The sequence below is a fragment of the Streptococcus mitis subsp. hohhotensis genome (genome assembly GCF_000722775.1).
GTDB lineage: Bacteria > Bacillota > Bacilli > Lactobacillales > Streptococcaceae > Streptococcus > Streptococcus carlssonii.
Genome location: NZ_JPFZ01000011.1, coordinates 57672 through 115342 on the forward strand (window position 1 = coordinate 57672; position 57671 = coordinate 115342).

The window sequence follows — 57671 nt, forward strand, 5'->3', positions numbered from 1 at the left end:
CCAGCTCTCGCACTTCTCGTCCCACAACAGCTTCAAGACCTGCTGCCACAGTTGCAATTAAATTAAATTCTTTTTTCATGTTACAGTCTTGCAAGACCTTTCTATATGTCCACTTTAAAAAATGAGGTTGAGAAAATTTCTCAGCCCCAACCTATATGCAATTTTCTATAAGCCATGTTTTGTTCCAGAAGTGACTAGGACCACTTCCTTCGATAATCATCTGTCTACCACTAACAGCTCTAGCTGATAGCAGTCAGAATACTACGTTCGTTTCCGCGTACTCCATGCCCCGACCAAAATTTGGGTTGCTAGCTTGAGGGGTTTACCGCGTTCCACTCTCTCCGTTTCCAGAAAGACTCCGTCACTGTGGCACTTTCAAGCCTACTCTGGCCTATCCAAGGACTTAGCCATTTCAACTGCCGTAACGATTTCTCGTCCCTAGGCTTATGGTTTCGCCTAGCACAAACACTACAGGCATCACAGCCTGTGCTAGCATGGACTTTCCTCATGAGAAGCAACTCTCCTCACGCGATTATCCAAAAATTGCACATCTCAAATAACTACTTAGAAATCTGAGTTATCTAAAATTTGTTTACCAAAAACTTCTTTTTCCAATCGATTTAGGCGTTTCAAAATATCAAAATTCGTCATAGAACTTGTAGTTGCCGCTTCAAGGGGCTCTGCTTGAACTGGTGAAGGTTTCGGTTTACGAGCCAGTTCTTCCTTCAAATCCGCAATTTCCTGACGAAGTGACTTGACCAAGGCAGCATACGTTTCATAGTCCTTAATAACATCGTCTAAAAACTCATCAACTTCTACTTTACTATAGCCACGGACTTCACGCCCAAACTCTTGTTCAAAAATATCTTTCGCTGAAAAAATAATACTTGCCATGTCTCTCTCCATTCTCGCTTGCTAGTATTATTATATAAAAAAAGCCAAACAAAAATCAAGGTCAAAGCTTCAATTTTCGGAAAAATTTTCAGCAAGTTCATTTAATTGATCAAATGTTAATCTCTTTATAAAATAGTCCTCTTGATTTTTCATCTTTTGGTAAAAATAAGCTAGTTTCGTTTCATTTTCTTCATCATAAAAAAGATAGGAACTGTTCGTGTTTTCTAGTAAAAACTGCTGGTAGTCTCTTAACTGCCCCTTGTGTTCATAGCGAGGATAGGCATATTTGACAAAGTCTACTTGCTTAAAACGACTCAGTTTCATCTGATTGCCTTCATTCCAATTTTCCCCATGGGTTTCAAAAGCAAAAATGGTGGCCAACTGGAAACCATATTCGGTCTTCATTTCCTGAGCAACCTCTAAAACCCAATATTCAAAGCCTAAAGTTCCTGTAAATACAAGCCAAGACACTCCATCTGCTGCCATAGCTTCTAAATCTTTACGTATCGCTTTTTTAATCAATTTCAGACGAGGATCCTTGTCTGAAAATAAACCCAAATCAAAAGCAGAATAGCCTAAAACCAAAGCTGTAGTCATTTTTAACCCTTTCTGTGCAAATTTATGATATAATAGAGTGATGTTATTGTACCAATAAGGAGAATTATGGTCAACTATCCTCATAAAATTTCATCACAAAAAAGACAATCATCTCTTTCTCAACCCAAAAATTTCGCAAATCGAGGAATGTCTTTTGAAAAGATGATCAATGCTACCAACGACTACTATTTGTCTCAGGGCTTGGCTGTTATACACAAGAAACCTACTCCTATTCAAATCGTACGTGTGGACTATCCACAACGAAGTCGTGCCAAGATTGTTGAAGCCTATTTTCGACAAGCTTCAACGACAGACTATTCTGGCGTTTATAAGGGATATTACATCGACTTTGAAGCCAAGGAAACAAAACAAAAACGTGCGATTCCGATGAAAAATTTCCATCCACATCAGATTCAGCATATGGAACAAGTCCTTGCCCAACAAGGAATCTGCTTTGTCCTTCTTCACTTTTCTTCTCAGCAAGAAACCTACTTATTGCCGGCATTCGATTTGATTCGCTTCTATCATCAAGATAAGGGACAAAAATCAATGCCACTTGGATATATTCGAGAATATGGATATGAAATCAAGGCTGGTGCCTTCCCTCAAATTCCCTATCTCAATGTTATCAAAGAACATTTATTAGGTGGTAAAACAAGATGAACAAACAAACTATCCTGCGAATAGCTAAGTATGTGAGTATCTGCTTCTTAACTTTATTTATCACAGCAGTTATGCTGGGAGGAGGCATATTTCTCTATTACGTCAGCAAAGCCCCAGCCCTATCTGAGAGCAAATTAGTCGCAACCACGTCTAGTAAGATTTTCGATAGTAAAAACGAACTGATTGCCGATCTGGGCTCTGAACGCCGAGTAAACGCTCAGACCAACGAAATTCCTACTGATTTAGTTAAGGCTATCGTATCGATTGAAGACCATCGTTTTTTCGATCATCGCGGTGTCGATACCATCCGAATTATAGGAGCTTTTTTACGTAACTTACAAAACAACTCCCTCCAGGGAGGATCAACCCTTACCCAGCAGTTGATTAAGTTGACCTATTTCTCAACATCAACTTCGGATCAAAACATCTCCCGAAAAGCACAAGAGGCTTGGCTAGCTATCCAATTGGAACAAAAGGCTACCAAACAGGAAATTCTTACCTACTACATCAATAAGGTCTATATGTCAAATGGTAATTATGGAATGCAGACAGCAGCCCAAAATTACTATGGAAAAGATCTAAAGGATCTATCTTTACCACAATTAGCTTTGTTAGCAGGTATGCCTCAGGCCCCCAACCAATATGATCCTTACTCTCATCCGGAAGCAGCACTAGACCGTCGTAATTTAGTTCTTTCAGAAATGAGAGGGCAAGATTACATTAGTGCTGAGCAATATGAAAAAGCCGTCAACACACCTATCACTGATGGTTTACAAAGTCTTAAATCGGCTGCTACTTATCCAGCATATATGGATAACTATCTAAAAGAGGTTATTGAACAAGTAGAGCACGAAACTGGATATAATCTTCTTACTACTGGGATGGAAGTCTACACAAATGTAGACAAGGGAATTCAACAACGACTTTGGGATATTTACAATACAGATGAGTATGTCTCTTATCCAGATAATGACCTTCAAGTAGCCTCAACTATCGTTGATACTTCCAATGGTAAAGTCATCGCTCAACTTGGAGCACGTCACCAAGCAAGTAACGTTTCATTTGGTACCAACCAAGCTGTGGAAACCAACCGTGACTGGGGATCAACCATGAAACCAATCACTGATTATGCCCCAGCCTTAGAATACGGTGTATATGATTCAACTGCAACTACTGTCCACGATATTCCTTATAACTATCCTGGTACAAGTACCCCTGTCTACAACTGGGATCGAGCATATTTTGGTAATATTACTCTGCAATATGCCCTTCAACAATCTCGTAACGTACCTGCCGTTGAAACACTAAACAAGGTTGGTTTAGACAGAGCTAAAAACTTCCTAAATGGTTTAGGAATCGACTATCCTGTAATACACTATTCAAATGCTATTTCAAGTAATACAACTGAATCTAGTAAACAATACGGAGCAAGCAGTGAAAAAATGGCTGCAGCCTACGCTGCATTCGCAAATGGCGGTATTTACCACAAACCAATGTACATCAATAAAATCGTCTTTAGTGACGGTAGTGAAAAAGAATTTTCTGACGCTGGTACAAGAGCTATGAAAGAGTCTACTGCCTACATGATGACAGAAATGATGAAAACAGTCTTGACATCTGGAACAGGTTACAACGCCTATCTGCCTGGAATTCCTCAAGCAGGGAAAACAGGGACTTCTAACTATACAGATGAAGAAATTGAAAATCATATCAAGTCGAATCAACTTGTAGCTCCGGATGAACTGTTTGTCGGTTATACTCGTAAGTATTCAATGGCCGTTTGGACAGGTTATAGCAACCGTCTCACTCCTATTCTAGGCGACGGTCTCACAGTTGCTGCTAGAGTCTATCGCGCTATGATGAGCTACCTTGCTCAAAATAACCATCCTGGAGATTGGACAATGCCTGAAGGACTATACCGAAGTGGCCAGTTCGTATTCCAAAATGGAGCCAGAAATACATTAAATACTCCTGACACACAGCAAACACAATCAGAAGTAGAGAGTCCCTCTACAACATCTGAAAGTTCAAGCACTCAAGTAACACCTACTCCTGGTCAACCAGCAAATAATCCTACACCAACGAATCCTAATCAGGGACAGCCTGGCCAACAAATCCAACAACAACCACAGGCCCCTCAATTTCAACAACCACAACAGTAAATACGAAAAATCCTGAGAGTTAGAAATTCTCAGGATTTTTTTACTACAAGATAGCTAATACTCAACGAAAATCAAAGAGCAAACTAGGAAACTAGCCGCAGGTTGCTCAAAACAGTGTTTTGAGGTTGCAGATGGAAGCTGATGTGGTTTGAAGAGATTTTCGAAGAGTATAAAAGAGTCGGCTACAAACCAACTCCCTTACCTTTATTTAACATGTTTTGCAAGTTCTTCTTGCGCTTTTTTATTGGATTCTTCTTTTTCTTTCATCCATTTTTCTTGAGCTTTTTGATACTCATCAACTCTCACTGGTTTATCTTGTACATCAAGGTATTTATACAAAGTGGCTTCGGTCGTACCCTTGTTACCAGAGTATGCAAACGGAAGTGTAAATGGTACCATCTTAGACAACATTGGACGACCAGTTTTAGAAGTTGTTGGGATGATCAAAGCACTATCTGTCAACCAAGCTTGGGCAGCTGCATATTTTTCATAACGTTTTGAAATGTCTTTCACTTCTGCACCAGCTTCAACAACCATTTTTTCGTAGTCTTCCAAACCAACTTGTTTAGCTGCTGCATTATTTGTACCAGCATCAAATCCTAGATAAGTCTTTGTACTTTCCCCTACAGATGGTTTGAGAATATCAAGGTAGGTAGATGGGTCAATGTAGTCTGGTCCCCATCCAACGTTATCTGAGACATCCCAATCTTGTCCTGCAGCCGTTTCAGCAAAGTAGGTAACATTGAGAACTTCATCTTTTTGAAGTTGTTGGATATCAATGACGACATTGTCAGTTCCTAATGTTTCTTCAAGTGATTGTTTAAAAGATTGGACACGTTGAACTTTTGTTGTATTGGTTTGGTCAACTGGCATATCCAAGTGGATTGGGAATCGAACACCTTCCGCTTGGAGAGCTGTCTTGGCTTTAGCAAACTCTGCTTTCGCTTTTTCAGGATTGTAGAGTCCATCCTGAGCATCATCCAAGTTCACGTTGCTCCATTCGTCACCATAAGTCACCAATTTGTCTTTGACCATTTCGCCAAAGTTCTTTCCATCTGCCTGTACAAATGTAGGAGGAACAAACAAGTTACGAAGCAGTTTAGTTGCCCCATTCGCACCATTCACTTGAGAAGCATAGGCTTTTCTATCAAAACCAAAGGCAAGGGCTTGACGGAAATCTTTGTTTAGAAGAGCTTTCTTGGTTGATGTTTTTTCTTCATCCGTTGTCTTAGAAGTGTACTTATAAGACTGGCGATCAATATTAGTACCTACTAAATAAGTAGTAGAATCTTGTGGTGTATAAACGATGTTGTCTTTAAACTCTTTTTCAAGTTCAGGATAACTTGCGCTTGTCGGGAAGAGACGAGCCATTGTAAAGCTTCCATCTTTGAAGTTTTCTGCAAGTTTTCCTGTATCTTGACCATCCCAGAATGAAAGTTTTACCTTATCAATGTGAACATTGTCCTTATCCCAGTAGTTAGGATTTTTCGCAAATTCAACGGAAGATTTAGCCACAAGAGATTTTAACAAATAAGGACCATTATAAAGGATACTGCTTGGATCTGTTGCTTTCCCAAAATCATCTCCCTTAGAGTTTAAAAACTCTTCATTAACTGGTGCTAAGACACCCATTGTTGTTTTAGAATTCCAAAAACTTTCAGGTTTGTTCAAAGTGTATTGGACTGTTTGATCGTCAAGAGCTTTAATCCCAACTTGAGAGAAATCTTTATTTTCCCCTTTAGCATAGGCGTCCAAACCTTTAATTGAATCCTGTACCAAGTAAAGGGCTTCTGATTTCTTATCTGTCGCATACTTAAGTCCTGTTACAAAGTCTTGAGCTTTCACAGGCGCATACTCTTCTCCTTCAGATGTGTACCACTTGGCATCTTTACGGATTGTATAAGTGTAAGTCAAGCCGTCCTTAGATACAGACCAATCCTCAGCTATAGATGGCACAAAGTTACCATAGCGGTCATTTTCAAGCAATCCATCAATCACATTACTAGTAATGTCAGTAGTTGCTGCCTTACCAGTTGTCAAGTAGTTCAGGTTATCTGGATCTGTTTCGTAAACATAAGAAAAAGTTTTCTCACCTTTTGCACTAGACCCTGAGCCAGAGCAAGCAGCTAAAACACCAGTTGCTAATAAAGTTATTCCCGCAAGGGCCAATACTTTCCTTGTTTTCATAGTATTCTCCTTTGTTTTTTATTCATTATAGACCCTTTTTAACGTCCTGTCAATAGAATTTTCTGAATTTTTTGATTTATACTATATATTCTTACAATTCAGTCTCTTTTCTTCTAAAATATAACTCTACTTTTACTCTAGGAAAGCAAAATGGAGAAAATCAATTAGATTTTCTCCATTTCATTTCTTTTATCATCACGTAAGATGATTGCTTTAATAAATTATTTTTCTTCCTTTTTTCTTGCCACTAATCCCAAAGAAGTAGTTGCTGCAATAATCGCAAGTACGATTGATGCTTTTGAATCTTTCATACCTGTTGTAGGAAGTTTTTTAGCATTCTCTACATATACAACTGATTGAGTTGCTTTTGGTGCCATATATGATACTTGAGAATTTGAAATTGCTTGTTCAGCAACTTTCTTGGCATCATCTGAAATAGCTGGTTTAGAATCTTGTTTTTCATCCTTCACTTCTTCACGTGGAAGAGCTTTCTCTCTATCAGGCTTAACTTCAGGGTTATTAACTTCAGGGTTATTAACTTCAGGCTTATTAACTTCAGGTTTGTTAACTTCAGGTTTGTTAACTTCAGGTTTTTTATCTTCTTTACGTGGAGGAAGTTGCTCTGGAAGAATCGGTGAGACTTCTTTCTTAGTACCTACTAAAACAACCTCATCAACAGCTTTAGTTAATACTTCTTCACTATCAACTACACGACTAACTTCATTTCCATTAGCTTTATCTTTAAAGATTGTAGCTTTGATCTTCTTACGACCAACTACACCTTTAGTTTTAACAACACGTTCTCCTTCTTTAAGAGATGGATCAAGCTCCTCTACAACGTTGAATTTGATTTCTTCTTCTTTAACTTCTTCAGTGAATGTTAATTCAGGTTTTTCAGGATTTTCATTAATCAAATTAGAGATACGTCGTTTTAGAAGATCTTTATATTCTTCTTCTAATGTAACAAGTTCAGTTTGTTTATCTGTTAAACATTTGTGAAGTTCTGTAACTTTAGCATCTGCAGCTGCTTTATCAGCCTTAGCTTTAGCATAATTTTCTTTAGCGTTTTCTAGAGAAGATACTAATTCTTCAGATTTAGCTTTTTCAGCCTCTTTCGTTTTAACGTTCGCTTCAGAGTCTTTAACATCCTTCTCAGCTTGAGCTAATTTACCTTTAGCAGCAGTAAGATCAGTTTTAGCTTTACCAGCTGCTTTTTTAGCTGTTTGTAGTGCATCTTTAGCTTTATTAAGTTCGTCAGTTTTATTAGTAAGACCTTGACGTAAGTTGTTTAAGTTAGTTTCAGCTTTTTGAAGAGCTTCTTCAGCGGTTGTAAGTTTGCTAGTTGCGTCAGCAAGAGCTTTTGCAGCAGCTGGTAATTGTTTTGTATACTTCTTAGCAGCATCTAAGTTGCTTTGAGCTGTTTTGACAGCTTCGCTTGCATCTTTAATAGCTTTTTCAGCAGCTTGTTTTTTAACACTATATTCTTTTGCGGCTGTTGGATCATTTTTGATTTCAGTTGCATCGAATTTAGAAGGATCAGTTACGATACTGTTTGTATCTTGTCCTGGTTCTTTATTTTCTCCAGCTGTTTGGAAGTTGTGGACAAAGATTTCAAGGTTAGTAAAGTATCTGTAGTCTCCCCATTTATTTACATATGGTTTTGGATTAAATTTAACAGATGCAGTAACGCTTGTAGCATTGTATTCAGAAGCTTTACGTCCTAATTTGTTTCCTTCTCCATCTTTACGGTATGCAATGCTTCCACCAATAGATAAAGCATTTTCCCATGCACGGTGAGAATTTGCCCCGGTATAGTCTTCGTTGTTAGTGAACATTTTACTGTTGTATGCTTCGAAAATATACTGTTTTAATTGTCCCATTGTCATAGTAGGTTTACGTGGGCTATTTTGCATTAGAGTATTTAGATTTTGTTCAGATTTAAATACTTCACTTTCTTCAGTTTTTTGGAAAGTTTTAGCATTAGCAAAAATTATATCACTTTGGTTTTGGTTGTCACCAGTTTTGTATGATAAACCATTTGCTTTTGCTGCAGCGTTAATTCCATCGTAATCAGGTTTAGCATAAGTTTCAGTCACTTTTCCGTATTTTTTGTTACGTGTATCAGCAGCTTCGTTTGCAAATTTTTCCATACCTACAGTTGTTTTAACTTTAGGGTTTCCTAGTTGTTCACGGATTTGGTTAACAATGTGAAGGCCAAATAGGTTGATTTCTCTCTTTTGATCAGCTGTTAAGTTCCAAATATCAACTTCACGTTTGTCAGTTGTATTAGTGTATGTATTTTTAGCCATGTTAGTTTCTGCTAATTGTTTTAATTTTTCAGCATTAGCATTTACTTCAGCTTGATTTCTTGTGCTAAGTTCATTGGCGCGTCCATCACCAGTGTTGTTTGGATCGTTTTCTCCCATCAATTTAGCACGCTCGTTTAATGCAGCTGCAAAGTTAGCACCTAAATTAAATTTAACATCAGAGAAATCGTATGCTTGTGGTTTTTCACCAAGATCTTTAAGTGCTTTTTCTTTATCTGCTAAAGTTTGTTTTTTAGCGTTTAAGTCGTTTTCTTTAGCAGTCACATTTGCAGTAGCAGCTGCATCAGCTTTTGCAGCATCATCTCTTGCTTTTGCAGCATCATCTTTTGCTTGTTCAGCGTCAGTTTTAGCTTTTGCAGCATCAGCTTTTGCTTTTTCAGCTGCAGTTAGAGATGGAGTACCATTTTCTAAGTCTTGTACTTTTTTAGCAGCAACATCGATAGCAGCAGTTGCTTTATCAGCATCAGCTTGTTTTGTTGCTACATCTTTCGCAAGAGCGTCTTGAGCACCTTTTTTAGTTTTTACATCAGCTTCAGCAGTTTTAACAGCTGCCGCAGCTTTAGTTGCGTCGTCTTTAGCTTTTTGGATAGCTTCCGGTGTAGCTTCCTTTGCCTTTTCAGCTGCTGCTTTTTCCTTTTCTGACGCTACTTCAGCATCTGTTTCTGCCTGCGTTAGATTAGCTTCTTTTTGTTTAATTGCTTCTTTAGTGTCTAAAACTTTTTTCTCAGCATCTGCGATTTGTTGATCCGAAACTGTCTTAGGTGTTTCTACCTCTGTAGTTTCCTTTTTGCTAGTTTTATCACTTGCCTCATCTGCCCTTACTTGGTGAACTGAAAATGCAGTAAAGGCTGCTGCAGTTGCTACCAAGGCTGTTTTTATTTTTTTATCCATCTGGTTTAAATCTCCTAAATGTTTTATACGTATTTGAAGCTGATTATATCATTTTTTTAGCTTTTTTTCAAGTTTTTAGTTCGTTTTTTATTAGATTTTATATATCAAAAAATCGAAGATATCTATCCTCGATTTCATTTACTATTTTACTTTTCTTAGATACTTCATTGGATAAAATACGAAATCTCCATAAGGTATTTTCTTAGAGAGATAAAGTATTACGATTGAACCAAACCATCCTAGAAGGAGACCCATCACTATATGGATAAAGATATTGCTAACACCTAGTTTCAATAAAGCAATTCTAGTTACAGAAACTATTGGCGCATGCAGAAGATAAATTACCAAACTATCTTTTCCTATCTTTCTGAAATAATCAGCAAAACGACTCAATTTATCACTTAAAATAGGATAGGAAGCCATAGCTAAAATTACAGAAACTGGGAAGATAAACCCATTTAGTCCCGGTCTATCATATGAAATATAAAAAGTAGGTGCAGATAATTGCCAATATATTAAAAATACTGTAATGACAACTAGTGTCACACAACTAATCGACTTCCATCTATTTGTTAAAAAAGTTCCAACACCTGAGTGTCTGATCCATGATCCTAACAAAAAGAAGAAAGTCCATAGAAAAATTTTCTGAACAATATAGATATTAGTTGGTGCAAATATAGAAAGAAGATAGGCTACTACACTAATGATAAATAACTGATGATAGGATTTGATCCAAATAGAAAGGAAGGCAACAACCAGGTAAATCCACCAAAGAACATAGAGATACCAAGATACTCCAAGAGGCGTCTGATAAATATTTAACAAATCCCAAAAAGAAGCTGCATTCCTTACTGTTGCTCCGCCTAATTTTTGAAGTCCAAACTGTATGATAGAATAAAACAAATAAGGAATTCCTAAAATAATTGTTTTTTGTTTTACAAATGTTGCAAAAGTCTTTAAATTGTCTACTGGTTTAAAGAAAAAACCTGACAAAGCATAGAATACTGGAATATGAAACAGATAAAAAATCTGAGTCACAAATAATAACCATTGATTGTTATCTTCAAATCTTTTGGATTCAAATAGTCCTAAAACAACATGACCAAAAACAACCATTAAAACTGTTAATCCTTTCCCAAAATCAATCCACTCGATTCGGGCAGGCTTTTGTTTACTAAAACTATTCATTTCTTTTGATATCTCCTGTTAAGATGAATAAAATGAGGAAAAGAAGTATTCCCCCATTTTAACATCAAATCTTTAGTTTCCTAATTCTTCCTCTACAACATTTAGAGCACGTTCAATGACCACATGCATGTCGTAGTATTTATAATCAGCCAGACGCCCGCAGAAAATGACCTTATCATTCTGTGCTGCTTCTTCTTGATATTTAGCAAACATGGCATTGTTTCTCTCATCATTGATTGGATAATAGGGTTCATCTCCACGTTTCCAATCAGCTGGGTATTCACGAGTAATGACCGTTTTATCTTGTGTACCGTACTCAAAGTGTTTATGCTCAATAATGCGAGTATAAGGAATTTCTCGTTCTGTATAGTTTACAACTGCATTTCCTTGATAGTTCTCTTCATCAAGAACTTCATGCTCAAAACGAAGGCTACGGTATTCTAATTCACCATGTTTGTAATCGAAGTATTGGTCAATCATCCCTGTAAAGACAACTTTTTCAGCAGAAGCTTCTAATTCTTGACGATTGGCAAAAAAGTCAACTCCAAGTTCTACTTCCACATCCTTCAGCATATTTTCGATAATAACATTATAGCCACCGATTGGAATGCCTTGGTAACGGTCATTGAAGTAGTTATTATCAAAAGTCAAACGAACTGGTAGACGTTTGATGATAAACGGTGGAAGGTCAGTCGCAGAACGTCCCCATTGCTTTTCAGTATATCCCTTAATCAACTTTTCATAAATATCTGGACCGATCAACTTAATAGCTTGCTCTTCCAAGTTTTTAGGTTCAACGTCCTTCATATGAGCCGTTTGCTCAGCAATCTTATTTTTCACTTCTTGAGGAGTTTTTGTCCCCCACATAGCATAGAAAGTATTCATATTGAAAGGTAGATTATAAAGGCTCCCCTTGTAATTAGCTACAGGCGAGTTGATATAGTTGTTAAATTCAGCAAATTGATTAACATAATCCCAGACTTTCTTGTTAGAAGTATGGAAGATATGAGCACCATATTTATGAACATTGACTCCTTCAACATTCTCACAGTAGATATTTCCACCAATGTGGTCACGTTTATCAATAACTTTTACTTTTTTTCCACGCTTGGTTGCTTCATAAGCAAAAATTGCTCCAGATAGACCAGCGCCAACGATTAGATAATCGTACATAATACACTCCTTTATTTTTTTAATAGTTGTTGTTTTAACTCATTTGGATTTATGACCTTCAAGATTAAAATCAAGCCGGCATAAATTATTGCTCCTAGCACAGCATATAGCCCCACATTAATCATTGGTGATACATTTAGGAATTGTTTTATAAATAGTAGGATACCATACATAACTCCAGATGAGATTATAATTTTGATCAATGAACCTATAATGGGCACCTCTCTCAAATAAGAACGAGTATAGAATAACTGTATCAGCCATACTAGTACCTCTGTTAAAACAGATACAATTGCTGCACCTATATAACCCAGCTTTGGAAGCAAGAGAAGATTTAAGCCCACACTAACAATAGCAGGAATTGTTGTTGACAGCATAAATTCTTTATTTTTATTATGAGGTATCAAAATTTGAATCCCCATAATATTAGTCCAACCAATAAAGAACATTCTAAAAATCATAATTGCTATCGCATAACGTGCCTCTTGAAAATCTTGCCCGAGGAAAAAGGTAACAAAGTCATCATTTACAATTAGCATTCCTGCCATAATAGGGAAAATTACCAAATTATAAATCAGAAATGACATCTCATGCATTTTGTTAACTGCTTTATGATCTCCTGAAGATAAAAGATTTGAAACTCGGGGCAACATGACACTTCCTAATGAAGTTACCAATGTTAGTAGAATCTTTACTAATTTCAGTGATTGGTCGTAAATACCAACATCCCTTTTGGATGCTAGCACTCCAAGCATTGTACTATCTAATGTGATATAGAGCGATATCGCAATCTGAGGTAAGAATAATAAGATTACCGGTTTCAAATGCTGTCTAGCATATTTCCAATCAAAGTGCGGTTTCCCAATAAACTCTCTTGCTGGTAACCACATACTTAATTGCCCTAACAATTCAAAAATCGTAATCAGCGATATATATAAATAGAGATTTTCAGGTATTTTTATGAAAGAAAATATAGAAATAACACCAACTAACCTAACTGTGATATTTCTGATTGTAATTTTTCGAAAATCCTCTAAACCTTGAAATAACCAAGAAATATCTAAACCTTTTGAAATTAAACTTAGACCTAAAATATAAGCTACAGGATTTTGCATAGCCGGTAAAGTAAGACAGAGAAGGATATAAAGTGCAGAAGAGAACAAAGTCGCTCCTAGTTGCAGTGTATAAATTCCCCAAAAATTCTTTCTAGTATCTTTCCTACTACCCGAAATCGCCTTAGTACCATAATTGTTTACTCCCAGAGTGGCTAGCATAAGAAAATAGGTAACAATTGAGTTAAAATAACTATAGGTTCCCAAATCATCGGAACTGAAGACCCTAGTGACATAAGGTGTCGTAATAATCGGTAAAATGATGATTAATAATTGATAAGAGAGATTATAGGCGTAATTTTTTAGAACTTTCATTATTTTTTACTTCTAAACATATTTTTATTATCCGTCTGTAAATTTACAATTCAAAACTTGATTTTTCTGGGAATTTAGACTGAAATGCTTGATGGATTTTTTGATCGTATTCAGAGAATTTTCCATCTTCATCCGTATCGTTGATACAAATAATCTTATATTTCTCATTTTGAATAGCACCTTGAATTTCTTCAACTTCCCAAATATCAAAATACTTTCCAAAATGAATAGATTGGGGCATAAACTTACCAGACTCTACATTCCAATGAGACATAACATAGTGACTAATATCTGATAACTGTCTAAATCTATGAGAGCTAACTTCTTCCAATAATTTCGATTCTTTTTCCCAGATTAAATCAAAAGTTGATTTTAAATGCGACAAACCAATATGATAATTTTTATATCCTAAAATACCTGAATAAAAAATACTAAAAATATTCCCAACTAGGTACTTCCCTAATTTCAAACTATAAAATTTATGCCATTCCGAGAAAGGTTTTCTTTTTTTCTTAAAATGTTTATTCATCAGAATAGTATTGTTTAGTTCAATATGATTAAAACTTTCTCTAGGAGTTATTGGTAAGTAAATCCCAAAATCCTTTGGAAGATTTTCTTTAAAGAAATCATCTGCTGTAGTCGGTGCAGCAAAATACATATCATCATTTAAAAGAATAAAATGCTCACTTAACTCTTCAATTCTATGTAAATTCAACTCAATTACATTAGAGTTATAAGTTGGAAGGTATTCCTGAGGTATATAATCGGTATGTTTTACAATTTTTAATTTTGGATTCTTTGTATTTAACCATTCTGGAACATGACCATACGTTATAAAGAAAATACGGTTAATCCAAACTGCATAGCGTTCTACCGCACGGAACCAATACTTAAAATTTTCTGACGGTCTGTATCGATTGGCATTGTTTGATTCTGACCATTCAACATCAGATTCATATAACCTCTTTTCTTGTAACCAATCAGGATCTGTACCATCAACCCAAGTAATTACAAGATCTATTTTATTATTCATATACTTCTCCAAAGAGTCTATTTAATTATCTTATTCACTGCGGTCTTTAGATAATAACCTTCTTTAAGATTTTTCATAATATTTTTAGCATTTGTTGCCATTTGCAGATATTCATCCTGACTAATTTCACCCAGCATTTCAGATAATTCAAACAGACTATTAACTGCCAAGCCTACTCCATTCTTCTCTACAAAGTTCGCCTCAGCTGAATCTTTCCAAACAATAACGGGTAGACCTGAAGAAAGATAAAGAGACAACTTGTGGGGATTATTATATCTTAAATAATTTCCTGTTACCCCATCGCAAGTATCTAGACTTTCTCCATCCCATACTAATCCGAATCCACTATTTAAATGGTTAGGAACATCTTCTGGAGCAAAGGCACCTAAATAGGAAACATTAGAAATCTCTGTTACCGGTTGAAAACCAATTCCCATCAATTGAAATTGAATGTCAGGAACTTTATCTAACTGATACAAATAAGGACTTTTATCAGGAGAAAGATTCCCTGCTATTGTCACTGATTTTGAATATTCAATAGATGAAGACACGTCCTTATCATTCAAATAATCAAATATTTCTAAAACAACTAGTCTCTTTTCATCTACGCCATATTCCACAAACCAATCTTTCATTTTTTCATTATGAACAATAATTGAATCAGCAAAAGATAGCATTTCATCAAATTCTTTCTGGTAGAATGGATCATCATAAATTCCTCTAATCAACTCCACATCATGAACCAATGAAATTATTTTTACTTGTTTTTTCTTCAGTTTCAGAAGACTTGATGTTCTACCAAAATGATTTCTGCGATAGGGATGTTGTAACAACAAAACATCTCCTTCAGACAATTTATGTAAAACCTTATTCCACTGTTTATAAAAAGAAAGTTGTCTGATTATTTTCGATACGGAGGATTTATCATCAGGCTTGTGGCGTACAATTTCTATTTTTTCGAAGTCTAATTCTTCCAAAATATTGACACAATCGTTGGTCGCTTTACTCCCTGCATGCATGTGTGTCCCATACGATTCAACAATCTGATATTTTTTCATTCGGTTCTCCCAACAGTATATTCTGTAAAGTCAATGCTTGAGTTTCAATTTCAAATCCTTTTAGCTTAAACATTTCTTTTATTTCAAGTTCACTTGATCTAGGTATTTCTACTAACTCAAGAATATTTTTTGCCCAAACATCAATAGAATCGTTTAGAGATAAGTAACGAATGGAATCTAATATTTTCAATTCTTTCGTAACTGCATCACTTACCAAAATAGGTAGTCCATTTGCTTGAGCTTCGACAGCAGATAGAGGTAATCCCTCAAATATTGAAGGCAGAACGAATAAATCTAGAGAACTTAACCATTTCTTCATATCATTCTGACTTCCTGCCAACAAAACTTTATCTTCAATTCCATAAGATTTTATTTTTCTTTGATTAAATCTACAGTTGAATTTGCACCCGCAACCTTACCAATTATCACTAATCGAAGATTAGGATTTTTCTTGCAAGCTTCATTAAAAACATCTATTAAAAATGGTTGATTTTTTTGGATATCTAGTCGACCGACATTGCCAATGACTTTACAATCATTCCACCCTAACTCTGTTCTTAGATCCAGTCTATCTTTTTTTGAAAAAGAAAAGTTTTCTACATCAATAGCATTTTGTATAATTTGCGCACTTGATCGAATTTCATCAGGAAACATATAGTCTGCAGCTATCCCAGAGCAGGCAAAAAAATGTGATGCTGTTTTTGGTAATTTAGATCTATTCAAATTATGCAAAATTTGTCTTACTTTATTTCCCTTGAACATCGAACTATGACTATGGATAATTCGTGTTTTTATCCCATATTTTTTAGCATATTTTAAAAGGTCAAGATTTGGAATTGCCATTGCATTATACCAAATAGCATCATATTTTTTCCCTTCTGTAGCAAAAAACTCTCTTAATTCCCTCTTATACTTAAGAGGATTTTTTCCTTTACGAGGTAAATAATAAACTTTTGAACCTTTTGAAACAATTTCATCTTCAAATACAATAGGTTCTCTAGTTCTTTTAATAAAGTCAACTTGAAAAATAGATGAATCAAGATGACGATAATAATTCATGATAAAGGTTTCTGTACCAGCAAGAACAGGTGACATTCCTGTCATTAAAATTTTATAGACCATTATATTTCCTTAGTTAGTTCTACGATTAGCTCTTTAATTTTGGGATAGGTTTCTATATCAAACTTTCTTGAAAACAGATATCCATTTTTGGCAGCTAATCTTAATTCTTTTAAATCTTTCTCACTGTCAGTCCAAGTATAAGGTTTACCATCCCACCAATTAACATAGCGTAAGTTTCCTTGAAATTCTTTTTTATCACCGTGATTAATTGATGCATCATACACCTTATAGTTTCTTAACTCTTTATTTAAAATCATTGGTATAAAAATTTCGTCACTAAGAAAAGATTTTCTAAACATTTTCTCAGTATCTGATTCTTTGTCGATTAATATTTCCACAATATTATTTGGTAGTGAAACCCACTGACTAGCTTTTGCCGGATTGACATTAAATATTGTATAACGATTTATTCTAAATAGTTTTTGAATCCCTACTTCTAAATTACGATAAATCTTGAATGCAAATTTGCCAACTGCACCTGGTAAAGTCCGATATGTAAAACTTTCAAAAAGATGATAATATTTAAATCTATTTATATCTTCACCATTATCCTCTATATTCATAAAAGTAAGAAATGAATAGTCTTTATAATCGTCAAAAAAATTATGAATTCTCTGCTGAGAAAGTAACGGTAAATCTACCCCACTTATTAAATGATAAAAATAGTAAGATTCTCTTTTAGACGCTGCTTTAAATAAAATCATTTCAGCTTCAATTTGGGAATATCCTCCCCAACTCACTGAAACTCTTTCTGTAAAATAAACTTGAGAGTGCTTTGCACTGGATTTAATTAAATCCAAAAAATAATCATCAATATTTGATTTCTTATCAATATGGATAAAAATATCATTATCTTGATGATCTAATAAAGAAACCAAAAATGCTAGCTGATTAAATTGGCTGTGAGCTAAAATTAAATATGCATGCTTATGCACCATAATTTTTTATCCTTATCATAGTATTTATCACTTTCGCGAATAAGTTATAGGAAGTTGTAAAGAGTATAATCAGTATCTTTCGACTAAGAGGAATTGCCTGTTTTAGTAATTCTTTCTTATTTGCTTTCAATCTGGATACCATAGATTTTATTTGAGGTTCATTTAACATACGAATGTTTTTATAATCTACGGAAAGGGCTATTTCTGTCAAAAGTGCCAAATCTACTCTGTAGCGATTAATTTGAGCCCACTCTTTGTATTTATCATTATTACTTTCAGTCGCATACTGACATACTAAATCCCAGCCTTTTAACACATCAAAATGTTTAGATGTAAATTTCGCTGTTAAACCTGAGTTATTAATAAAATAGTTATAAACAATCTTATCAGTTACAACTATCTTGTCTGAGTTAAGAATGTAGCGGAACATGGTTGGGACGTCTTCTGCAAAGAAACCAGGCGGAAATTCAATACCTTCTACAACTTTTTTTTATACAGTTTATTCCAAACATAATACTCAATTGTCTGACTTTCAATCTTAAAGTAACGTTTAGCATACTCCTCCTGCGTCAATACTTGCGAAACAGGGGTATTTTGTTGATGGTCCACAATCTTTGAGGTCCTATAAACACCTCCTACAACCATATCTGCATTGTAAATTTTAGCTTGTTCCAATAAAAATTCGACTGCATCAAGTTCCAACCAATCATCTGAGTCAAGAAACATGACAAAATCTCCTGTCATGTATTTTAACCCAGTATTACGTGCTTCAGATAATCCTCTGTTTTCCTGATGATATACCTTAGCTCTTTTATCTATTTGAACAAACTCTTCACAAATAGTCCCTGATTTATCCGTAGAACCATCATTAACTAAAATCATTTCTAAATCTTTATATGTTTGATTGAGTACAGAGGCCAGGCATCTATCCAAGTATTGTTCTACATTATATACAGGAATAATAATACTTACTTTCGTCATTTTTCTCCATTATCCAATTGTAAATTCTCTTCAAAAGCAGACTGATTTTGATTCATTAAAGTACCAATCAAAATCAAAAAAATGTTATAGTGAAGATTTATAATTAAATCGTCTATCATGGCATGGAAACTTAATATAATTAGAATCAATGATAATACATATTGTTTTTGCTTCAAAAGATAATGTAAAGTTAATGTAAAAATTAACAATAGTATAACCAAAACAAACAATCCATATCGTTGTAATATTTGGATATAAAGATTATCAACGTACAAATATTCACTCAATCCCCTTTGTCCATTGATATCCAAACCATTCCCAATCCAATTAATCTTTTGTCCAAATAGATTATATCCATAAATGTTCAATGAACGATTGGCGTAGTAGATTCTTCCACCTAGAAATTGGTTGATATTCTTACTCAATTCATTCAAAAAAGGACTTGAAAAACTCAGATACATTTTTGCAATTAAATAACTTAAGCATGCATTTACTATATACGTTAATTTAAACGTTTTTAATAAAAGACGAGAAGATTTTAAAATTGATGGATACCATTTCACTACAAGGTTAATTCCTAGTAGTAATAAAGAACTAATAAAAGTTAATCGTGAATCTGTTTGAAAGAAAATCCAAGTAGTTGAAAGAAATAAAAAAACAATCGTTTATAGCTTACCTTGTCTTGAGCTAAGAAAAATGAACTTGCTATAATATTCAGCATCACTGTAGATGGGAACAATGAATATCGAAAGCCAAGATAATGCCGTATTCTTCCTCCAGAAAACTCAATATAGTTAGAAATTAAACCAATTTGACTACTCAAGATAACAAAAATTAAAGTAAATAAACTGATATAAAAAGAAGTTTTCGCTACATACCTAAAAGATATATCTCTTAGACTAAAGATAAAAATAACACTTATAGCTAATGTTGATAGAAAGCCTGTTACACTACCAACCAAAGCATAAACAATTATAACCCCTATTAACGATATTGCTTTTTGAAAATTTAATTTATTATTAATTAATTCTTTAATTATTAACAGGATAACTGAAGTAAGAATCCCTACATTATAAATTGCACCTGATATATATCTAGCATAAAAGGTCGTATTTAAGAGTGAAATAAGTAAAAAAAGTATCAGTGAAAATAAACTCAGTGTTTCTGCTAATGTTAATTTTTTAAATTTTATACTCATATCTAAGACCTAAAAACTTTTTCCATATTTTTTTCCTAAAAATTTTGCTTGTAGGAATGATAAACCTTTTTTTAATAGATTTACTTTCTCCATATACATGAAATGTGCTTCCGTAGGAGTCAAATTATTCTTTACCAACCATACATTAAACAATAACTCACTTACTCTACCAAATAGACGTGCTTCAAAAGGGGTTGAATCTGATAAATCCATACATTCATACATACTACCTAAAATTGGAAATAACCAAGTAAAATAATCATCGGCTAGTTCTTTTTTCATAATAAACATATTGAACATATAGCCACTTCTTTGCTTCATCACCTTATCAAAACTTGCTAGATATTCAGGATTTTTCTCTTCAATCATTTTCCTAGCTAGATCTAAATGGCTACCATCCAAGGTGTGAGCATAATGAGAATAGAGAGTTTCTATATAGTACTTTCTTTTTTTAGGGACTATAACATTTGAAACTTCTAACATTTTCTCGATATCATCTTTATCTAAAATAACCGCATCTATATTTATTGAATCGTTATAGGATCCAGCCTTCTTAGTAAAATAACGACGATAGTGTACCAAACCTAAATAGTCGCACTCTAAATTTTTCCATGCCCAATAGAGACCGGTAAGCTCACAATAATACGGATTTAAAACGGAAATATTGTCTCCAGTATTATCTCCTTGAAAACCTAAATCTTTTTTACCCTCACATCCCACATGAATTGGGAGATAAAGTTCTTTATCCTGAGGCATGACAAATTGTTTATGCGTGGCTACGATTATTTTTATCACTGACATTTTCTATTTATTTTGCTCCATCTTTCATTACTACAACTTTTATTGTCTTCAATAAAATCTCAATATCTTTCCATATTGTCCAGCCATCTAAATAAGCAACATCTAATTTTACTACATCATCGAAGTTTGTAATATTACTTCTACCACTAATCTGCCAAAGACCTGTGATTCCAGGTTTAAAACTGAGACGACGTTTTTGTTCGGGTGTATACTTCATATACTCATCTAAGGTTGGTGGTCTAGTACCAACTAAACTCATATCACCTTTTAGAACATTCCAAAATTGTGGCAATTCATCTAGACTCGTCTTTCTAATAAAGTGCCCAATCTTTGTCACACGTGGATCATTTTCAATCTTAAACATCCCACCCTGCATCTGGTTCTGGCTCATCAAATCCTTCTTAATTTCCTCCGCATCTACTCTCATAGAACGGAATTTGTAAAATTTAAATACACGTCCATTCCTACCTACCCTATCTTGGGCAAAAATAGCAGGTCCTCCATCTTTTTTTATAATAGGAACAAGAAAAATAGACACTATACCACAAAAGACTAGCCCAATCAATGAGCCAATAATATCCATCATTCGTTTTAAAGCAACATCGCTTGAGCGATAAAAGGTTGTTGAAAAATTGACAACACTAGAATCCCCAAAACGTTGGATGGCTTTTTCACTATTAGTTACAAATTCTAAAGCCGCTATATTAACAGCTACTGGTAAGCCCATTGTTTCAAATTTAGATACAAAATCTGCAATCAAAAAGTTCTCGCTTGGAAGATTAATCACTACTTGATCTACTACTGATCTCGTAGCATAGGTTACTAGGTTATCTAACGTAACGATTGTAAAATTAGACGATTCAAAACGCTCATCATCTACAATACAAACAGCTGAAACATAGCCATACTCATAAGTAGAAACTTGCTTCAGTACTCTCTCAACTCGTGCACGTGTAGTCACTAGTAAGATTCGCTGAGTATATTTTTTTTGCGAGATAAGAACTTCCAAATCTTACGAATCCAAATATTAACAACCATTAGCATAATTGAATTTACAGCCACAATGCATAATAGATTGATTAACGATAAATAAGGTATATTGGGTTCTAAAATCGGAAAAACTATACAGGATAAGAAAAGATAAACCAGTATATATTTTAATGTTTGTATACATTCCTCTGCAAGGCTCCGATATTTGAAATTTTTACTATATGCACTGATGTAGTAAGAAATAGTGTGAACCACCATCAAAAATACCAGAAGTTCATGACTAGCTAATACAAACGATAACAGATAAATTGGAAACAGTTGTATTATGAGAATCTCTAATTTTCGAATATTTGATACTTCTCCCAAAACTACCTCCTAGCTAACTCTACCTACTTCTTTTTTCCATAATTTCCATAAGAACCATAGGCTCCATAGCCACCATAAGCTCCGTATTTTTCAACTTCTGTGTTAAATTTATTTAGAACCACACCTAAAAATGAAGTTCCTGTTTGTTCTAACTGTTCTTTGGCCTTTAAGATATCACGACGTTTTGTCTCACCTGCTGCAGTTACTAAGATAGAAGCATCACATTTTTGCGCAATGATGGCAGCATCAATGACCATTCCAATCGGTGCCGTATCGACAATGACATAGTCAAAATACTTACGCAAGGTATCAATCATAGTGGCAAAGTTTTCACTCTGTAAAAGTGCTGTTGGGTTAGGTGACACAGGTCCTGCTTGAATAACAAATAAATTTTCAACATTGGTATCACAAAGTCCATGAGAAAGGTCAGTAGTACCTGCCAGAAAATCCGTTAGACCAGTAATTTTTTCTCTTGATTTAAAGACTCCTGACATGATAGAATTCCGAATATCTGCATCCACCAATAAAGTTTTATAGCCTGCACGCGCAAAGGCCCAAGCAATATTTGTTGACGTTGTTGATTTTCCTTCGCCAGGTTTAACAGATGAAATGGCAAGAACTTTCAAATTATCACCACTCAATTGAATATTTGTTCGTAAAGCATTGTAATGTTCTTCTGCTTTTTTCGCAAAATCTAAACGTTTTTGTGCTATTACTAATGTTGGCATATTTTCTCCCTTATTTTAACTTATTCAAATCTGGAACAATTCCTAAAAGTGCAACATGCATTACTTCTTCCACGTCTTCTGGTCGTTTAACACGATCATCTAATAATTCAAGCAATAAGATAGAAACAACCATCACTGCACCACCTACTAGGAAAGCAAGCGCGGTATTTCGACGAATATTAGGTGAAGATGGTGTTAGTGCAGGTCTAGCTTCCTCCAATGTTGTCACATCAGATACACGAGTTACAGAAATGATTTTTTCAGCAGCCACTTCACGAAGAGCATTTGCGATACGGCTAGCTTCTTCTGGTTGTGCATTTTTTACAGTAATTGATACGATACGAGTATCCACAGGTACTGTTACCTGAATCTTCTTACTTAATTCCCTAACTGTTTTCTCTAGTTTAAGATTTGAAATGACTTTCTCGAGTACATCTTGAGAGAGGATGATTTCCTTATAGTCTTTTACCAGATAGGTACCTGCCTGCAAATCCTGGTTCGTCAACCCTGCTTTTTCCGATTGATTTCGATTGACCACATAAATACGTGTCGTACTAGAATACTCAGGTGTCAGTACAAAACTACTTACACCAAAAGCTAGGACAGCTGCTACAATCGCAGTTAGTATAATAGCGATTTTCTTCTTCCAAAGGACTTTAAACAATTGAAAAACATCAATCGTAATTTCTTTATTTTCTTTCATGTCAACTCCTAAATAATTTGATCAGATAAGATTAAACGAGGATTTTCAATAAATAATTCTCTCGCTTTTCTTTCACCGTATTGTTTTGAGATAAGCTCATAGGCTTCTTTCATATAAGGCGGTCTTTGGTCTAAATTGTGCATATCACTAGCAACAAAATGAACCAAATCACGTTCAAGAAAATACCTAGCTCTTTTCTTCATAAATTTGTATTTATCCCCAAACAACTTTGGTTTTAAAACACTTGAACTGTTGATTTGTGTATAACAGCCCATATCAATCAACTCTTTTACCCGTTTTTCGTTATTTTCTAATTCATGATAACGTTCAATATGAGCAACTACAGGCGTTATACCCAGCATGAGAACATTGCTCAAAGCAGTATGGATTTCCCTGTAAGGGGTAGCCATACTAAACTCAATAAGAGCATAGCGTGTCCCATTAAGACTTGGAATCACCTGTTTTTCTAACTTCTCAAGCACATCATGTGTATAATAAATTTCTGCTCCATAGAGAATGGTCAAGTCTGGAGCCACTTCCTTGGCTATCTCCTTAACTTCTTGGAAATTTGTTGCTATTGTCTCCTCAGGAGTTTCAAACATTCCTTTTCGTCTATGTGATGTCGATACAATAGTCCTTACCCCTTGCCTATAGGCTTCTGTCAGAAGCACCTTGCTTTCTTGCTTCGTTTTAGGACCATCATCCACACCAAATACAATATGCGAATGAATATCAATCATTTTGTTTTATTTTCCTTCCAACACATCATTGATGGCAGCCTTGACTGACTCTAAACTGCTGTCACTTATTTCCATCATGTAAAGATTACTCTCAGGCATGGCGTAAGACGGTAAATCCATACGCCCTGTTCCTTTAAGATCTTGCGAATTGATCTTATAAGTTCCACCACTCTCAAGTTGGGCATTGACCAAATTCATCATGGTTTCAAGCGGCATATTGGTTTGAATCGAATCTTGCAGCCCTTTTATAATACTGTCATAATTTTTCAAAGCTTCTGTCGAGGTTAACTTTTGCAAAATAGCTACAATCACCTTTTGCTGGTTACGACCACGATCCCGGTCTCCATCTGCCAGAGAATAGCGCTCACGCACAAATCCAAGAGCGTCTTTCGAATCCAAATGTAATGTACCTACTGGATAATTTTTTCCATTATTTGTATGTGCATTAAACTCCTGATCATTATAGACATCGACTCCACCAAGGAGATCAATCAATTTCAAGAAAGAGGTGAAATTCAAACGAGCGTAGTAGTTTAAGTCAATGCCGTAGAGATTTTCCAGTGTGTGAATGGAAGCATCTACACCATAAATCCCTGCATGGGTTAACTTATCTTTTTGGTTGTTGCCACCATCTGCAATTGGAACATAGGAATCACGAGGGGTTGTTGTCAAGAGAATTTTTTTAGTTTCGCGATTCACTGTCATAATGATATTGACATCCGAACGAGAAACTGAACTGATTGGACCGTAAGTATCAATTCCGCTGATATAAACGTTGAAACTGTCACCTTTGACATCTTTTGGAGTTTCAACCGTCTTGGTTAATTCTTTGGTATAGATTTTCTTAATTTTTGAAGCATAGTCAGGATATTCCGATTCGATAATGTTTTCAAAGACACTGTTTAAGATAATCGCTTTCGTATCTCCAGCCAATAAACTCTTATAGGCTGCAAGATAGGAGCTGCTTTCTTCAACTGTCAATTCCTTATTTTGACTCGTCTTAATATCAGCGATTAGCTTTTGAATATTCTCATTATCCGTACCTGTTGGCCCCATAACACTAGATAATTGGGTAACATTATTGATATCGCTATCCTTTAAAACGACGACGCTGAGAGAATACTCTGAATAATTTGAAGTTGCATTAATATGACTTGTAAATCCTACAAATTGCTGCAGAGTAAATAGAGAAACTGAACTCACTAAAACAGCTAGTGTCAAAAAGAAAATCGTGAACTTTTCTGCTTTTTTATAAATTATTAATATTGCGGCAGTCACAGCAACCATCACGGCAAAAACTGCGACCACTATATTAACGTGCCTGAAAGCAAGTATATTGTACTTAAAGATTAAGAACAATAAAAAACCAACTAACAATAAATAAATAGTCAACAAAACTATATTAACACTTCGCTTCACTTTCTGTGAACGTGATTTTTTAAAACGTCTACTCATGATTAACACCTATACATTTAATGTTACTATTATATCACTTTTTTACGATAAATTCTACATTTAGCGAGTTTATAAACATTCTTAGATATAGGTTATTTGGACATCATAAGCACTTATACTCTTCGAAAATCTCTTCAAAGTACGTCAGCGTCCATCTACAACCTCAAAACAGTATTTTGAGCTGACTTCGTCAGTTCTATCTACCACCTCAAAGCTGTACTTTGAGCTAGCTTCCTAGTTGCTCTTTGATTTTCATTGAGCATTAAACCATCAAAATCAATACAACATTTCATTTACAATTCAGCATAACTAGACAACTACTAGCCCATACAGCAAAAAACAGTCCTATTAGGACGACTCTATAAAAATCATCCAATAGAACTGCTCATCATTATTTAACATGATTTTCTGCTTCTTTTTGAGCTTTTTCGATTGCTTTTTTGCTTTCTTGCTCCCATTTGGTCTTCGCTTCTTCATACTGTTTGATTGTCACAGTATCTTTTTGCAGTTTCATATACTTGTAGTTATTGCCGTCACCCTTGATACCAACCAATGAATACCCTCTTGTAAATGGCGTTACTTTGGTTACAGATGCTGTACCACCACTTGACATGGCTGACATAATCAGAGAATTGTCAATCATCCAAGCCTGTGCTTCAGCATATTTTTCATAGCGTTTGGCTACATCTTTATTTTCACTATCTGCATCTTTGAGCATCTTGGTGTAAGTATCAAGACCCAAGCTAGCAATCTTAGCTTTATCTTCCTGAGCATCTAGACCAAAGATCTTGAGGTAGAATCCATCCTCAGCATTGAAAGGATTAAGATAAGTTGACGGATCTTGGTAGTCACCTACCCAACCATCAAAGTTCAAATCGTAGTCTCGATCAGCTGGCGTTGGTGCCAAGAAGGCTACGTTATTAAAATCATCTGTTGAAAGTTGTTGAACATCAATAACAATGTTATCAGCACCCAAGACTGACTCAAGGGTCTGCTTAACAGAGTTCATACCTGTCACAGCATTTTTACTTGTCTGATCAACTGCAACATCCAAGTGAATTGGGAAAGTCACACCTTGACTTGCCAATTCTTTTTTAGCTTCCGCAAATTTTACTTGGGCTTTTTCTTTGTTGAAATAGGCATCCTGAGCATCTGCCAAGTTAATACCTGACCATTCTGTGCCATAGTTGACCAATTTAGAAGCAACTACTTCTCCAAAGGTCTTGTCTCCCACTTGAACAAATGTAGGAGGCACTAGGGTGTTACGAAGTGTCTTGCTAGCCGCTTCTTCCCCATTTGACTGAGCAGAATAGGCTGTGCGGTCCAAGGCAAAGTTCACTGCTTGGCGGAAGTTTTTGTTCAAGACAGCTGTCTCAGTTGACTTCTTCTGATCATCTGTCGTTTTAGCAGTGTGATTGTAGGCCTTACGGTTGACGTTGAAATTGAAATACCAAGAAGTCTTGTCCTGCAAGCTATAGACGATATTATCCTTATATTTCTCCTTGATCTTAGCAAAGTTTGAACTATTTGGATAAACCCCAGCGATAGAATAAGCTCCACTTTCAAAGTTACGGATGGTCAATTCTTGGTCTGAGCCATCAAAATAAGCCAATTTCACGTGTTCAATCGATACTTTGTCATGATCATAGTAATGCGGATTCTTCACATACTCGATCGATGATTTTGATGTGAAATCTTTTAACAAATAAGGTCCGCTGTAGAGAATGCTATCTGGAGATAGGGTACCAAAATCTTTCCCTTTTGAACTTAAAAACTCTTCATTTACCGGGAAAAGAATACTATTGGTTGTTTTGGAGTTCCAGTAAGGTTCTGGGCGTGCCAAAGTATATTCAATAGTCTGGTCGTCGATGGCCTTCACCCCAACCTTAGAAAAGTCAGAATCCGCTCCTGTAATATAATCATTCAAGCCCTTGATCGAGTTTTGAATCAAGTCAATGGCCTGGGATTTATTATCCACTGCGTACTTAATCCCTGTCACAAAATCTTGTGCCTTGACTGGGGCATATTCTTCACCGTCAGCCGTGAACCATTTGGCATCTTTTCTCAATTTGTAGGTATAAGTCAGACCGTCGCTCGACACAGACCAGTCTTCTGCCAAAGATGGAACTAGATTTCCGTGGTTGTCATTTTCAAGCAAACCATCAACTAGATTGGTTATAATAGCTGTATTATCAGCGTAGTAGTCTAATAAATAGTTAAATGTAGTTGGATTTCCACTAAAGGTTGATGAGTAAGTTTTTGTATCTGAACCTGATTGTCCGCAAGCAGCTAAAAGTAAAGCAGCCGCAACAGTCAGGCCTGCACTAAGGACACGCTTTTTTGTAGTCATCTTCTTTCTCCTTTATGTTAGTTTTTATAACATAGATTTATTTTACCAAAATAGTGGAAATTTGTAAAGTTAATTGAATTTCTAGAATGAAAGTTTATAAACCTTGGTTATAAAAAAACAAAGGATTTCTGCCTTTCATACAGTCCTCCCTTGTTTTTATACGATTTCAATTTTAAATTTTTCTGTAAAAAATATTTATAGTAATTCCACACAGAAAGCATCCCATGGAGCTAAGATTTGTTTTTCAAAGGCTTCCTGAGCCGTGGTATTTTCAATCAAGACAGATTTGACTTTTCCTTCTACTGTCAAGTCTTGTTCTTCATTGGACAAGTTAGCCACAACTAGGAAGCGACGGTCGCCATCTTTACGGATATAGGCGAAGACCTTGTCAGTTGTTTCCAAGAGTTCAAAGTCAGCTCGAATCAGCCAGCTATTCTCCTTACGGATTTGAACCAGTTTCTGATAAGTATAGAAAATAGAATCTGGATTTGCCAGTGCTTCTTGAACATTAATTGCTTGATAGTTTGGATTGACTGCCAACCAAGGCTGACCTGTCGAGAAACCGGCGTTTTTGCTTTCGTCCCATTGCATTGGGGTACGGGCATTATCACGTCCAATGACACGGATACTGTCCATGATTTCTTCCATCGGAACACCTTTTTCAAGAGCTTCACGCGCATAGTTAAGAGATTCAATATCTTCTACTTGGTCCAGCGTTTCAAACGGATAGTTGGTCATCCCAATTTCCTCACCTTGGTAGATATAAGGTGTTCCTCTCATGAGATGAAGTAAGATTGCAAAGGCTTTGGCAGATTTTTCGCGGTATTCATGGTCATTTCCCCAGATTGATACAATACGAGGAAGGTCATGATTGTTCCAGAAGAGCGAATTCCAGCCATCCTCAACTCCTAATTCTGTCTGCCATTTATTGAAAATCTCTTTTAACTTAGCGATATTCAGCTCTTTTTGATAGTGCCATTTAGGTTGCCCTTCCTGATACTGAAGACCGATATGTTCAAACTGGAAGACCATAGATAATTCTTGCCCCTTTGGATCTGAGTAGAACTTAGCAATCTCTGGAGTTGCTCCCCATGTTTCTCCTACTGTTAAGAGATTCTTATCTCCAAAGGTCGCCTGATTCATCTCCTTGAGATAGGGATGGAGCATAGGACCATTATTGACTACTTTCTCGTCAGGAATTTTCCCAATCATGTCAATAACATCCATGCGGAAGCCGCCAATCCCTTTATCAATCCAGAAGTTCATCATCTCATAAATTTTCTGACGAAGCTTTTCATTTTCCCAGTTGAGATCAGGCTGTTTCTTGCTGAAAAAGTGAAGATAGTATTGACCCGACTTTTCATCGTATTCCCAAGCAGATCCACTAAAGATGGAATCTAGATCGTTGGGCTCATCGCGCCAGATATAGTAGTCTCGCTCAGGGCTGTCAGGATTTTCACATGCCTCGACAAACCAAGCATGCTCATCTGAGGTATGATTGACCACCAAGTCCATGATGATACGAATATCACGCTTCTTAGCTTCCGCGATCAGTTGGTCCATATCCTCCATAGTCCCGAAAATAGCCGCAATCGCTTGATAATCAGCAATATCATAGCCATTATCATCCATAGGACTGTCATAAACTGGAGAAAGCCAAATCGCTGTAATTCCTAACTTAGCTAGATAGTCTAACTTACTGGTAATTCCTGGCAAATCGCCAATTCCATCTCCGTTGCTATCCATAAAGCTCTTAGGATAAACTTGATAGACTACGGCATTGTGCCACCATTTTTCTTGCATCTTCTTACCTCATTATTTTAATAATCTGTAGTCTATGATAGCGCTTTTTAAAATTTTATGCAAGCGTTTGCCTAATCTTTTTGATTCCTTTTTTAACTCCATAGTTTCCTAACTGCCAATTTTTTATTATAATAGAGCTCAGAGGTAAAAAAATGAAAAAACAAGCTTTTAGTTCTGAACAATATTTGAATCTACAGCGCGACCACATTTTGGAGCGCATTAATCAATTTGACGGCAAGCTCTACTTGGAGTTTGGTGGCAAAATGTTAGAAGATTTCCACGCTGCTCGTGTCCTTCCTGGTTATGAGCCTGACAACAAAATCAAGCTCTTGCAGGAGTTGAAAGAGCAGGTTGAGGTCGTGATTGCTATTAATGCAAGTAATATCGAGCATTCCAAAGCACGTGGTGACTTGGGCATTTCTTATGACCAAGAAGTTCTTCGTTTGATTGACAAATTCAATGAACTGGGAATTTTTGTTGGCTCAGTGGTCATCACACAGTACGCTGGCCAACCAGCTGCAGATACCTTCCGCAATCAACTTGAGAAAAACGGAATTGATTCTTATCTTCATTATCCAATCAAAGGATATCCGACGGATATGGATCACATCATTTCTCCAGAAGGCATGGGAAAAAATGACTACATCAAAACTAGTCGCAACTTGATCGTCGTAACCGCTCCTGGACCTGGTTCTGGAAAATTAGCAACTTGTATGTCCAATATGTACCACGACCAAATCAATGGCATCAAGTCTGGCTACGCTAAATTTGAAACCTTCCCAGTTTGGAATCTTCCCCTTCATCACCCAGTCAATTTGGCCTACGAGGCTGCCACAGCTGACCTTGATGATGTCAACATGATCGACCCCTTCCATCTCCAAACCTACGGAGAGACCACTGTCAACTACAACCGTGATATTGAAATTTTCCCAGTTCTGAAACGCATGTTGGAACGTATCCTAGGAGAGTCTCCATACGCTTCTCCAACAGATATGGGAGTCAACATGGTTGGTTTTGCTATTACTGATGACGAGGCTGCTGTCGAAGCTTCTAAACAAGAAATCATCCGCCGTTACTATCAAACTGTTCTTGATTTTAAAGCCGAAAAAGTTGGCGAAGCTGCTGTCAAGAAAATAGAATTGCTTATGAACGATCTTGGCATCACACCTGCAGACCGTAAGGTTGCTGTCGTTGCCCGTCAAAAAGCAGAAGAAACTGGCGGACCAGCCCTAGCCCTTGAATTGCCAAATGGGGAAATCGTCACAGGTAAGAACTCAGAACTCTTTGGCCCTACAGCAGCTGCTCTTATCAACGCCATCAAAAAATCAGCTGACATTGCTAAAGAAGTAAAACTAATCGAACCTGAAGTTGTTAAGCCAATCCAAGGTCTTAAAATCGATCATCTCGGTAGTCGCAATCCACGCCTTCATTCTAATGAAATCCTGATTGCTCTTGCCATCACAGCTACAGAAAATCCTGATGCTGCTCGTGCTATGGAAGAGCTTGGCAACCTCAAAGGAAGCGAGGCCCACTCAACCATCATCTTGACAGATGAAGACAAGAATGTCCTTCGCAAACTAGGTATCAATGTAACCTTTGACCCATACTACCAATACGACCGTTTGTATCGCAAGTAAAGATTTCAACCTCTCCACCCTCGGAGAGGTTTTCTCTCTGTCTAAGGAGCCAGCTTTATGTTATAATGAAAGAATAAAACTGAAAGGATTGACCATGTCAAAAGAAGTTATTGTTGAAAGTTTTGAACTTGACCACACTATTGTTAAAGCACCCTATGTTCGCTTGATCGGGGAAGAAACAGGACCCAAAGGAGACATCATCTCCAATTATGACATTCGCTTAGTGCAACCAAACGAAGACTCTATCCCTACCGCTGGCCTTCACACTATCGAGCACCTCTTGGCTAAACTCATCCGTACCCGCATTGACGGTATGATTGACTGTTCACCATTTGGTTGCCGCACAGGCTTCCACATGATTATGTGGGGACGCCATACTAGCGCTGAGATTGCAGCTGTTATCAAGGATTCGCTCAAGGAAATCGCTGAAACTACTACTTGGGAAGACGTCCCTGGAACAACCATCGAATCTTGCGGAAACTACAAGGATCACAGCCTCTTCTCTGCTAAAGAATGGGCAAAACTCATCCTAGAACAAGGGATTTCAGATGATGCCTTTGAGCGTCATGTGATTTAAACATAAAAGGAACCAGTTTTTTTCAGCTGGCTCCTTCTTTTTTTATTCTCAAAATTTTGTCTTATACTCAATGAAAATCAAAGAGCAAACTAGGAAACTAGCCGCAGGCTGTACTTGAGTACGGCAAGGCGACGTTGACGTGGTTTGAATTTGATTTTCGAAGAGTATTAGGCTTTTTCACGAATAACCAAACCACCATCTTCCATGTCAGCTTCTAGGTGTTTAGCATCAAGGTTATCCAAGTGGAAGTCTGTGACTTTGTCACGGATTTGTTGTTCAACCACACGACGGAGTGGACGAACACCCATGACTTCATCGTAGCCTTCCTCAGTCATGTATTCTTTAGCAGCTTCGCTCACTGCCAAGTCAATGTCTTTCTTAGAAAGCGTCTTGTTAACTTCAACCAACATAAGGTCTACAATCTTAGAAAGATCTTCTTTGCTCAAGTGTGAGAATTCGATGACAGCATTGAAACGGTTAAGGAATTCTGGACGGAAGTAAGGTTTCAAACGATCCATCAATTCTGGTTTATCAGCATCTTCTGTCAAGTTGGCTTCATAGCCAAATCCAGCATTTGAGGTCGCAATAATGACAGTGTTCTTGAAGTTTACTGTATTTCCTTGACCATCTGTCAAACGACCATCATCTAGAACTTGGAGGAGAAGAGTAATGACTTGAGGATCAGCCTTTTCAATCTCATCCAAGAGAATGATAGAGTATGGATTGCGACGAACACGTTCTGTTAAGGTATTGCTATTGTCATCATAGCCCACATAGCCTGCTGTTGTACCAATTAGCTTAGAAACGGCTGTGCGGTCACTGTATTCAGACATATCCAAACGGATGATCGCATCCTTGGTTCCAAACATATCTAGCGCCAATTGTTTAGCAAGTTCTGTCTTACCAACACCAGTAGGACCTACAAAGAGGAAGCTACCGATTGGACGGTTACCTTCATCAAAACCAGCACGGTTACGACGGATAGCTTTTGCTACTGCTTCAACGGCCTTATCTTGACCAATAACTTTCGTCTGCAAACGATGACCCATATCTTTCAAACGTTCGATGTCCGTAGCCCCCATTTGAGATACTGGAATACCCGTCATACGTTCTACAGATTCAGCCACATCGTTGACACTTGCAGTCACTTTCATATCTTCTGTATGGTTTTCGATTTTCTTTTCCAATTCTGCGATGCGTGTTTTATAGTTTAGAGCTGCTTCAAAATCTTCTGCCTCAACTGCTTTTTCTTGCTTGTCTTTTTCTACCTCAATTTCACGTTCAACAGCATGAACATCTGTTACTGGATGCTGAGCTGCTAAGTGAGCTGCCGTTACATCGACAAGGTCGATAGCCTTATCTGGCAAGCTACGTTGAGGAATATACTGAACAGAATAATCCACCGCTGCTTTCAAGACCTCGTCTGGCAAGATGACATTGTGGTGTTGTTGATAGAGGTCACGAATTCCTTGAAGAATTTTAAAAGTATCCTCTGCTGAAGGAGCATTGACCTTCACTTCGTTGAAACGACGAGCAAGAGCAGCATTCTTCAAGATGGTGTTACGGTATTCGTCTTGAGTAGTTGCGCCAATCACTGTCAATTCTCCACGTGAAAGAGCTGGTTTCAAGATATCAGCAAGACCTTTAGACCCTTGACCATCACCTGTGCTACCAGCACCAAGAATTTGGTGAATTTCATCAAAGAAGAGGATAATATTCCCTGCTTCTTTCACTTCATTTACTAGATTTTGAACGTTTTCTTCAAAGCTACCACGGTATTGGGTCCCAGCCTCAAGGCCTGAGATATCAATGGAAATAATTTCCTTATTCTTAATAGCAGCTGGAACATCACCATTCACAATAGCTTGTGCCAAACCTTCGACAACGGCTGTCTTACCAACGCCTGCATCTCCGACCAAAACAGGATTGTTCTTGGTACGGCGTGAGAGGATTTCAGATGCTTCTTGAATTTCCTTGTTTCGTCCGATAACAGGATCCAGCTTGCCCTCACGAGCTTCTGCTGTTAAGTTACGTCCAAGTTTTGCAAGGACACCATCTTGCTTCATACCTGACGTATGTTGTGGCATTTGTCCATCAACTTCTGCACTTCCTGGCAATTGGCCAGTTGCACGATAGCGAGCAAATTCCTCAGGTGTCACTTCACGTCCATTAATCAAATAGCGACGGTTTTCAGAACTATATCCTCGCATACCACCCATCAATTGGTTAAATAAATCATCCATGTTGTTAAAGTTATTAAAGTTGTTATTCATATTCTTTACCTCTTTTTGTTTACTTTGTTATTATTATTGATATTGACTATCTTTGACCTTTGTTTTAAAAAATTTAGACTAGCTAACTCGCTACTCTACGTACTATTTCTGGTTTTTCTTTTTCAAACAGGAGTAGACTATCTTTACTTCTGAAGATTTCTAGATTAAACATAGACCCACCTCTTTCTATTTCACTTTAAATAAGTGTTCTAGCAAGGCTTTCATTTACCTTACGTTCATAATATACTACATTAGTCAGAAAAGGTCAAGAGATTTGACTTTAATTGACCAATATTTTTTAAACAGCAAAAACACCCTGAAACATCAGGGTGCCATTCTTATCTCAAATACAAAATTGCTAGGGTCAGTAGACTTGCTAGAAGCCCAACTCCCCAAAAGAAGAAGTCAACCTTCCACTCGCTCCAAGGATTTCCTTTACCAGAAAATCCTCCAAGTTCAAAATGGTGATGCACAGGCGTCATACGAAAAATACGTTTACCACCAGTCATTTTGAAATAGCTGACTTGCATCATAACCGAAGTTGTTTCAAAGACATAAACAATTCCGATAATCAAGAGAGTCCATTCTTGGTGGAGAGCCATTGAAATAGCTGCCAGCATTCCACCGAGAGCCAAACTTCCCACATCTCCCATAAAGACTTTAGCAGGCTTATGGTTAAAGACGAAGAAACCGAGTAAACCACCAATCATGGCAAGAATCACTAGAAGGATATCCATCTGACCTTGCACATAGGCAATAACTCCATAGGCAGACAAACTAATCACAACGGAAATACTAGCTAAACCGTCAATGCCGTCTGTCAAGTTGACTGCGTTTGAAAAACCAACTAGCCAGAAAAGAGCAAAAACAATATAGAAAATCCCTAGATACACTTGGTAACCAAAAACTGAAAGCATATCGCCACCGCGCTCATAGAAAAGGTAGAAAATGACGCCACCTAGAAGTTGAAGTGCCAATTTTTGCTTAGGATTCAGCCCCTCATTGATTTTACGAAAGACCTTGAGAAAGTCATCTAAAAATCCGACAAGTCCATAAAGGACCAAGATGAACAAAATCATTCCCACATTATTGGTCAATTGTTTTGCAAAAAGAGCAACAAGGAAACTCACCACAACTGCAGCAATGAGGAAAACAAGTCCCCCCATAGTTGGCGTGCCAGCTTTTGCCTGATGCTGTTTGACATCCTCGTGCATCTGCTGGCCTGTAATTTGCGCCTTTCTATAAAATTGGATAAAGGCCGGAATTCCTACCAAAGTTAGTAAAAATGTCACAATTCCAGCACTGATGGAAATAAACATATTAGTCTCCTAAAGTTAATGTAATTTTTTTAATGTCCTTGATAGCTGTGTTAGCACGAACATCCTGCTTCTGCACAGTAGAGCCTGAACCTTCAAATTCAAGTTCTATATTTAACCACTTAGAAAAAGCTTCTGCGGTTGCTTTTGTCCAACCATACATATCTGGAATTTCTTCTACCTTATCCGATAAAAGAAGAACTTGTTGGTTTGGTGCAAGATTGGTCCCTTCTTCTACAGATGATTCTTTAATCTTTGTTCCTGTTCCCACAACGATTGGTTGCACAATATTGCGACGTAAGGCTTCCGCCAAATCACCGGGTGAAATATCCTTGATACTAGGCATGGCATAAGCGCTTTGATTGGTTACCTGATCTAACGTTTTAGCGGTAGATTGCAGGTTAAGGGAATCTTTCATAGCCACTGCTCTTTCCAAGATAGGATTGGCAAATTCTCCCAACTGGATACCTGAATAATGCTCAGGCTGTTGAACCGTCACATAAAGGATAAAATCAGGATTTTCAGCAGGGTTCATCGATACAGCTGAAAAAATGTAATTGGTCGTACCAACTAAGTAACCTCCATTTTTCTCATCGGCAATCTGAGCCGTACCGGACTTGAGGGCTACATTTTGACCAGGAACAGTTACAGTTGGCTTGCCTGTGCTGTGGTTATGCATGGTTCCATAAACTGGATCTGTTCCTACCAAAACCATGTTGGTTCGAGTTAGACTGGCTGCATCTTTAGAAACAGGATTTCCTACAATCTCTTTTTGAGATTTTCGAACAGATTGGTCATTTGGATCATATAAGGCACTGATAAATTTAGGTTCTAACATGACTCCATCGTTGGCAATAGCCGTGAAGGCACGAATCATTTGCGTCTGGGTTACTGAAATCCCTTGTCCAAATGAACTCTGGGCAATATTGACAATATTGTCAGCAGGAAGTTGGCCTGCATATTCATCCGTCAAACCAAAACGAGTCGGAACACCAAATTTAAAGCGACTTAGATAATCCAGCCAGGTAGCATCTCCCATCTTTTGCTCCAGAAGCGTCATCCCAACGTTACTTGAGTGCGCAAACCCTTGAGAAAAGGTCATCATTCCTCCGCCAGTTAATCCTTCATTGACGTCCCAATCTCGGATAGTAGCATCTGCCACTTTTAACTCACTACTATTGAAGACTTCTCCTCCTGAGAAAGTGTTATTGTCAATAGCAGCTGCGAGTGTCATGACCTTCATGGTTGACCCTGGCTCATAGTTACTTTGATAAAGGATATCACGCCAAACAAAGTCCTTGGTCAACCCTTCCTTAGTATCGGCATCGAAGGTTGGTCTCTGCGTTGTTGCAAGAATTTCTCCCGTTTTAGCACTAACCAAGGTTGCTGTCATATACTTGCCTTTTACTTTTTCTTGAAAGGCATTCATCTGTGTCTCCATGAAAGACTGAAGGGTGCTGGAAATCGTTGTATAAACATCCTTACCATCTACCGTTTGTTGGGAAACTTGTTCCGTTCCGGGTACAACATTACCCAGACGATCTTTTTCATAGGTAATAATACCGTCTTTCCCTGCAAGAATACTGTTCAAGGAACTCTCCATCCCAGAAGTTCCCAGCAAACTCTTGCTCCCATCTTCATTTTCATGGAGTTGAGCTAAACCAATAAAACTAGAAGCGAATTGTCCATTTGGATAGCTTCTGTTAGGGCTAGTTGTAAAGTCAATTCCTTCAACACTAGCGTCTTTCAAATCCTTTTTAATAGCCATCATATTGGCATAGGTAATCCCATTTCCTTTGGCACCAAAAGAAACTTGAGTCAGATTCGGTTGAGACAATTGTTCTTTAACATAAGCCTCGTCCATATCCAGATACTTATGGAAAACCTCTGCTACCTTATTAAACTGGGCATCTTCTACATAAAGAATTTTACCAGTTGCTGATTTGTATTTTTTATCAATAACAGCATAGACATTATAGGAGGTTGCATCCTCAGCAATCGGGACTCCATTTCGGTCATAAATAGTCCCACGTTTGGCAGGGACTGTACGGGTTATTTGGTGAACTTTCTTAGCCTCTTTTACTAGATCCGTTCCAAATTTACTACCACTCCCGATAATAACAGCAAAATTGACCAAAAAGACAGCGAAAAGTACGACAGCTAACAAGCTGATGTACTTCCCCACTATTTTACGGTTTTCTGCTGGAGATTTACGGTTTCTAATCGCAAATCGGGTTATTCTTTTTGTCCACTTCATATCTTACTCCGCTGATCGAATATTCTCGTTATTCAATTTTAAGTCCTTAGAATTTGCGATTTCTTTCAAGCGTTCTGCCCTCAACAATTCATTTACCTCTTGTTTGGCATCATCCAACTCTGTCTTCTTCTCTTCTATTTGTGCATTGATTTTTGTCAAATCACTTTGCACTTGCAAGAGGCGTGTCTGCATAAAGATAATACTCACTGCTAAGACGAGAGCCGTAAACGCAATGGAAAGATAAAAAGCCTTCTCCACACGGGAGAATTTTTTTATACGATTCTGCAAGAATTGACTGGTTGTTTCTTTTTTATCTACCATTTTTTCCTCTTACTTGTGAATTTTTCTGGCCACGCGCAACTTGGCTGAGTGCGAGCGGTTATTGGCTTCTAATTCTTCTACACTTGGCAAGATTGGCTTACGGGATACCAATTCCATCTTGGGCTTGAGGTCATCTGGGATGAAGGGCAAACCTTTTGGAACTTCCACTGTTGACGCTTCCTTGAACAATTGCTTAGTCAAGCGGTCTTCTAGTGAATGAAAGGTAATCACTGAAATTCTACCATCTAGAGCCAACATATCCATAGCCTGCTGGATGGATTCATCTGCCGCCCCCAGCTCATCGTTAACTTCAATTCGAATAGCCTGGAAAATCTGCTTGGCAGGATGGCCCTTCTTCTTGAGCTCCTTGGCAGGTTTGGCCGACTTGATAATTTCTGTCAACTCCGTCGTTGTCTCGATTGGCTTGACTTCACGCGCTTGTTCAATCTTACGGGCAATCTGTTTAGAGAATTTGTCCTCACCATACTTAAAGAAAATTCGGACCAAGTCATGATAGTCATAGTGGTTCACCACTTCATAGGCTGTCAGACTAGCTTCCTGATTCATCCGCATGTCCAGTGGCGCATCCTTTTTATAAGAAAAACCACGCTCACGCTGGTCCAATTGAGGACTAGACACTCCCAAGTCATAACAAATTCCATCAATTTCCTGAACACCAGCTTCGCGCAAACGTGCCTGTAAATGACGGAAGTTATCCTTGATAAAGGTCACCATTCCCTTCTCAATGTAGGGTGCCAAGCGTTGTTGTGCATTGTCAATGGCATTCTGGTCCTGGTCAAAGGCATAGAGATGGCCTTTTTCACTTAATTTACTTAATAAATATTCGCTATGGCCTGCTCCACCCAAAGTCGCATCAACGTAGATACCGTCAGGCTTTACGTCGAGCATATCAATCGTCTCATGGAGTAAGACCGTTACATGATGAAATTCTTTTGTCATATCTTATCTATTTTACCACAAATCTGACTAGCTTGCACTAGTCAGACAAATAGGCCACAAACAAGTAAGAATTCTTTAAGAAATATGTCAAATATGCTTGACATTCACTCCATAGAAGAATATAATGTAGTCAAATATATGCGACACAAATCAGAAAGGAGTCCAGATGAATCGTGTGAAAGAATTTCGCAAGGAACTGGGCATTTCCCAGCTCGAACTCGCCAAGGATATCGGTGTCTCGAGACAAACCATCAATATGATTGAGAACGACAAGTACAACCCAACTCTGGAACTCTGTCTCAATCTCGCCCGCAGCCTCCAAACTGACCTCAACAGTCTCTTTTGGGAGGATAATTTTTAAAAAAGGAGCCAACTTATGAAAAAAGAAACCTTCACTGAAAAACTGATCAAACGCACATACGGTATTTCTGGTCCCCTTGACGAATACAAACGGCGTGAGGCCGATCGTATCGGTAACCAAGTCTTTATCGTCCTCTTTTATCTGATGATTTTCGGAAATCTTATTCCACTCCTTCTGGCCTATAAATACCCTCAAGAAGTGGCTCTAATCTATCCTCCTCTGATTTTAGTGATTGCCCTCATCGCTGCTGGTTATGTCACCTACCAAATGAAAAAAACAGGGATTACAGCTATTGATCCAGATATTCTGAGTGAGAAAGAAAGTAAGCAACTACACTACCCAGGTCTGAAAGCAGGTTTGTTCTTTGGTCTATGGATGTTTTTTATAACTCCTCTTCTCGGTATACTCATAGGTGAAGGTCAGGACTATTTTCATTCTCTTCTCACTATAAGAAATGGTGTATCAAGCATTCTAGGTTCTATTTTCTTCGGAGCGAGCATACAGTTCCTCATCTCCCGTCGCATTGAAAAAGCTAAGAAAGATCAAGATGAGGATTAGGAGGTGCCTTATGAAAAAAGAACAGAAACAGTTACGTTATCCTGGTCTGAAAGCAGGTTCGATTTATGGAACAATAATATTTTTTATAATTCCACCCATTGATACCCTAACAAGTGAAAATCCAAATTTTATCACTTCTCTTCTAAATACAAAACATATTTTTAAAACTATACTGGGAGCTTTCTTTTTCGGAGTGATGATACATATTGTCGACTCACTTCGTATTGCAAGAGCTAAAAAAGACCAGAATTAGGAGGTCCCCTATGAAATCACTACTAACTTTACTTACCTATCATCTTTTGTTCAGTTCCCTGCTCATCTTCATCATCGTTTCAGGGAACTTAATCAGAGAGATATTCCTCGTGCTAGTCTTTGTTCCAGCCCTTAACAAAGGATTGACTTATCTAAAAATTGACTCCCAAAAAACACGCATACTCAACTTAGCACTGTGCTTTATGATTCTATCTTTACCACAACTGATGGTCATCTCAAGCAATTGGAAATATTATTTACTGTTCACTATCGCTATCCTTTCTTCTATCACTTATCTTTATTATCTCTATCAATTCGTAAAAGAAAGTCAGTAAAACCACTCATTTAGGAGGTTACTAGCATGAAAAAAGAAGACTTAACCACTCGCCTACTTCGAAATCTCTTTCACATTCAGGGCCCTTTTGATGAATGCAGACAAGAAATTATCTACAAGGCTTGTGCCCGTTCCATGGTCCAAATCGTTTATTCTTCCTTCTTTCTCTTCTTGTTTTATCTATTATTTGGACGCTTCATAGAGGTCGTTCGCTATGCCATGCCCTATGTTTACTCTGGACTCATTTTTTTCATTACCTTAAAAACTCAAAGAGCCGTCAAAGAACTCCACTTGGAAAAAGATGACAAGTCAGAAATCATCCTCAAAACCTACAGCAAAGCCCAAATCAAATTCCGAAGCTGGATTGTGTTTATCGGTCTTCAGATTGGCCTCTTTACCCTACTCATCTTTCATAAAGTCTTCGTTCAGCAGATGTCCTTTTCAGATTTTGGGAAGTTGCTCATGCAATTCGATAAAAGTGTTCCTTTCCTGATGTATGGCCTGATTATCGGTAGTATTTTCGGAACCCTGACCTACGGATTTCTATCACTACAGGAGGAGAAAACTCCTAAAAATACCAAACAGAAGGAGAAAAGTAAGCAATGACTTCACTATACGATTTTTCAGTCTTGAACCAAGACAATCAAGAAAACTCACTAAATGCCTATCGTGGTAAGATTCTCTTGGTTGTCAACACTGCTACTGGATGTGGTTTAACACCCCAGTATCAAGCTCTCCAAGAACTCTATGACCGCTATCAAGATCAAGGTTTTGAGATTTTAGACTTCCCTTGCAATCAGTTTATGGGACAAGCACCAGGCAGCGCAGAGGAAATCAACGCCTTCTGTAGCCTACATTATCAGACCAGCTTCCCACGTTTTGCCAAGATCAAGGTTAACGGTAAGGAAGCAGATCCTCTCTATGTTTGGTTGAAAGAACAAAAATCTGGCCCACTAGGAAAACGAATCGAATGGAATTTCGCTAAGTTTCTCATCGGTCGTGATGGGCAAGTCTTTGAACGCTTCTCTTCAAAAACGGACCCAAAACAAATTGAAGAGGCCATACGAACCCTACTATAATTTCACAATCTCACTATTATTAGTTCTCCTTTAGCCTAAGAATAGTGAGATTTTTTGATTTGCTTTGACTTAAATAGAAAAACACTCCATGATATGAACCATGAAGTGTTGTAAAAATGATACATTCATAGCAGACAAGGCACTACTGACTGCTATTCCTGACTCCTGAGTATGTATAGGTCCTATTTCTAGGACACGCTTTTTCCGTTACCACCCTAAAATAAAAGCTATGCTCCCGCCCATCCTTGGCATTTTCCTTGTTTAAGACAAAGTAGTTTTTCTGATTCATCGCCATAGTTCGTAGGATGTCATCAATCAAGAAAGTCAAGGGTACGTTCATGGCAGAGTATTTTTGAAAATCCTCTTCAAAACGAATATAGTCATCTGAAAAATAATCCATCTGCAGTTTGTTTTCATACAGCTCTTTTCTAGTCATAAACTCCCTCCTCCCACAGCCGAATTTCTAGGATATCTGCAACCTCTATCAACCTATATCCCTCGTTTGTTCTAATAGATAGAGTCTGATGTGATAACTCCCTCACCTCACCGATGATAGTCGCCTTCTGCCTCTTTTCCTTAACCACAAATAATCCCTTTAGCTGGCTAATATAAAGCTGAGAAAGTAAATGTAGTTTCTCAACTGGGTCCAAATCTATCGAAAAATCAACACGGTTTTTTTCTTCACTGAGCGAACTGGTGTGTTCTGAGAGGTAAAATCCCATCCACTTCTGCATACCTGGATCTTGATAATCTCGCGCGGATTGAAACGGTAAATAAGAACGATCAATCATTTTAGTCCATCTAATCCTCCAGCAGAATGTCCCCCAATCAGCTTGCTTCTGGCAAGACTCCTAGAGGCTTCTTCCAGTGCATTGGCCTTTAAGAGAGAAGTGAAACCAAATTGTTCCCGAATGGAGTCAATGGCCGTCTGGAGCCTTTCTTCTTTTTCTAACTTGTCAACATCATCAAAAAGGGAAATCAATCCAAAGGACTCGTCTACAAAGTCTGAATAGTTTACTCCGACACTTCTGACCGCTCCAGAAGTGTATTTGTTATGAAATAGCTTCAAAACATAATCCGTTAAGACAGCTGTATTATTGGTAGGTTCGACCTTCATTTGTGTGTGAATAGACGACCTGACCTCCTGTTTAGAGAAACCGACATAGATAGAGACAAGGGTTGTTTTCTTACCCGCCCTTCTCAGTCTAATAGCTACCTGCTCAGCCATTTCCCGGAGAATAATTTCAATATCCCGTAGCTTCACGTAGTCTCTAGGCAAAATTTGAGAATTCCCCAAGCCCTTGGATTTGACTTTATAGGGCTTATGAACATTGCTCTCATCAATTCCGTTAGCATGAAACCACAAACGCAGACCAGCCTGACCCAGAGCTTTCTTTAGCTGGTCGGGATTGCTGGTTGCCAATTCCTTGATGGAAAAAATCCCCAGAGCATGCAAGCGTTTCTCCATCCGCCTGCCAATCCCCCAAAAATCCGTCATCTTGGGAATGGACCAGACCTTCTCTTCCACATCCTGGTAAGACCAGTTGGCCCTCATGGTCGGAGTGTGCTTGGCCTCATTATCCAGAGCCAACTTGGCCATTAAAGGATTGGCATTTGACATGCCCACTGTAGAGTAGATCCCTGTCTGCCTCCAAATATCCCTCTGAATACGAGCAGAAAGCATATCCAGCTTGTCTTTGCGAGAGAAACTCTTGTCTGAAATGAAATAATTAAGTGAACTAGTCAGGTCAATAAATCCCTCATCGATAGAGTAGGGATAAATATCATCTGGACTGCCATAGTTTTGAAAGATTCGCTGAATTTCCATATTGACTGCGATGTACTCATCCATCCTGGGTGGCACAATTAAGGTCACTTGAGCCCAATCTTCGATGTAGCGAACATAGTCTGAATCAGTAGGCAACCCCTGCTTTCTAGCATTGTAATAGGAAAATTTTCGCGTTTTGATATCAAAAGGCAAATCATAGGCTCGACCAACATTTGACTTGCCAAAAATCTTCTTAAACAGGGGAGAGGAGGCTAGGATAAGGCCAGTTGAATTATCCGCGCGACTCATGACACAAAGCGAGGTCTTCAGTGGATGCAAGCCCCTTTTCACGCACTCAACACTAGCATAAAAAGATTTCATATCAACAAAGGCAATGTCACTTTTGGGCTCTCTGGAATAATCAAAATAGCCCATTGACTAGCCCTCCATCGGCACAAAGTTCCCAACGATAATCCCCACAATCCGAGGATCTTCCTCATAGGAGATGAAAATATCCTTGTATTTAGGATTGATAGAGACTAGACGCAATCCATTCTCCTCTCGATAGACCCGTTTGATATAGGTCTGGTTGTTGCAAACCACTGCATAAACCGCCCCGTCATAGTCAAATCCTGTCTCTCGAATCAGAGCTACTGAACCATTTTGGTATTTAGGTTCCATGGAGTCCCCAGACACCCATGACGCAAAATCATGAGCCAATTCCTCATTAAAGTAAACCGTATCAAAATTCTGATCATCGTAGACCGAAGCCCCAATACCTGCTGACATGCGTTCATAAACACGGTACTCGTAGAGGCGCTCTGGCATAGCTATCACTTTCTGGGCTTGCTCCTCTTGAGATAGGTTGCGAGCATAGAGAACAACCTTCTCCTGCCCTTGCTTGGAGAGGCTATGGTAGAGACGGACAATCTCGATCTGAGTAAAATATCCTTTTGGCACTTTTAAAATATTCTCTAACTGAGTAACTTTCTCCTTGGACGGTTCCTTGACTCCACGTTCCCAAGCTGAGTAAGCTTGGAAACTAATCCCAAGTTGCTCTGCAATTTCCTTCTGTGTCAGTTTTAACTCTTTCCTCCGAGCCTTTAATTTTTCTGGCTGATACATACTTCACCTCCTATTATGATGCTTTAATGGACACTATCTCCCTTAGAAAGACTAATCGATGCTTGAATCCATAATTTCAAAACTCAACCATTATGGTTTAGTTTTATTATATAAAAAAAGTAGACAAATGTCCACTAGGAAAAGCAGAAACATCGTGAGTTTTATACTCAATGAAAATCAAAGAGCAAACTAGGAAACTAGCCGCAGGTTGCTCAAAACACTGTTTTGAGGTTGTAGATAAGACTGACGAAGTTAGTCACATATATACGGCAAGGCGACGTTGACGCGGTTTGAATTTGATTTTCGAAGAGTATTAATCAAACTAAAAGGATCTAGCCCTATACAATACAGAACTAAATCCTTTGAATAAATAATTGATCTAACTTTTAAAATTCCTACAGAAATTCCAGTTTTTCTCTATTTGATACCAGACATTAGTTTTTCAATACGTGGAACGTAGAAGAGTAAGATAATACCGAATACAATCGTAATTCCTCCAACAATTCCATAGTAAGCCACTTCAGTTTCACTTGTATAAAATTTTACAATTTGAGCATTGATAGCTTGGGCAGCTGCATTACTCAAGAACCAGATAGACATCATTTGTGCTTGGAAGGATTTTGGTGCTAGCTTAGTAGTGACTGATAGACCAATAGGCGAAATCAACATTTCCCCCACAATCACAATAGCCCAACTCATAATCAACCAGAAAGGACTGACCTTAACATCTGTCCCAAAGAGCATCCCTGGTAACATCATCCACAAGAAGGATAAACCTGCGGCAAATAAACCGTAAGCAAATTTCTTAGAAGAGGACGGTTGCTTTTTACCCATTTTCCCCCACAACCATGCAAAAATCGGCACATAAATCATAATGAAAAGTGGATTGATACTTTGGAAAAAGCTAGATGGGAAATGAATCTGATTCCCAAATACATTAAAGTAAAGTCGAGTTTGATCATCCGCAAATAGAGCGAGAACAACAGACCCCTGCTCCTCAATAGACCAGAAGAGTACTCCAGCGATAAATAGAGGAATGTAGGCAAATACTCGGGATCTCTCAGTAGCAGTTATTTTCTGACTAGATAAAATTTTGAAGAAATAGTAGATTGGAATGATTACCGCAATCACTGTAAAGATATTAACAATCATATCCACGTTAAACTGGTGAGTAAAGACTAAACCTATAACCACAAGAATAACCATGACAAGTGTAATCAGCAAGCGTTTAATCAAGGTCTGCTGGTCCTTCTGTGAAAGTGGATCAGTGGGGTAAAGACTTGATTCAGGCAGATATTTCTTCCCATCTAAAACATACTTCACCAAACCAAAGAACATCCCAACGGCAGCTAATGAGAAACCTAGATGGAAATTGACTTCCTGACCTAGATAACCTACTAAATAAGGGGCAACGAAGGCACCTAAGTTAATACCAAAGACAAAGATACTAAAACCTGCATCCCGTCTATCATCCTCTTTCTCATAAATTCCCCCAACCATATCTGAGATATTGGGTTTTAAAAATCCAGTACCAAAGATAATCAAGGCAATAGAAAGATAGAGAGCCACTTGTCCAAAAGGTGTTGCCAAAGCAATATGCCCTAGCATAATCAGAATCCCACCGTAAAAGACAGTCTTACGGCTTCCTAAAATACGGTCACTTACAAAACCACCGATAACCGAGGACAAAAATACCAGCGAGCCATAAATCGCCATAACCGATGCAGCTGTGGTCTTATCCATTCCCAATCCACCATCTTGCACACTATAGTACATATAGTAAAGTAGGATAGCTCGCATCCCATAGTAAGAAAAGCGTTCCCACATCTCTGTAAAGAAGAGGGTGGACAAGCCCATAGGATGTCCAAAAAATGTTTTCTGTTTTTCCATATATATTCTCCTTGAACGATATAATAATTCATTTTACAGAATTTTCAAATAAATGTCAAACAAATCCTGTTTGTTTTAGAAAATTTTCTGAAAAAATCATACGTCACATACTTAATTCCACCATAAAAATCCATTTCAGACTAACTTCCACTTCGGTCAGGCAAGTGGAAGTTACTTTGAAAAATCACCTTTAAAAATTTGCTCTTGTTTAGTTTAAAAATGTTTCAAACCTTGAAATATACTTATCCTTTACTCTTCAGTAAACAAAAAACATCCCTATGCCAAACTTGTAATTACTAAAATACAAGTCAATAAGCATAGAGATGTAAAACTATTACACATTAAAAAATAAATAATTAGTAATTAAATAATAGAAATTGTGTACGAAATGTCTCAATTAGTTTTGGCTAGTAAATATCATTTCCAATAAACGCCCTCTCAATTCCTTATCCTGATGATGCAAGATATTCATTAAGTCATGAGAATTTTTGGCATTGATGAATTGATTTAACAATCTATCTTTTAATTCATATGGAAGAGAAGCCGTCTTTAGTAGTCTAAAAACTTCGTCATTTAGGGATGTCCTTTTATGATCTTTCCATTCAAATCTAGCTGTATCATTCTTATTTGGCAATTCAATTATAGACACATTCGTTCCTTTAAAATGAATTCTATGTTTTCTATTGCTTGGAACGATACTAGAATCTCCTTGTAATGCTAACTCTACCATCCCCATTTCCCAATCGATTGATAATCTTGTTTGATATCTTTGACCATTTTGATCTTCAATCATTTCAAAAGAATGTTGTTTGCCTGGGAATACATACCAATCTACAACTTCAGGTAACTCAACACCCATACCTATCTCGGAACCAACCAAAGGAATGATTGCACCACTTTTTGCAAACACAGGTATAGTCGAAATGTCTCTATAAACACTTAACTTCACACCACCTGTGTACTTTTTATCTGAAAAGAAGTCATACCATTCACCTTCAGGGAACCATACATCCACTTTTGCAGATTGGAATGCCAAATCCATCTTTTCTACAACGGGAGCCACCATCAGTTCTGTTCCAAAAAAGTATTGATTTGGAACATTATAACTCTCATCATTCTCTGGGTAGAAATAATACATTGGGCTGATTAAAGGGGCACCTTCCTCATGTGTCTGTACATTCATGGTATATAGATATGGAATCATCTGATGTCTCAAACGTAGGTATTTCTTCATAATCTTAGATGTTGTTTCTGAAAAAAACCAAGGTTCTTTACTATTGAAGGGACTTCTAGAACTATGTAATCGAGTAATCGGACTAAAAACGCCAAACTGTAGCCATCTGGTTTGTAGCTCTTCGTCATAATCCCCCAGCATGTGCCCACCGATATCATGGCTCCACCAACTATAACCGATATTTGATGCTGTCGCTGTAAAATAAGGTTGAAATCTTAAGGAATTCCAACTAATAATAGTATCCCCTGAAAAACCAACAGGGTAGCGATGACTACCAGGACCTGCATATCTTGATAAAATCAAACCACCTTCTGCATTTTTACAACTATCCTGATAGTGATAATGGTTTAAAAGCCACAGTGGATCCAACATGCCTTGAGTCCCCTGTTGCCAGTCAATCCACCAAAAATCTACTCCTTGCTTTTCTAGCTCATAATGAACATCTTTAAAGTAGGCTTCTCTAAAAGATGGATTAAAAAAATCAAAAATAGCAGGTTCCTCTAATTCTACATTTAACCCCAATCGTTTGGCAACTCGAGGATAAGCTTCTTCATAAGCCCGTATACCATCAGCAGGATGGACATTTAAAGAGAGTTTTAACTTTCTATCATGAAGTTGTTGCAATAACTGTTCTGGATTAGGTATTAAGTTTTTATTCCAACTATATCCTGTCCAGCCACTTCCAAAACGGGCTGGAATGTCAGTTATATGCCAATCCATATCTAACACACCGATAGATAATGGAATTTTCTCTGTTTCAAATCTGTCTATTAAATCCAAGTATTCATCCGACGTATAAGGCCAATATCTACTCCACCAATTGCCTAAAGCATATCTTGGCAACAAGGGTGTTGAACCAGTCAAATGGTAAAAGTCTCTGATTGCTCCTCTATAATCATGCCCATAGGCAAAGAAATACAGGTCAATTTGATTTTCTCTCTCAATATAACCAGACTGTTCATCCCAAATAAATCCTTGAGAATCATCCAATAAGGCAATACCACTTCGACTAATAATTCCATCTTCTAATGGGATTGCTCCATCTGCCTCATCAAGAGTCCGAGCTGTTCCTTTTAACGTTTCAATAGATTCACCAAAATACCAGCGACTACCATATACGGCAAAATTTCCTTTTAATTCTATAAATAAATTTTCGGCGTTAAATTCTCCTTTATTAAAGTGCAGATGAAAATAGTCCGTCATAATATCTAGTACATTTGGTGTCTCTATATAATTTAACGAAACTTGGCCAAAATCTCTATTATAGATAAGTTGTGTCGTTCTATCCTCAAAACTTCCAGTTTGAGAGTACTCTAACCTTACTAGCTTGTCTGTTAATGCAGAGATTCGATAAAACTCTCCCTTAAAAATTTTCAATTTGTTGTCCTCCTTTTAGTAAATTTCTTTACCTTATCAAACATTTTATTTGTTATCGTTACATTCATCAATCCGCAAAAAGCAAATCCCCCAAATGTAAATACGTAAATAGCGGTTAAAACTCGTTCTGGACTACTAAAACTCATATACAGTACAGAAATATTAAATAAAACCAACATGATCGCTTGTATTGGATTTAAAATACAAATTAATACGCTATTTACAATACTATTTTTTAGATTATCTTTAAATAGACCAATATAGGGAAAAATAACACTCATCAAAAGTATTATAACAAATAAAAAGGGCAACACTAACAATAAACTATACTCTGAAAATAAACTTGAATAGCCCCAAAGACAATAGTTCACATATAAAAGTAATTCTATTAGGAGGATAAACAACCAAATAAAAGTTGACTGTTTAAAATTTCGTCTAAAGATCCGAAAATAATGATAAGCAATATCGGTATCTTTACCTTTTAAAATACGATACCACATTGTCGTAAGAGAAGTTAATGATGCCCCAATTGTAACTATTGGAATACAACTAACAATAAATAGAGTATTTAAAATAATTAAATCTGTCAAAAAAGTTAAAATTCTAACCACTTTTCCATCTAATGAAAATAATTTTTGCATAATATATTCTCCATAAAATCAATCGTCTTAACTCTATATTTTAGAATGTCAGTTGCACAAAAATATTACCTAAATTATTTAAAAACATTTCCAAATTTCTTTAAAAATTAGAATAAAGGAAGCGAGATAATCTGATGTTATCAGTCTCGCTTCCTGTAATTAGCTAGTCCCTTGTTCATACAACCAAGAGTTCATATAAAGTATTACTCTTTTACTTCTTTTTGGTAACGATTATATGCTTCCTGTTGAATCTTCATAAATTCGTCCAAGCCCATATTCTTAAGAGTTTCTTTGTATGAGTCCCATTCTTTTTCTATGCCACCTTCAACTACCCATTTAGATGCTTGTTGTTTGACATAGGATTCAATACTAACATAGATTGATGATAATTTGTTAAGTTCTTCTTGTGAATAAATCACATTAGGGTAAGCTGGCAACGCAAATTGTTTCAAATCTTGGTCCATCTTCAATTTCAATCCATCACCTTGTGTTTGATCGATTTCTACGCGACTATTGATATCATCGCTTACGTATTTAGGACCAAAATCTCGAAGTGAATTAATCCATGCCCATTCATCAGCTGATTTACCATCTTTAGGAGGCAACACTTTAAACTTATCACCATTCTTTTCAGTAGCTATTCCAAATGATCCATAGAAATTCTGAATACTTGCTTCATCTGTATATAATTTATCCAACCATTTCAATAATTTAGCAGGATTTTTGCTCTTATTTGTAATCAAAATTTCATTTCGACCATAGTTGTAATGATCTGGATCAGAAAAGACATATTGTTTTCCATCCATACCTTTTAAAGCAGGTAGAGCAATATACTCACTTGAATGTAAGCCAAACGTTGCATCTGCTGTCCAACCACTAGAAACACCTACTCTAGATACTCCCTTATCCATACGTTTTGCTACACTCATAGAGGTATCTTCTGTAAAGATTTCCGGATCAATCAAACCTTTTTTATAAGATTCGTGCATTGCTGCAATCCCTTGTTTATAACTTTCTTCTGTACGAAGGTAGACTGGTTTTCCATCTTTTACAGACATTTCATATGTATTATCTGCCCCTAAACGATTATTGAACGGAAGAATATATGAGAATGTTGGATCAAAGTTTCCTGCTCCGAATGGAATTTCATCAGAAGCGTCTCCATTTCCGTTCGCATCTTTATCCTTAAATTCTTGTAGTACTTTTACTAAATCATCATAAGTTTCTGGGACCTTTAATCCTAAATTATCCAGCCACTTTTTATTAATAAATAGCTGATTAGCTACAGTAGGACGCATCGGTAATTTTTTAGGTAGACTGTAGATATGACCATCTGGTGAAGTAATCATAGCTTTAATCTTAGGTTCTTTCTCCATAGCCTTAGTTAAATTTGGCATGTTTTCTTTGATTAAATCTTCCAATGGAATAAATAAAGATTGGTTCTGAGCAATTTCTGAATCTGTAAAAGCATTTGAACCTAAAAATGCATCTGGTAAATCTCCGCTAGCAACCAACACAGATTTCTTATCTGCCCAATCTGCAGCTACAAGTGTATCCCATTTAACATCGATGCCTGATTCTTTGGCAGAATCAGTTAGAAAACCTTTATGATAATCTTCCCCCCAGTCAGACCAACGAACAGTTGTGATTTTATAAGAATCTTCTCCAGACTTATCGTCCTTATTCGCATTATTAGAATTTGCACAGGCTGTTAAGCCAGCAAGTGTAACTGTTCCTAAGAACAAATATGTAAATGATTTATTTTTCATGTCTTTCTCCTATTCTTTCAACGCGCCAATCATTACGCCTTGATTAAAATATTTTTGAACAAAGGGATAGAGCAACATTATCGGAGCGGTTGAAATAACAATTGCTGCATATTTCATCATATCGGCTTTGATACGAAGATCTGATGCAACTTCTCCTGTTGCTTGCGATTGTAACATTTGATTACTAATTAGTAAACGTCGTAAAATTAATTGCAATGGCTGTAAATTTTCATTCGTTAAATAAATTAAAGCATTAAACCACGAATTCCAAATACCAACTGCAGTCCAAAGTCCAATAACTGCTATAATAGCTTTTGATAACGGAACAACTATCTTAATAAAATAACGAATTGTACCACAGCCATCAATTTGCGCAGCCTCCCACATCCCGTCTGGAATACTATTATTAAAGAAAGTTCTAGCAACAATAATATTGTAAGATGAAACTGCAAAAGGTATTACCATTACCCAAAATGTATCAATCAAGCCTACATTCTTTACTGTTAAGTAGGTAGGAATCAAGCCACCTGATACAAACATAGGGATTATGTATAGAATACTCATCCACCTTCTACCAACTAATTCTTTTCTAGATAAAGCATAACCAGCTGGAATATTGACTACTAAAGCAACTAAGGTACCAAAAACAGTATATAAAATTGTATTTAAATAGCTACGTAAAAATAAAGGTTGCTGAATAAGACGTAAATATCCATCTAATTTCCATTCTCTTGGAATAAACCATACCTTCCCATTTGCAACATCTGAAGGATTACTAAAAGATGCAATCACTACAAACCATAACGGATAAACAATTAACAGGATAAGGAAAATTGCTAAACCATAGGTAACTATATCAAATAATAATTCAGAGTTTGTTTTTCTTGATTTATGAAACCATTTCACCTTGAGCACTCCTTCCTTTAAAAAAGACCCGTTCTAGTATATCTTTTTGAGAACCAGTTAACAGATAACAAAATTATTAGATTAACTACCGTGTTAAATAACCCTATAGCTGTCGAATAACTATACTGAAAGTTCACCATACCAACTTTATAAACATAGGTCGAAATTATCTCACTTCCTGCTAAATTAAGAGGATTCTGTAGTAGTAACACTTTCTCAAAACCTACACTTAATAAACTACCTGCTCTTAATATTAATAGAATCATAGCAGTCGGCAAAAGCAATGGTAATTCTATATGCCGAATTTTTTGTAACCTAGAGGCACCATCCATAGTTGCAGCCTCATAATATGTAGGATCAATTGCAGAAAGCGCTGCTAGATAAATAATACTATCCCAACCAATATGTTGCCATACATCGCTCCAAACATAAACACCTGCAAAATGACTAGGTTTTGATAAAAGATCTGGAATAGTAATTCCAACAGACTTAAATACATTCGCTAACAAACCACTAGTAGGAGATAAAAATAAGATAATCATCCCACACATAACCATTGTAGAGATAAAATGGGGTAAGTAGGTTGTCACTTGAAATATTTTTCTAAATTTCCCAACTCTTAACTGATTACTGATTATAGCTAGTATAATAGGTAAGGGGAATCCTACTACAATACTATAAAGTGAAATTTTTAATGTATTGAACATAGTTGTCCCGAATTGGAATGATGAGAAAAATTGAGTAAAGTACTTAAATCCTACCCACTGACTAGCAAAGATACCATTGGCTGGTGAATAGTCTTTAAATGCAATAATTAGTCCCAACATGGGAATATAGGAAAATAAAATTAATAGCAATATTGAAGGAAAAAGTAATATATATAATGGAATACTATGCTTTAATTTTATTTTATGAAGTTGAGATGCTACTTTCATGTTTTTCCTCCCATCTGATTTTCTACGATTATTTTACACCATATAGAATTCCCTTAATAGAACTTTTTGGACTAGGTTTATCAATTTTTCAGTTTTTTAATTTTAAAAACTATTACTTTTCCGACATCTTGATAAAACATATCTGTTTTGTTACATGATATCGTATTTTCAAAGTGCTATAATTTTAATAGGAGAATAGTATATGAAATTAAATCACGACTTATCAAAAAAACATTCCATTCATTTTTTCTTTAAACTCCTACTTGTACTACTATTGATAAATATTTTAATCAATATTGCTATGAGTAACATAACCAGAAATTTTATTAAAAACCAAAATATAGTACACTTACGTAGTTCAATTGAAATTTATGCTGACTCTGTTAATGAGAAATTGCATTCTGTAGAACGCTTTATGTACTCAACAATAACGCATAATGAATCTTTAGAGAACTTAAATCATGTACAAACGTTTCTTGAGTATCAAGAAAATCTTAAAAAAGTTCAAACTAGCTTTGCAGAGTTTGAATATCAAAATGAAACTCATATGACATTCTTATTAGAAACCGATAGTACTGATTATTTTATAAATGTCTCCAATCTTTATATTCCATATGAAGATTATCTACTGTTAAAATCAAATCTAAAATCATTGCGTAGTGATATAAGTGACCGTAAATGGAAAAATGTAACTACTAAAAACAGCGAATACTTAGTTAAATCTGTTCATTACGAAGGAAAAATAATTTATGCCGTCATATCTTCAGAAGATATCCTAAAACCTCTAAGAAAACTCAATATTGGAAATAATGGTAAACTTTCCCTAAAAGAGCCTAACAATATACCCTCCGAAAACTACCTAATTCATGCTCAAAATGAAAAAACGCATTTACCTTTCGATATTTATGTTTTAGTCGATTATGCCGAAGTCTTTAGAAATATCACACTCTTAGAAGTATTTTTGTCAGCCGTTCCTATTATTATTACCATTTTATCAATCATCATTATCCTGTATATTCGTCAGTGGATGATTAAACCGATAACAAGACTCACTGAACGACTCTCTCAACTTGGGGACTCCATCCCCCCTTCTGAATTTTTTATATCTGAAGGTATACTAGAAATTGATAAGGCAAATGATAAACTTAATAAAGTAATATTTGACATGCAAGAATTAAAAATACGGGAATACCATTCACAACTAGAACTTAAGAAGATCGAACTTAATTATCTTAAGAACCAAATCCGTCCACATTTCTACTTAAACATGTTATCAATGATTCATAGTATGCTCCAAACAAAAAACTACAAGGAAATTGAAGAGTTAACTATCTTAACTTCAAATTATCTCCGTCATTTATTTATGGCTAATCAAGATTTTTCAGAACTTAAAGATGAAGTTCAGCATATTAAAGATTATTTAGAAATACAACGAATTCGATATGGAAATAGCATCTACTTTTCACTAAACTACAATGATGACCTACAAAATACTCTTGTCCCATCATTACTTTTACAAACATTTATTGAAAACACAATCAAACACGGTTTTTCATTTCAGGATTTATTCACAATTTTGCTATCAATAAAAAAAGTAAAAACTGAGAACTCAGATTATATTCAGATTTGTATCGAAGATAATGGTCCAGGTTTCTCTGAAGAAATTTTATCAAAACTAAATCAGAAACAGTCTCTAATAACAGAAGATGGACATCATATTGGGATCACGAACACCATCGAACGTTTGAATCTTCTCTATCCCAACGACTATACTATTACATTTGAAAATAATGAAGAAGGTGGGGCTAAAATTCTTTTACTTATTCCATACAAGATTATAGACGGAGGTTATAATGAACATCTTATTAGTTGATGACGATCGTTTTATCATTGAAGCTTTACGAGAGAAAATAAATTGGGCTAAACTACACATTGACACTGTTTATGTTGCCTATAGCCTCACTCAAGCTCAAAATATTATTAGAGAGCATCCTATTGATCTCATGATAAGCGATATAGAAATGCCTCAAGGTAGCGGTCTCGAACTCTTATCGTGGATTAGAAATGAAAAATATGATATAAAAACAATTTTTTTAACCAATTACGCCGACTTCAACTATGCTCAAAAAGCAATTGAATTACAAAGCTTCGAATACTATCTAAAACCCATTAACTTTGAAAAATTAGAATTTATTATTCAAAAAGCCATTAGTAAAATTGAGAATCATAACTTAAACGGAAAAAATGATGCACTTTTACAAATAGAAGATAATTTCTGGTATGATTACCTTAGAAAACCTCAAATTTCTCGCATCGATGAGCTAGAAAATATAGCAAGTAAACAAGCTTTTATTCTTCAAAAACACCAGTATTTTTTTCTTGCAGTTTTAACAATCAATCTTAATGAAGAAGATTATTCTGCAGAAACTCCATCATGGACTTCTCAACTAAAAAGAGAACTTCAAAGAATTTCACAACCTTCTTATAATCTGATAAGTCTATTCAAAATGGAAAGCCAGGTTGATCAATATGTTTGTCTCTTTAGAGTAGACTCGTCCAAACGTAGTGACAAATTGGCATATGAGATTCATTCTCAAATTTCTAATAACTTTAGCAAATACTCAAACATTATATATAAGAGTTGCCATAAAATATCCGATATTTTATTTCATACCAAAGAACTCTACACTTATAATGAACAGTATGTTTCTTATTGGAATACTATTACATGTGTTCCACATAGTTTCCCAACTTCTTTCAAAACAGAAACTCTTTCAATTACGTTTTTAGATAGCTTAAGCGAATATGAATTAAGAGAAAAAATTAATTCACTCGTCTATAATTCTCAAATCCCTACTTTCACGCTACAACAAATTTTACTAGATTGGACTCAACAAATAGGAATATATCTAGATCAAAATGGAATTTCAGCTCATAAATTATTCCAAAACAGCACTCATGATTTCTTATTCCAACGACGCTTTCATTCAATTGAATCTTTTCAGGATTACTTTGATTATTACTGGTCACATGCTAAGAAATTTGCAACAAACATTGAAAACCAAAAAAATAGTATTCAACGCATCGTCGAATACATAGATCATCACTACTATGAAGATATAAATCGTTCTATATTAGCAGATATGGTTTATCTCAGCGCAGATCATTTAGCTAGAATTTTTAAAAAAGAAACTGGAGAAACTCTTGTTAAATATATAACGGATAAGCGCATTAATGCTGCTAAATCTCTCCTATCTCAAACAAATATCTCGATATCACAAGTATCTTGTCAAGTAGGGTATGATAATTATTCTTACTTTACTAAAATTTTTAAACAAAGGACTGGGCTTTCTCCTGGAGATTACCGTAAAACTTATCAAAACAAAATGTAAGTAATCTAAATCATTGAAATGATAAGTAAAATTCACGGTCTGTAGTAATTTTTGAAATTCTACAGTTTTTCCAAAGAGAACTCCATAAACTTATTTGAAATTGCTGATAAGGTAACTTCTTAAAAAGTCAGTTTGAGAAAAACATCCAGTAAATATTTCTAGGATAAAACGTATACTATCAAGCTTTTACACTTCTGATAGTATGCGCTTTTTATTTGAATACTTGCTACAAAACCTCACAAGATTTACTATCATGCCATACCAAAATGGACTATTTTTTAATTGCAGAAAAACACTATTTCTAAATACTTAGAAATAATAAAACAAATTAAATATTATTTCTAAATATTTGAAAATAATTTCTATTTGTATTATACTATCTTTGAGGTATCTATTATGAACTATATCAAAAGACCACATTATTTAGACTTTTTAAGAAGACATCGTGACCGCCAAATCATCAAAGTTGTGAGCGGAGTTAGACGAGCTGGTAAATCTGTGCTTTTTCAACTCTATAAAGAGGAGTTACTAGCAACTGGGGTAGACGAGGATCAAATCATATCCATCAATTTTGAGGATCTGAGTTACTATGACCTCCGACATTTTCAAACATTATACGCTTATATAAAAGATCAATTAGTTAGCGAGAAAACATACTATATCTTTTTAGATGAAATTCAACATGTTGAAAAATTTGAACTGGTAGCAGATAGTCTATTCATCCTACCAAATGTTGACCTCTATTTGACTGGATCAAACGCCTACTTTATGAGCAGCCAATTAGCTACAAATTTGACTGGTCGGTATGTTGAGATAGAGGTTCTTCCTTTGTCATTTGAAGAATATCTATCAGGTCAATCTCTCACAGAAAATCTGAATACAACAGAAATTTTTAACAATTATCTCTTTAGTGCTTTCCCTTACTTATTACAAA

The 57671-nt window shown here is 36.5% G+C and carries 52 protein-coding genes, 1 other RNA gene and 1 pseudogene (2 of these 54 cut by a window edge); 13 read left to right on the forward strand and 41 right to left on the reverse strand.

Going from position 1 to position 57671, the window contains the following annotated elements:
* The 4 genes from SK608_RS08380 to SK608_RS08395 form a co-directional block, all read right to left on the reverse strand.
* Positions 1-79: the 5' end (the start) of a THUMP domain-containing class I SAM-dependent RNA methyltransferase gene (locus SK608_RS08380; protein ID WP_033678173.1), read on the reverse strand. It extends 1079 nt beyond the left edge of the window; 79 of the gene's 1158 nt are visible here — the first part of the coding sequence; its start codon is at positions 77-79; its stop codon lies off the left edge, out of view.
* 84 nt (positions 80-163) lie between these two features.
* Positions 164-544: RNase P RNA component class B (gene rnpB, locus SK608_RS10865), an RNA gene on the reverse strand.
* A 20-nt stretch (positions 545-564) separates the two neighbouring features.
* Positions 565-894: a cell division regulator GpsB gene (gpsB, locus tag SK608_RS08390; RefSeq protein ID WP_023945225.1), complete on the reverse strand. Its 330-nt coding sequence runs from the start codon at positions 892-894 to the stop codon at positions 565-567.
* Positions 895-963: 69 nt separating this feature from the next.
* Entirely contained in the window at positions 964-1491 is a 528-nt protein-coding gene (locus SK608_RS08395; protein ID WP_033678177.1) for an SLOG family protein, read from the reverse strand.
* Between the two features lie 66 nt (positions 1492-1557).
* On the opposite strand from SK608_RS08395, the gene recU reads away from it, so the two are divergent.
* Both recU and pbp1a read left to right on the forward strand, forming a co-directional pair.
* On the forward strand, positions 1558-2154 hold the full coding sequence (recU, locus tag SK608_RS08400) for a Holliday junction resolvase RecU (RefSeq protein WP_033678179.1): 597 nt from the start codon (positions 1558-1560) through the stop codon (positions 2152-2154).
* The gene (gene pbp1a / locus SK608_RS08405; RefSeq protein ID WP_033678181.1) at positions 2151-4316 is read left to right on the forward strand and encodes a penicillin-binding protein PBP1A; all 2166 of its coding nucleotides are present in this window, start codon (positions 2151-2153) and stop codon (positions 4314-4316) included. Before recU ends, pbp1a begins: the two co-directional genes overlap by 4 nt.
* A gap of 204 nt (positions 4317-4520) precedes the next feature.
* Here the strand turns inward: pbp1a and SK608_RS08410 are convergent, their stop codons facing one another.
* From SK608_RS08410 to SK608_RS08500, 22 genes and pseudogenes are all read right to left on the reverse strand, one after another.
* Positions 4521-6503: a peptide ABC transporter substrate-binding protein gene (locus SK608_RS08410; RefSeq protein WP_033678184.1), complete on the reverse strand. Its 1983-nt coding sequence runs from the start codon at positions 6501-6503 to the stop codon at positions 4521-4523.
* 221 nt (positions 6504-6724) lie between these two features.
* Positions 6725-9721: an SEC10/PgrA surface exclusion domain-containing protein gene (locus tag SK608_RS10370; RefSeq protein ID WP_050489931.1), complete on the reverse strand. Its 2997-nt coding sequence runs from the start codon at positions 9719-9721 to the stop codon at positions 6725-6727.
* 141 nt (positions 9722-9862) lie between these two features.
* Complete coding sequence (locus SK608_RS08420) at positions 9863-10909, reverse strand: acyltransferase family protein (protein ID WP_033678186.1); 1047 nt, start codon at positions 10907-10909, stop codon at positions 9863-9865.
* 72 nt (positions 10910-10981) lie between these two features.
* Entirely contained in the window at positions 10982-12082 is a 1101-nt protein-coding gene (gene glf, locus SK608_RS08425) for a UDP-galactopyranose mutase (RefSeq protein ID WP_033678188.1), read from the reverse strand.
* An 11-nt stretch (positions 12083-12093) separates the two neighbouring features.
* Positions 12094-13509: a flippase gene (locus SK608_RS08430; RefSeq protein ID WP_033678190.1), complete on the reverse strand. Its 1416-nt coding sequence runs from the start codon at positions 13507-13509 to the stop codon at positions 12094-12096.
* A gap of 43 nt (positions 13510-13552) precedes the next feature.
* Positions 13553-14542 (reverse strand): Stealth CR1 domain-containing protein, encoded by a 990-nt coding sequence (locus tag SK608_RS08435; RefSeq protein WP_033678192.1) that lies wholly within the window; start codon positions 14540-14542, stop codon positions 13553-13555.
* A gap of 17 nt (positions 14543-14559) precedes the next feature.
* Entirely contained in the window at positions 14560-15600 is a 1041-nt protein-coding gene (locus tag SK608_RS08440) for a glycosyltransferase (protein ID WP_033678194.1), read from the reverse strand.
* Positions 15578-15919 (reverse strand): glycosyltransferase, encoded by a 342-nt coding sequence (locus tag SK608_RS11810; RefSeq protein ID WP_050489932.1) that lies wholly within the window; start codon positions 15917-15919, stop codon positions 15578-15580. Before SK608_RS11810 ends, SK608_RS08440 begins: the two co-directional genes overlap by 23 nt.
* A 50-nt stretch (positions 15920-15969) precedes the next feature.
* Positions 15970-16722 (reverse strand): glycosyltransferase, encoded by a 753-nt coding sequence (locus tag SK608_RS08445; protein WP_050489933.1) that lies wholly within the window; start codon positions 16720-16722, stop codon positions 15970-15972.
* Positions 16722-17660 carry a beta-1,6-N-acetylglucosaminyltransferase gene (locus tag SK608_RS08450; RefSeq protein WP_033678197.1) on the reverse strand — a complete coding sequence of 313 codons (939 nt, stop codon included), beginning with the start codon at positions 17658-17660 and terminating at the stop codon, positions 16722-16724. Before SK608_RS08450 ends, SK608_RS08445 begins: the two co-directional genes overlap by 1 nt.
* Positions 17650-18090 (reverse strand): hypothetical protein, encoded by a 441-nt coding sequence (locus SK608_RS11815; RefSeq protein WP_235202167.1) that lies wholly within the window; start codon positions 18088-18090, stop codon positions 17650-17652. Before SK608_RS11815 ends, SK608_RS08450 begins: the two co-directional genes overlap by 11 nt.
* A gap of 47 nt (positions 18091-18137) precedes the next feature.
* The gene (locus SK608_RS11820) at positions 18138-18641 is read right to left on the reverse strand and encodes a glycosyltransferase family 2 protein (protein WP_235202168.1); all 504 of its coding nucleotides are present in this window, start codon (positions 18639-18641) and stop codon (positions 18138-18140) included.
* Positions 18638-19204 carry a hypothetical protein gene (locus SK608_RS10380; protein WP_050489934.1) on the reverse strand — a complete coding sequence of 189 codons (567 nt, stop codon included), beginning with the start codon at positions 19202-19204 and terminating at the stop codon, positions 18638-18640. The genes SK608_RS11820 and SK608_RS10380 overlap by 4 nt, the downstream gene beginning before the upstream one ends.
* Before the next feature lie 41 nt (positions 19205-19245).
* Positions 19246-19839 carry a hypothetical protein gene (locus SK608_RS10385; protein WP_050489935.1) on the reverse strand — a complete coding sequence of 198 codons (594 nt, stop codon included), beginning with the start codon at positions 19837-19839 and terminating at the stop codon, positions 19246-19248.
* Positions 19840-19848: 9 nt separating this feature from the next.
* Entirely contained in the window at positions 19849-20640 is a 792-nt protein-coding gene (locus tag SK608_RS08465) for a DUF4422 domain-containing protein (RefSeq protein ID WP_033678199.1), read from the reverse strand.
* Between the two features lie 7 nt (positions 20641-20647).
* Positions 20648-21996, reverse strand: a pseudogene (locus tag SK608_RS08470) (sugar transferase).
* A 23-nt stretch (positions 21997-22019) separates the two neighbouring features.
* Entirely contained in the window at positions 22020-22724 is a 705-nt protein-coding gene (locus SK608_RS08475) for a tyrosine-protein kinase (protein ID WP_033678202.1), read from the reverse strand.
* A gap of 10 nt (positions 22725-22734) precedes the next feature.
* A complete protein-coding gene (locus tag SK608_RS08480; protein WP_033678205.1) occupies positions 22735-23427 on the reverse strand; it encodes a CspC family polysaccharide chain length determinant protein in 693 nt (230 codons plus the stop codon).
* 8 nt (positions 23428-23435) lie between these two features.
* Positions 23436-24167 (reverse strand): capsular polysaccharide biosynthesis protein Cps4B, encoded by a 732-nt coding sequence (gene cps4B, locus SK608_RS08485; protein WP_033678207.1) that lies wholly within the window; start codon positions 24165-24167, stop codon positions 23436-23438.
* 6 nt (positions 24168-24173) lie between these two features.
* Positions 24174-25622: an LCP family glycopolymer transferase CpsA gene (gene cpsA / locus SK608_RS08490; protein WP_000091089.1), complete on the reverse strand. Its 1449-nt coding sequence runs from the start codon at positions 25620-25622 to the stop codon at positions 24174-24176.
* A gap of 391 nt (positions 25623-26013) precedes the next feature.
* Entirely contained in the window at positions 26014-27972 is a 1959-nt protein-coding gene (locus SK608_RS08495; RefSeq protein WP_033678209.1) for a peptide ABC transporter substrate-binding protein, read from the reverse strand.
* A gap of 195 nt (positions 27973-28167) precedes the next feature.
* Complete coding sequence (locus tag SK608_RS08500; protein WP_033678210.1) at positions 28168-29775, reverse strand: glycoside hydrolase family 13 protein; 1608 nt, start codon at positions 29773-29775, stop codon at positions 28168-28170.
* 152 nt (positions 29776-29927) lie between these two features.
* Between SK608_RS08500 and SK608_RS08505 the strand changes: the two genes are divergently transcribed.
* Together SK608_RS08505 and SK608_RS08510 are read left to right on the forward strand one after the other, a co-directional pair.
* Positions 29928-31412: a DUF1846 domain-containing protein gene (locus SK608_RS08505; RefSeq protein ID WP_033678212.1), complete on the forward strand. Its 1485-nt coding sequence runs from the start codon at positions 29928-29930 to the stop codon at positions 31410-31412.
* 94 nt (positions 31413-31506) lie between these two features.
* Entirely contained in the window at positions 31507-31989 is a 483-nt protein-coding gene (locus SK608_RS08510; protein WP_000032547.1) for an S-ribosylhomocysteine lyase, read from the forward strand.
* 167 nt (positions 31990-32156) lie between these two features.
* On the opposite strand, the gene SK608_RS08515 is transcribed toward SK608_RS08510, so the two are convergent.
* The 5 genes from SK608_RS08515 to rsmH form a co-directional block, all read right to left on the reverse strand.
* Positions 32157-34262 carry an ATP-dependent Clp protease ATP-binding subunit gene (locus SK608_RS08515; protein WP_033678214.1) on the reverse strand — a complete coding sequence of 702 codons (2106 nt, stop codon included), beginning with the start codon at positions 34260-34262 and terminating at the stop codon, positions 32157-32159.
* 338 nt (positions 34263-34600) lie between these two features.
* A complete protein-coding gene (gene mraY / locus SK608_RS08520; RefSeq protein ID WP_033678216.1) occupies positions 34601-35581 on the reverse strand; it encodes a phospho-N-acetylmuramoyl-pentapeptide-transferase in 981 nt (326 codons plus the stop codon).
* A gap of 1 nt (position 35582) precedes the next feature.
* Positions 35583-37835, reverse strand: coding sequence for a penicillin-binding protein PBP2X (gene pbp2x / locus SK608_RS08525; RefSeq protein ID WP_033678218.1), 2253 nt, complete (start codon positions 37833-37835; stop codon positions 35583-35585).
* A 3-nt stretch (positions 37836-37838) separates the two neighbouring features.
* Positions 37839-38156, reverse strand: coding sequence for a cell division protein FtsL (ftsL, locus tag SK608_RS08530; RefSeq protein WP_033678219.1), 318 nt, complete (start codon positions 38154-38156; stop codon positions 37839-37841).
* 9 nt (positions 38157-38165) lie between these two features.
* Complete coding sequence (gene rsmH, locus SK608_RS08535) at positions 38166-39116, reverse strand: 16S rRNA (cytosine(1402)-N(4))-methyltransferase RsmH (RefSeq protein WP_033678222.1); 951 nt, start codon at positions 39114-39116, stop codon at positions 38166-38168.
* A 166-nt stretch (positions 39117-39282) separates the two neighbouring features.
* Here rsmH and SK608_RS08540 point away from each other — a divergent pair, with 166 nt between their 5' ends.
* The 6 genes from SK608_RS08540 to SK608_RS08565 are packed head-to-tail and all read left to right on the forward strand — an operon-like array spanning position 39283 to position 41700.
* Entirely contained in the window at positions 39283-39477 is a 195-nt protein-coding gene (locus SK608_RS08540; RefSeq protein ID WP_001082471.1) for a helix-turn-helix transcriptional regulator, read from the forward strand.
* Between the two features lie 15 nt (positions 39478-39492).
* Complete coding sequence (locus tag SK608_RS08545; protein ID WP_033678224.1) at positions 39493-40035, forward strand: DUF3278 domain-containing protein; 543 nt, start codon at positions 39493-39495, stop codon at positions 40033-40035.
* Between the two features lie 10 nt (positions 40036-40045).
* Positions 40046-40288, forward strand: coding sequence for a hypothetical protein (locus SK608_RS08550; RefSeq protein WP_033678226.1), 243 nt, complete (start codon positions 40046-40048; stop codon positions 40286-40288).
* A gap of 10 nt (positions 40289-40298) precedes the next feature.
* Positions 40299-40622: a hypothetical protein gene (locus SK608_RS08555; RefSeq protein WP_033678229.1), complete on the forward strand. Its 324-nt coding sequence runs from the start codon at positions 40299-40301 to the stop codon at positions 40620-40622.
* A gap of 26 nt (positions 40623-40648) precedes the next feature.
* On the forward strand, positions 40649-41227 hold the full coding sequence (locus tag SK608_RS08560; RefSeq protein ID WP_033678231.1) for a DUF3278 domain-containing protein: 579 nt from the start codon (positions 40649-40651) through the stop codon (positions 41225-41227).
* Positions 41224-41700 (forward strand): glutathione peroxidase, encoded by a 477-nt coding sequence (locus SK608_RS08565; RefSeq protein ID WP_033678233.1) that lies wholly within the window; start codon positions 41224-41226, stop codon positions 41698-41700. Before SK608_RS08560 ends, SK608_RS08565 begins: the two co-directional genes overlap by 4 nt.
* A 142-nt stretch (positions 41701-41842) precedes the next feature.
* On the opposite strand, the gene SK608_RS08570 is transcribed toward SK608_RS08565, so the two are convergent.
* From SK608_RS08570 to SK608_RS08620, 10 genes are all read right to left on the reverse strand, one after another.
* Positions 41843-42136: a DUF5960 family protein gene (locus tag SK608_RS08570; RefSeq protein ID WP_033678235.1), complete on the reverse strand. Its 294-nt coding sequence runs from the start codon at positions 42134-42136 to the stop codon at positions 41843-41845.
* On the reverse strand, positions 42129-42491 hold the full coding sequence (locus SK608_RS08575) for a hypothetical protein (protein WP_033678237.1): 363 nt from the start codon (positions 42489-42491) through the stop codon (positions 42129-42131). The genes SK608_RS08570 and SK608_RS08575 overlap by 8 nt, the downstream gene beginning before the upstream one ends.
* Positions 42488-43903 carry a Y-family DNA polymerase gene (locus tag SK608_RS08580; protein ID WP_033678240.1) on the reverse strand — a complete coding sequence of 472 codons (1416 nt, stop codon included), beginning with the start codon at positions 43901-43903 and terminating at the stop codon, positions 42488-42490. Before SK608_RS08580 ends, SK608_RS08575 begins: the two co-directional genes overlap by 4 nt.
* 3 nt (positions 43904-43906) lie before the next feature.
* Positions 43907-44593, reverse strand: coding sequence for an XRE family transcriptional regulator (locus tag SK608_RS08585; RefSeq protein WP_033678242.1), 687 nt, complete (start codon positions 44591-44593; stop codon positions 43907-43909).
* 417 nt (positions 44594-45010) lie between these two features.
* Positions 45011-46483: a peptide MFS transporter gene (locus SK608_RS08595; RefSeq protein WP_033678244.1), complete on the reverse strand. Its 1473-nt coding sequence runs from the start codon at positions 46481-46483 to the stop codon at positions 45011-45013.
* Positions 46484-46880: 397 nt separating this feature from the next.
* Positions 46881-49094 (reverse strand): glycoside hydrolase family 31 protein, encoded by a 2214-nt coding sequence (locus SK608_RS08600; protein ID WP_033678247.1) that lies wholly within the window; start codon positions 49092-49094, stop codon positions 46881-46883.
* Entirely contained in the window at positions 49091-49735 is a 645-nt protein-coding gene (locus SK608_RS08605) for a DUF624 domain-containing protein (RefSeq protein ID WP_001170588.1), read from the reverse strand. Before SK608_RS08605 ends, SK608_RS08600 begins: the two co-directional genes overlap by 4 nt.
* Positions 49736-49938: 203 nt before the next feature.
* On the reverse strand, positions 49939-51504 hold the full coding sequence (locus SK608_RS08610) for a type 2 periplasmic-binding domain-containing protein (protein WP_004256278.1): 1566 nt from the start codon (positions 51502-51504) through the stop codon (positions 49939-49941).
* Positions 51505-51513: 9 nt separating this feature from the next.
* A complete protein-coding gene (locus SK608_RS08615) occupies positions 51514-52410 on the reverse strand; it encodes a carbohydrate ABC transporter permease (protein WP_033678253.1) in 897 nt (298 codons plus the stop codon).
* Between the two features lie 17 nt (positions 52411-52427).
* Complete coding sequence (locus tag SK608_RS08620; protein ID WP_000861543.1) at positions 52428-53345, reverse strand: ABC transporter permease; 918 nt, start codon at positions 53343-53345, stop codon at positions 52428-52430.
* 202 nt (positions 53346-53547) lie between these two features.
* Between SK608_RS08620 and SK608_RS08625 the strand changes: the two genes are divergently transcribed.
* The 3 genes from SK608_RS08625 to SK608_RS08635 all read left to right on the forward strand — a co-directional run.
* On the forward strand, positions 53548-55218 hold the full coding sequence (locus SK608_RS08625; RefSeq protein ID WP_033678256.1) for a sensor histidine kinase: 1671 nt from the start codon (positions 53548-53550) through the stop codon (positions 55216-55218).
* Positions 55199-56737 (forward strand): response regulator transcription factor, encoded by a 1539-nt coding sequence (locus SK608_RS08630; protein WP_033678259.1) that lies wholly within the window; start codon positions 55199-55201, stop codon positions 56735-56737. Before SK608_RS08625 ends, SK608_RS08630 begins: the two co-directional genes overlap by 20 nt.
* 396 nt (positions 56738-57133) lie before the next feature.
* On the forward strand, positions 57134-57671 hold the start of the coding sequence (locus SK608_RS08635) for an ATP-binding protein (protein WP_033678263.1). 671 nt of this gene lie beyond the right edge of the window; the window shows 538 of its 1209 coding nt (coding positions 1-538); the start codon lies at positions 57134-57136; its stop codon lies beyond the right edge, outside the window.

Coding starts and splice junctions, on each gene's coding strand:
- SK608_RS10385 (WP_050489935.1), bottom strand. CDS start 19,839: ATGAGTATAAAATTTAAAAAATTAACATTAGCAGAAACACTGAGTTTA.
- SK608_RS11810 (WP_050489932.1), bottom strand. CDS start 15,919: ATGAAGAAATGGTTAAGTTCTCTAGATTTATTCGTTCTGCCTTCAATA.
- SK608_RS08420 (WP_033678186.1), bottom strand. CDS start 10,909: ATGAATAGTTTTAGTAAACAAAAGCCTGCCCGAATCGAGTGGATTGAT.
- SK608_RS08500 (WP_033678210.1), bottom strand. CDS start 29,775: ATGCAAGAAAAATGGTGGCACAATGCCGTAGTCTATCAAGTTTATCCT.
- glf (WP_033678188.1), bottom strand. CDS start 12,082: ATGTACGATTATCTAATCGTTGGCGCTGGTCTATCTGGAGCAATTTTT.
- gpsB (WP_023945225.1), bottom strand. CDS start 894: ATGGCAAGTATTATTTTTTCAGCGAAAGATATTTTTGAACAAGAGTTT.
- SK608_RS11815 (WP_235202167.1), bottom strand. CDS start 18,090: ATGTTCCGCTACATTCTTAACTCAGACAAGATAGTTGTAACTGATAAG.
- SK608_RS08440 (WP_033678194.1), bottom strand. CDS start 15,600: ATGAAAAAATATCAGATTGTTGAATCGTATGGGACACACATGCATGCA.
- pbp2x (WP_033678218.1), bottom strand. CDS start 37,835: ATGAAGTGGACAAAAAGAATAACCCGATTTGCGATTAGAAACCGTAAA.
- ftsL (WP_033678219.1), bottom strand. CDS start 38,156: ATGGTAGATAAAAAAGAAACAACCAGTCAATTCTTGCAGAATCGTATA.
- SK608_RS08430 (WP_033678190.1), bottom strand. CDS start 13,509: ATGAAAGTTCTAAAAAATTACGCCTATAATCTCTCTTATCAATTATTA.
- SK608_RS08610 (WP_004256278.1), bottom strand. CDS start 51,504: ATGAAAAATAAATCATTTACATATTTGTTCTTAGGAACAGTTACACTT.
- SK608_RS08465 (WP_033678199.1), bottom strand. CDS start 20,640: ATGTCAGTGATAAAAATAATCGTAGCCACGCATAAACAATTTGTCATG.
- SK608_RS08540 (WP_001082471.1), top strand. CDS start 39,283: ATGAATCGTGTGAAAGAATTTCGCAAGGAACTGGGCATTTCCCAGCTC.
- SK608_RS08450 (WP_033678197.1), bottom strand. CDS start 17,660: ATGGTGCATAAGCATGCATATTTAATTTTAGCTCACAGCCAATTTAAT.
- SK608_RS08395 (WP_033678177.1), bottom strand. CDS start 1,491: ATGACTACAGCTTTGGTTTTAGGCTATTCTGCTTTTGATTTGGGTTTA.
- SK608_RS08570 (WP_033678235.1), bottom strand. CDS start 42,136: ATGACTAGAAAAGAGCTGTATGAAAACAAACTGCAGATGGATTATTTT.
- SK608_RS08560 (WP_033678231.1), top strand. CDS start 40,649: ATGAAAAAAGAAGACTTAACCACTCGCCTACTTCGAAATCTCTTTCAC.
- SK608_RS08565 (WP_033678233.1), top strand. CDS start 41,224: ATGACTTCACTATACGATTTTTCAGTCTTGAACCAAGACAATCAAGAA.
- SK608_RS08480 (WP_033678205.1), bottom strand. CDS start 23,427: ATGAAAGAAAATAAAGAAATTACGATTGATGTTTTTCAATTGTTTAAA.
- recU (WP_033678179.1), top strand. CDS start 1,558: ATGGTCAACTATCCTCATAAAATTTCATCACAAAAAAGACAATCATCT.
- SK608_RS08510 (WP_000032547.1), top strand. CDS start 31,507: ATGTCAAAAGAAGTTATTGTTGAAAGTTTTGAACTTGACCACACTATT.
- SK608_RS08410 (WP_033678184.1), bottom strand. CDS start 6,503: ATGAAAACAAGGAAAGTATTGGCCCTTGCGGGAATAACTTTATTAGCA.
- SK608_RS08495 (WP_033678209.1), bottom strand. CDS start 27,972: ATGACTACAAAAAAGCGTGTCCTTAGTGCAGGCCTGACTGTTGCGGCT.
- pbp1a (WP_033678181.1), top strand. CDS start 2,151: ATGAACAAACAAACTATCCTGCGAATAGCTAAGTATGTGAGTATCTGC.
- SK608_RS08620 (WP_000861543.1), bottom strand. CDS start 53,345: ATGAAAGTAGCATCTCAACTTCATAAAATAAAATTAAAGCATAGTATT.
- rsmH (WP_033678222.1), bottom strand. CDS start 39,116: ATGACAAAAGAATTTCATCATGTAACGGTCTTACTCCATGAGACGATT.
- SK608_RS08505 (WP_033678212.1), top strand. CDS start 29,928: ATGAAAAAACAAGCTTTTAGTTCTGAACAATATTTGAATCTACAGCGC.
- SK608_RS11820 (WP_235202168.1), bottom strand. CDS start 18,641: ATGACGAAAGTAAGTATTATTATTCCTGTATATAATGTAGAACAATAC.
- SK608_RS08585 (WP_033678242.1), bottom strand. CDS start 44,593: ATGTATCAGCCAGAAAAATTAAAGGCTCGGAGGAAAGAGTTAAAACTG.
- SK608_RS08475 (WP_033678202.1), bottom strand. CDS start 22,724: ATGCCAACATTAGTAATAGCACAAAAACGTTTAGATTTTGCGAAAAAA.
- mraY (WP_033678216.1), bottom strand. CDS start 35,581: ATGTTTATTTCCATCAGTGCTGGAATTGTGACATTTTTACTAACTTTG.
- SK608_RS08550 (WP_033678226.1), top strand. CDS start 40,046: ATGAAAAAAGAACAGAAACAGTTACGTTATCCTGGTCTGAAAGCAGGT.
- cps4B (WP_033678207.1), bottom strand. CDS start 24,167: ATGATTGATATTCATTCGCATATTGTATTTGGTGTGGATGATGGTCCT.
- SK608_RS08555 (WP_033678229.1), top strand. CDS start 40,299: ATGAAATCACTACTAACTTTACTTACCTATCATCTTTTGTTCAGTTCC.
- SK608_RS08580 (WP_033678240.1), bottom strand. CDS start 43,903: ATGGGCTATTTTGATTATTCCAGAGAGCCCAAAAGTGACATTGCCTTT.
- SK608_RS08515 (WP_033678214.1), bottom strand. CDS start 34,262: ATGAATAACAACTTTAATAACTTTAACAACATGGATGATTTATTTAAC.
- SK608_RS08630 (WP_033678259.1), top strand. CDS start 55,199: ATGAACATCTTATTAGTTGATGACGATCGTTTTATCATTGAAGCTTTA.
- SK608_RS08605 (WP_001170588.1), bottom strand. CDS start 49,735: ATGCAAAAATTATTTTCATTAGATGGAAAAGTGGTTAGAATTTTAACT.
- SK608_RS10370 (WP_050489931.1), bottom strand. CDS start 9,721: ATGGATAAAAAAATAAAAACAGCCTTGGTAGCAACTGCAGCAGCCTTT.
- SK608_RS08435 (WP_033678192.1), bottom strand. CDS start 14,542: ATGAATAATAAAATAGATCTTGTAATTACTTGGGTTGATGGTACAGAT.
- SK608_RS08445 (WP_050489933.1), bottom strand. CDS start 16,722: ATGGTCTATAAAATTTTAATGACAGGAATGTCACCTGTTCTTGCTGGT.
- SK608_RS08545 (WP_033678224.1), top strand. CDS start 39,493: ATGAAAAAAGAAACCTTCACTGAAAAACTGATCAAACGCACATACGGT.
- SK608_RS08625 (WP_033678256.1), top strand. CDS start 53,548: ATGAAATTAAATCACGACTTATCAAAAAAACATTCCATTCATTTTTTC.
- SK608_RS08575 (WP_033678237.1), bottom strand. CDS start 42,491: ATGATTGATCGTTCTTATTTACCGTTTCAATCCGCGCGAGATTATCAA.
- cpsA (WP_000091089.1), bottom strand. CDS start 25,622: ATGAGTAGACGTTTTAAAAAATCACGTTCACAGAAAGTGAAGCGAAGT.
- SK608_RS08595 (WP_033678244.1), bottom strand. CDS start 46,483: ATGGAAAAACAGAAAACATTTTTTGGACATCCTATGGGCTTGTCCACC.